This is a genomic window from Dyella sp., from assembly GCF_036746095.1.
In the GTDB taxonomy this organism is placed as follows: domain Bacteria; phylum Pseudomonadota; class Gammaproteobacteria; order Xanthomonadales; family Rhodanobacteraceae; genus Dyella_B.
Genome location: NZ_DAIOEU010000021.1, coordinates 1 through 57,671 on the forward strand (window position 1 = coordinate 1; position 57,671 = coordinate 57,671).

At 60.7% G+C, this 57,671-nt stretch carries 44 protein-coding genes (1 of these 44 running past the window's edge); 23 read left to right on the forward strand and 21 right to left on the reverse strand.

Translation table 11 applies throughout. The annotated features are described in order from the left end of the window. Positions 1–127: 127 nt before the first annotated feature. Positions 128–1,243, reverse strand: coding sequence for a PilT/PilU family type 4a pilus ATPase (locus V7M64_RS10700; RefSeq protein ID WP_333679130.1), 1,116 nt, complete (start codon positions 1,241–1,243; stop codon positions 128–130). 132 nt (positions 1,244–1,375) lie between these two features. Between V7M64_RS10700 and V7M64_RS10705 the strand changes: the two genes are divergently transcribed. From V7M64_RS10705 to V7M64_RS10730, 6 genes are all read left to right on the forward strand, one after another. Further along, positions 1,376–2,020 (forward strand): DUF4398 domain-containing protein, encoded by a 645-nt coding sequence (locus V7M64_RS10705; protein ID WP_333679131.1) that lies wholly within the window; start codon positions 1,376–1,378, stop codon positions 2,018–2,020. A gap of 11 nt (positions 2,021–2,031) precedes the next feature. Beyond that, complete coding sequence (locus V7M64_RS10710) at positions 2,032–2,655, forward strand: hypothetical protein (RefSeq protein ID WP_333679132.1); 624 nt, start codon at positions 2,032–2,034, stop codon at positions 2,653–2,655. Positions 2,656–2,966: 311 nt separating this feature from the next. Beyond that, a complete protein-coding gene (locus tag V7M64_RS10715; RefSeq protein WP_188798169.1) occupies positions 2,967–3,200 on the forward strand; it encodes a YdcH family protein in 234 nt (77 codons plus the stop codon). 137 nt (positions 3,201–3,337) lie between these two features. Beyond that, the gene (locus V7M64_RS10720) at positions 3,338–4,708 is read left to right on the forward strand and encodes a pyridoxal-phosphate dependent enzyme (protein ID WP_333679133.1); all 1,371 of its coding nucleotides are present in this window, start codon (positions 3,338–3,340) and stop codon (positions 4,706–4,708) included. A 204-nt stretch (positions 4,709–4,912) separates the two neighbouring features. Next, a complete protein-coding gene (gene glmS, locus V7M64_RS10725; RefSeq protein WP_333679134.1) occupies positions 4,913–6,742 on the forward strand; it encodes a glutamine--fructose-6-phosphate transaminase (isomerizing) in 1,830 nt (609 codons plus the stop codon). A gap of 193 nt (positions 6,743–6,935) precedes the next feature. Beyond that, on the forward strand, positions 6,936–7,745 hold the full coding sequence (locus tag V7M64_RS10730) for a methyltransferase (protein WP_333679135.1): 810 nt from the start codon (positions 6,936–6,938) through the stop codon (positions 7,743–7,745). Positions 7,746–7,850: 105 nt separating this feature from the next. Here V7M64_RS10730 and V7M64_RS10735 read toward each other — a convergent pair whose 3' ends face one another. Then, a complete protein-coding gene (locus tag V7M64_RS10735) occupies positions 7,851–8,531 on the reverse strand; it encodes a TetR/AcrR family transcriptional regulator (protein WP_333679136.1) in 681 nt (226 codons plus the stop codon). 107 nt (positions 8,532–8,638) lie between these two features. On the opposite strand from V7M64_RS10735, the gene V7M64_RS10740 reads away from it, so the two are divergent. Genes V7M64_RS10740 through V7M64_RS10765 form a run of 6 tightly spaced genes read left to right on the forward strand, consistent with a single transcriptional unit; the run spans position 8,639 to position 16,730 of the window. Then, positions 8,639–10,243, forward strand: coding sequence for an FGGY-family carbohydrate kinase (locus V7M64_RS10740; RefSeq protein WP_333679137.1), 1,605 nt, complete (start codon positions 8,639–8,641; stop codon positions 10,241–10,243). Continuing rightward, the gene (locus V7M64_RS10745; protein WP_333679138.1) at positions 10,240–10,905 is read left to right on the forward strand and encodes a class II aldolase/adducin family protein; all 666 of its coding nucleotides are present in this window, start codon (positions 10,240–10,242) and stop codon (positions 10,903–10,905) included. Before V7M64_RS10740 ends, V7M64_RS10745 begins: the two co-directional genes overlap by 4 nt. Then, positions 10,902–12,374 carry an aminotransferase class III-fold pyridoxal phosphate-dependent enzyme gene (locus V7M64_RS10750; protein ID WP_333679139.1) on the forward strand — a complete coding sequence of 491 codons (1,473 nt, stop codon included), beginning with the start codon at positions 10,902–10,904 and terminating at the stop codon, positions 12,372–12,374. The genes V7M64_RS10745 and V7M64_RS10750 overlap by 4 nt, the downstream gene beginning before the upstream one ends. 4 nt (positions 12,375–12,378) lie before the next feature. Then, on the forward strand, positions 12,379–12,999 hold the full coding sequence (locus V7M64_RS10755) for a hypothetical protein (protein WP_333679140.1): 621 nt from the start codon (positions 12,379–12,381) through the stop codon (positions 12,997–12,999). Between the two features lie 9 nt (positions 13,000–13,008). Beyond that, positions 13,009–14,196 (forward strand): MFS transporter, encoded by a 1,188-nt coding sequence (locus tag V7M64_RS10760; protein ID WP_333679141.1) that lies wholly within the window; start codon positions 13,009–13,011, stop codon positions 14,194–14,196. Positions 14,197–14,246: 50 nt separating this feature from the next. Beyond that, positions 14,247–16,730 carry a TonB-dependent receptor gene (locus V7M64_RS10765; protein WP_333679142.1) on the forward strand — a complete coding sequence of 828 codons (2,484 nt, stop codon included), beginning with the start codon at positions 14,247–14,249 and terminating at the stop codon, positions 16,728–16,730. 358 nt (positions 16,731–17,088) lie between these two features. Here the strand turns inward: V7M64_RS10765 and V7M64_RS10770 are convergent, their stop codons facing one another. The 7 genes from V7M64_RS10770 to V7M64_RS10800 form a co-directional block, all read right to left on the reverse strand. Beyond that, a complete protein-coding gene (locus V7M64_RS10770; RefSeq protein ID WP_333679143.1) occupies positions 17,089–17,544 on the reverse strand; it encodes a GNAT family N-acetyltransferase in 456 nt (151 codons plus the stop codon). Between the two features lie 71 nt (positions 17,545–17,615). Beyond that, on the reverse strand, positions 17,616–18,365 hold the full coding sequence (locus V7M64_RS10775) for a SprT family zinc-dependent metalloprotease (protein WP_333679144.1): 750 nt from the start codon (positions 18,363–18,365) through the stop codon (positions 17,616–17,618). After that, positions 18,362–21,658 carry an HsdR family type I site-specific deoxyribonuclease gene (locus V7M64_RS10780; protein WP_333679145.1) on the reverse strand — a complete coding sequence of 1,099 codons (3,297 nt, stop codon included), beginning with the start codon at positions 21,656–21,658 and terminating at the stop codon, positions 18,362–18,364. Before V7M64_RS10780 ends, V7M64_RS10775 begins: the two co-directional genes overlap by 4 nt. Further along, positions 21,655–22,878, reverse strand: a complete 1,224-nt coding sequence (locus V7M64_RS10785) for a restriction endonuclease subunit S (RefSeq protein WP_333679146.1) — start codon at positions 22,876–22,878, stop codon at positions 21,655–21,657. The genes V7M64_RS10780 and V7M64_RS10785 overlap by 4 nt, the downstream gene beginning before the upstream one ends. Continuing rightward, on the reverse strand, positions 22,868–23,404 hold the full coding sequence (locus V7M64_RS10790; protein WP_333679147.1) for a hypothetical protein: 537 nt from the start codon (positions 23,402–23,404) through the stop codon (positions 22,868–22,870). The genes V7M64_RS10785 and V7M64_RS10790 overlap by 11 nt, the downstream gene beginning before the upstream one ends. Then, positions 23,397–24,905, reverse strand: a complete 1,509-nt coding sequence (locus V7M64_RS10795) for a type I restriction-modification system subunit M (RefSeq protein WP_333679148.1) — start codon at positions 24,903–24,905, stop codon at positions 23,397–23,399. Before V7M64_RS10795 ends, V7M64_RS10790 begins: the two co-directional genes overlap by 8 nt. 16 nt (positions 24,906–24,921) lie before the next feature. Beyond that, positions 24,922–25,509 carry a restriction endonuclease subunit S gene (locus tag V7M64_RS10800; RefSeq protein ID WP_333679149.1) on the reverse strand — a complete coding sequence of 196 codons (588 nt, stop codon included), beginning with the start codon at positions 25,507–25,509 and terminating at the stop codon, positions 24,922–24,924. 90 nt (positions 25,510–25,599) lie between these two features. Between V7M64_RS10800 and V7M64_RS10805 the strand changes: the two genes are divergently transcribed. The 6 genes from V7M64_RS10805 (at position 25,600) to V7M64_RS10830 (ending at position 34,555) form a co-directional block, all read left to right on the forward strand. Beyond that, positions 25,600–25,860, forward strand: coding sequence for a hypothetical protein (locus V7M64_RS10805; RefSeq protein WP_333679150.1), 261 nt, complete (start codon positions 25,600–25,602; stop codon positions 25,858–25,860). Between the two features lie 260 nt (positions 25,861–26,120). Next, the gene (locus tag V7M64_RS10810; protein ID WP_333679151.1) at positions 26,121–27,458 is read left to right on the forward strand and encodes an MFS transporter; all 1,338 of its coding nucleotides are present in this window, start codon (positions 26,121–26,123) and stop codon (positions 27,456–27,458) included. Between the two features lie 16 nt (positions 27,459–27,474). Further along, positions 27,475–30,039, forward strand: a complete 2,565-nt coding sequence (gene nirB, locus V7M64_RS10815) for a nitrite reductase large subunit NirB (protein WP_333679152.1) — start codon at positions 27,475–27,477, stop codon at positions 30,037–30,039. A 4-nt stretch (positions 30,040–30,043) separates the two neighbouring features. Continuing rightward, complete coding sequence (gene nirD, locus V7M64_RS10820) at positions 30,044–30,394, forward strand: nitrite reductase small subunit NirD (protein WP_333679153.1); 351 nt, start codon at positions 30,044–30,046, stop codon at positions 30,392–30,394. After that, on the forward strand, positions 30,391–31,623 hold the full coding sequence (locus tag V7M64_RS10825; RefSeq protein WP_333679154.1) for an FAD-dependent oxidoreductase: 1,233 nt from the start codon (positions 30,391–30,393) through the stop codon (positions 31,621–31,623). The genes nirD and V7M64_RS10825 overlap by 4 nt, the downstream gene beginning before the upstream one ends. 226 nt (positions 31,624–31,849) lie before the next feature. Continuing rightward, positions 31,850–34,555 carry a molybdopterin-dependent oxidoreductase gene (locus tag V7M64_RS10830; protein ID WP_333679155.1) on the forward strand — a complete coding sequence of 902 codons (2,706 nt, stop codon included), beginning with the start codon at positions 31,850–31,852 and terminating at the stop codon, positions 34,553–34,555. Between the two features lie 68 nt (positions 34,556–34,623). Here V7M64_RS10830 and V7M64_RS10835 read toward each other — a convergent pair whose 3' ends face one another. From V7M64_RS10835 to V7M64_RS10855, 5 genes are all read right to left on the reverse strand, one after another. Then, positions 34,624–35,457: a uroporphyrinogen-III synthase gene (locus V7M64_RS10835; RefSeq protein WP_333679156.1), complete on the reverse strand. Its 834-nt coding sequence runs from the start codon at positions 35,455–35,457 to the stop codon at positions 34,624–34,626. Positions 35,458–35,509: 52 nt separating this feature from the next. Then, positions 35,510–36,892: a siroheme synthase CysG gene (cysG, locus tag V7M64_RS10840; protein WP_333679157.1), complete on the reverse strand. Its 1,383-nt coding sequence runs from the start codon at positions 36,890–36,892 to the stop codon at positions 35,510–35,512. Between the two features lie 165 nt (positions 36,893–37,057). Next, positions 37,058–37,546, reverse strand: coding sequence for a RidA family protein (locus V7M64_RS10845; protein ID WP_333679158.1), 489 nt, complete (start codon positions 37,544–37,546; stop codon positions 37,058–37,060). 239 nt (positions 37,547–37,785) lie between these two features. After that, positions 37,786–38,613, reverse strand: coding sequence for an ATP-binding cassette domain-containing protein (locus tag V7M64_RS10850; RefSeq protein WP_333679159.1), 828 nt, complete (start codon positions 38,611–38,613; stop codon positions 37,786–37,788). Positions 38,614–38,692: 79 nt separating this feature from the next. Next, entirely contained in the window at positions 38,693–38,905 is a 213-nt protein-coding gene (locus V7M64_RS10855; protein WP_333679160.1) for a hypothetical protein, read from the reverse strand. An 83-nt stretch (positions 38,906–38,988) separates the two neighbouring features. On the opposite strand from V7M64_RS10855, the gene V7M64_RS10860 reads away from it, so the two are divergent. After that, positions 38,989–39,771: an SDR family oxidoreductase gene (locus V7M64_RS10860; protein ID WP_333679161.1), complete on the forward strand. Its 783-nt coding sequence runs from the start codon at positions 38,989–38,991 to the stop codon at positions 39,769–39,771. A gap of 196 nt (positions 39,772–39,967) precedes the next feature. On the opposite strand, the gene V7M64_RS10865 is transcribed toward V7M64_RS10860, so the two are convergent. Then, the gene (locus V7M64_RS10865; RefSeq protein WP_333679162.1) at positions 39,968–40,912 is read right to left on the reverse strand and encodes a DegV family protein; all 945 of its coding nucleotides are present in this window, start codon (positions 40,910–40,912) and stop codon (positions 39,968–39,970) included. A gap of 639 nt (positions 40,913–41,551) precedes the next feature. Between V7M64_RS10865 and V7M64_RS10870 the strand changes: the two genes are divergently transcribed. Both V7M64_RS10870 and V7M64_RS10875 read left to right on the forward strand, forming a co-directional pair. Next, a complete protein-coding gene (locus V7M64_RS10870) occupies positions 41,552–44,617 on the forward strand; it encodes a TonB-dependent receptor (RefSeq protein WP_333679163.1) in 3,066 nt (1,021 codons plus the stop codon). 870 nt (positions 44,618–45,487) lie between these two features. Beyond that, entirely contained in the window at positions 45,488–48,784 is a 3,297-nt protein-coding gene (locus V7M64_RS10875; protein ID WP_333679164.1) for a TonB-dependent receptor, read from the forward strand. 89 nt (positions 48,785–48,873) lie between these two features. Here V7M64_RS10875 and V7M64_RS10880 read toward each other — a convergent pair whose 3' ends face one another. After that, positions 48,874–50,436 carry a sulfotransferase gene (locus V7M64_RS10880; protein ID WP_333679165.1) on the reverse strand — a complete coding sequence of 521 codons (1,563 nt, stop codon included), beginning with the start codon at positions 50,434–50,436 and terminating at the stop codon, positions 48,874–48,876. 101 nt (positions 50,437–50,537) lie between these two features. Between V7M64_RS10880 and V7M64_RS10885 the strand changes: the two genes are divergently transcribed. Next, on the forward strand, positions 50,538–51,251 hold the full coding sequence (locus tag V7M64_RS10885; protein WP_333679166.1) for a Fe2+-dependent dioxygenase: 714 nt from the start codon (positions 50,538–50,540) through the stop codon (positions 51,249–51,251). Positions 51,252–51,319: 68 nt separating this feature from the next. On the opposite strand, the gene V7M64_RS10890 is transcribed toward V7M64_RS10885, so the two are convergent. From V7M64_RS10890 to V7M64_RS10905, 4 genes are all read right to left on the reverse strand, one after another. Then, positions 51,320–52,411, reverse strand: coding sequence for a hypothetical protein (locus V7M64_RS10890; RefSeq protein ID WP_333679167.1), 1,092 nt, complete (start codon positions 52,409–52,411; stop codon positions 51,320–51,322). Between the two features lie 99 nt (positions 52,412–52,510). Then, entirely contained in the window at positions 52,511–52,675 is a 165-nt protein-coding gene (locus tag V7M64_RS10895; protein ID WP_333679168.1) for a hypothetical protein, read from the reverse strand. Positions 52,676–53,185: 510 nt separating this feature from the next. Beyond that, complete coding sequence (gene grxD / locus V7M64_RS10900) at positions 53,186–54,118, reverse strand: Grx4 family monothiol glutaredoxin (RefSeq protein ID WP_333679169.1); 933 nt, start codon at positions 54,116–54,118, stop codon at positions 53,186–53,188. A 154-nt stretch (positions 54,119–54,272) separates the two neighbouring features. Next, positions 54,273–55,133 (reverse strand): UDP-2,3-diacylglucosamine diphosphatase, encoded by an 861-nt coding sequence (locus V7M64_RS10905; RefSeq protein WP_333679170.1) that lies wholly within the window; start codon positions 55,131–55,133, stop codon positions 54,273–54,275. Positions 55,134–55,282: 149 nt separating this feature from the next. On the opposite strand from V7M64_RS10905, the gene V7M64_RS10910 reads away from it, so the two are divergent. Beyond that, positions 55,283–56,488, forward strand: coding sequence for an aspartyl/asparaginyl beta-hydroxylase domain-containing protein (locus V7M64_RS10910; RefSeq protein ID WP_333679171.1), 1,206 nt, complete (start codon positions 55,283–55,285; stop codon positions 56,486–56,488). Between the two features lie 143 nt (positions 56,489–56,631). Here the strand turns inward: V7M64_RS10910 and V7M64_RS10915 are convergent, their stop codons facing one another. Beyond that, a protein-coding gene (locus tag V7M64_RS10915; protein ID WP_333679172.1) for a sulfotransferase crosses the window boundary here: on the reverse strand, positions 56,632–57,671 show its 3' portion. Its footprint extends 799 nt past the window's final position; 1,040 of the gene's 1,839 nt are visible here — the last part of the coding sequence; the start codon falls outside the window, past its right edge; its stop codon occupies positions 56,632–56,634.

Sequence of the window (57,671 nt, forward strand, 5' to 3'; positions counted from 1 at the left end):
CCGCCAGGGCCGAATTATTTTCCCCGGACAGCAGTGCGCGAAAGCGGGAATCCATCTTGCCCTGGTGCATGCCTGAAAATGGATTCCCGCTTTCGCGGGAATGACGGCCATTGGGTTTACGGTCGAGCTAGAAGCCCAGGCCGTAGGGGTCGTTGCCCGCCAGTTCCGCCGTTTCCGAATTGCCGCCTTCCGACAGGCGAATCTTCAATGCCAGGCCATCGCGCGAATCGGCCTTGGCCAGCGCTTCTTCCAGCTCGATGCGGCCAGCCTTGTAGAGCTTGTAGAGCGACTGGTCGAAGGTCTGCATGCCTTCCTGCAAACTGCGATCCATGGCCTCTTTCACTTCATGGATCTGGCCGCGGCGGATCATGTCGCGGATCAGCGGTGTGTTGAGCAGCACTTCCACTGCCGGCAGGCGGCGCCCATCCTTGCCGCTGACCAGGCGTTGGCTGATCACCGCGCGCAGGTTCAGGGCCAGGTTCATCAGCACGTTCTTGTGTGCCGATTCGGGGAAGAAGTTGAGGATGCGTTCCAGCGTCTGGTCGGCATTGTTGGAATGCAGCGTCGCCAGGCACAAGTGACCGGTTTCGGAGAACGAGATCGCCGCTTCCATCGTATCGGTGTCGCGGATCTCGCCGATCATGATCACGTCTGGGGCCTCGCGCATCGCATTGCGCAGGGCCTCGTGATAGGTGTGTGTATCCAGCCCCACTTCGCGCTGGTTGACGATCGACTTCTTGTGGCGGTGCAGGTACTCGATCGGATCCTCGATGGTGAGGATGTGCCCGGACGAATGGCTGTTGCGATGGTCGAGCATGGCCGCCAGCGTGGTCGACTTGCCCGAGCCGGTGGCGCCCACCACCAGGATCAGGCCGCGTGGCTCCATGATCAGGTCGCGGAAGATCGCCGGCAGTTGCAGTTGATCGATGCTGGGGATCTCGCTCTTGATCGCGCGGATCACCATGCCCACTTCGCCGCGTTGCTTGAATACGTTGATGCGGAAACGGCCGGCCTCTTTCACCGCCAGCGCCATATTGAGTTCCAGGTCACGCTCGAACTGCGGTACCTGCCCTTCATCCATGAGCGAATAGGCGATTTTCTTCACCATGCCGCTGGGTAGCCCGGTGTTGCCGAGCGGGTAGAGCTTGCCCTCGACCTTGATGTTCACCGGGGCGCCGGTCGTCAGAAACATGTCCGACGCGCCCTTGTCCACCATCAACTTGAGGAAGTAACCGATATCCACCTTAAAGACCCCAGTTTTTTGCGCATTGCATTCAAGGATTATGCCCGACCACAATACGCCGTGACGCTCCGAGAGGAATGAGTGATGGTGCACATATTTTCCCCGTTGACGGTGCGTAAGCGACGCATCCCAATGGTGGCTCCAGTACTGCTGCTGGCCGTGTCGTTGACCCTGGGCGGCTGTGCCAGCGTACCCCCGCCCGATAACCTGATGAATCAAGCACAAGCGCAATTGCAAAGCGCTCGCGATGCCGGTGCGCCCGACTACGATCCGGTCGATTTCGGCTTTGCCCAGGACAAGTTCCAGCAAGCCCAGCAAGCCATGGCCAACCGCAAATACGACCAGGCGGCCGACCTGGCCGATGAGTCGCGCGCGGATGCCACCCTGGCGCGCACCAAAGCGCAACTCGCCCAGGCGCGTGCCCAGATTCAGTCAAAAACGGACGCAAACAATCGCTTGCGCTCCCAGAACGCCGAGGCGCAATCGGAGAACGACCAGCACTACCAGCAGCAAAAAGCCCAGCTGGCCGCGCAGATGGCTGCCGCGCAGCAGCCGGACAACGGGCAGAACGGTCAAGACGACGGCAACCCGGCTTCGTCTTCCTCCAGCGCACCCGCACCGGCCGCCAGCTCGCCGCTGCCGCAACAGGCGCCGATGCAGGAAATGCCGGCGCCTTCTTCCTCGGTACTGGGCAATCCGCAGCAACAACCGCAACCCGGGCAGGACGGTTTCCAGACCGTGCCTGACGCTGGCCAGCCGAATCAGGGAGGCCAGTAATGAAGCTTGCCATGTCCAAAAAACACCGTTTGTCGATCATCGCCGTTTTGCTGTTGGCCGTGTTCGCCAGTACCGCCGTCCAGGCGCGCAAGGACGACATGGATGTCGACCGGCTGACCAATAGCTTGAATCAGCTGGCCGCCGATCCGAACCTGGGTACCTACGCCCAGGCCGACCAGGCGCTGGCTCGCGACGCCATCAACCAGCTGGCCCAGGCCGGTTCGCGCCAGCGGCCACATGCGCTGTACATCGCCCAGCGCCGGGTGGACCAGGCCAGGGCCGAAGCGCAGTTGCAGGCTTCCCAGCGCCAGCTCAACCAGCTCGACCAGGAAAATGCCCAGTTGCAGCTGGAGCGCAGCCGCATCGATGCCACGGCTGCGCAGCAGCAGCTGGACATCCAGCGCATGCAGTTCCAGATCGCCCAGCAGGAAACCATGCGGCTGCAGGCGCAAGGCCAGGAGGCCGCCGACCAAGCCGCCCAGGCCAAGGCCGAAGCCGAACAAGCCCGCAAGCTGGCGGCAGCGCAAAGCCGGGTCGCCGCAGCCGCCCGACGCCAGGCTGACCTGGCCGCCAAGGCCGCCAAGGCGCTGCGTTCGCAGATGCGGGATCAGTCTTCGCCGGCTGGCGGCAAGTAACCCCAGGCGCCCTTTTTCCTAAAGGGAGAGGGCGTTTGTTTTCACCCGTTTTACGGGTTTTTGACGACCTCCCGCGTTCTCATGCGCCCTCCCGAGGGGGCCTTGTGCCCCCGCCAAGTGGAGAGTAGGGTCGAAACCGCTGCGGCTCTCCAGCTGCCGCAGCCTACCGACTGAATCATGCGCCTAACTACCCACATTCCTGCATCCGTTCCCTGCACCTGGGAGGCGGATTTTGGTTATGCGCGTGATTTGCTTTTGTTCTCAAGCGCCCCATGCGGGCGACTGCAGTCCTACTGCGAGGAGGTTGGATCATGTTCGAAGATCAGCAGCGTGACGCTGTCGAAGCCCTGAAAAAAGCCGACGCCGAGTTTCGTCGGCTCTATCAAAAACACACGGAGCTCAACAGCAAGGTGGACAATGCCGAAATCGGCGTGCTCCCTGTTGACGACATGACCCTCAGTTCGATGAAGAAAGAAAAATTACAAATCAAAGAACGCCTGCAGCGCATGTGGGACGACTACCACGCTCGACAGCACATTCATTGAGCGAAAGAATCCAAAAAAGCCCCGGAGCGGAAACGTTCCGGGGCTTTTGTTTTCCCAAACCACGCCAAGGCAGAACGCGTCCGCACCGCGCTCCATTATGATTGCCATTCATATCCAGCCACGCCTACGGAGCCTTCATGTCGGTCAACGCCAGCGTCCTCGAACTGATCGGAAACACCCCCATGGTGCGCGCGCAGCGCCTGGATGCAGGGCGTTGCGAGCTGTTCCTGAAACTGGAAAGCGCCAACCCCGGCGGCTCGGTCAAGGACCGCATCGGCCTGTCCATGATCGAAGGTGCGGAAAAAGCCGGGAAAATCAAACCCGGCGCCACGCTGGTGGAAGGCACCGCCGGCAACACCGGCCTCGGGCTGGCGCTGGTCGCTCAGGCCAAGGGCTACCGTCTCATTCTTGTCGTGCCCGACAAGATGAGCCGGGAGAAAATCTTCAACCTCAAGGCGATGGGCGCCGAAGTAGTGCTCACCCGTTCCGACGTCGCCAAGGGGCACCCGGAGTACTACCAGGACATGGCCGAGCGCATCGCGCGCGAAACGCCGGGTGCGTATTTCATCAACCAGTTCGGCAATCCCGACAACCCGCGCGCGCACATCGAAACCACCGGCCCGGAAATCCTCACGCAGATGGACGGCAAGGTCGATGCCGTAGTGGTGGGTTGCGGTTCCTCCGGCACCATGACCGGCCTCTCGCAATACTTCGCCAAGGCCTCGCCGAACACCGAGATCGTGCTGGCCGATCCGGTCGGCTCCATCCTTGCGCAATACATCAACGAAGGCGTGCTCTCCACCAAGTCCGGCAGCTGGATGGTGGAAGGCATCGGAGAGGATTTCCTGCCCACCATCAGCGACTTCTCGCGCGTCAAAAAGGCTTACGCCATCTCCGACAAGGAAAGCTTTCTCGCCGCGCGCGAATTGCTGGCGAAAGAAGGTGTGCTGGGTGGCTCTTCCACCGGCACGCTATTGGCCGCCGCACTCAAATACTGCCGCGAACAGACCGAATCCAAGCGCGTGGTAACGCTGGTCTGCGACACCGGTAACAAGTACCTGTCGAAGATGTACAACGACTACTGGATGCTCGACAACGGCTTCATCGAACGCGAACAACACGGCGATCTGCGCGATCTCCTGCTGCGCCCGTTCTCGCGCCGCGACACCGTCGTGATTGGCCCCAACGAACTGCTGATGACGGCATACACGCGCATGAAGCTGTATGACATCTCGCAGTTGCCGGTGATGGACGGCCATCGCCTTATCGGCATCCTCGACGAATCGGACATGCTGATGCACGTACACGCCGACGAAGCGCGTTTCCGCGACAGCGTCGCCACCGCCATGATCACCGACCTGCAGATGCTCGACGTGCGCTCACCGATTACCGCGCTGTTGCCGGTGTTCGAGCGCGGCCACGTCGCCATCGTGATGGACGACGGGCAGTTCCTCGGCCTGATCACCCGCATCGATTTGCTGAACTACCTGCGCCGCAAAGTGCATTGACGATTTGCTCACTGCCGCTCCGGCGAAGATGGCGGGATTGAATTTCCGTCAATTTGTCTCGATGCAAATACCGATAGCGCCTTCCCTCATCCATGGACGAGAAGTAGTCTCGTCACTCATGAACCCAGGGATCGAAAGCCTGTCGAAACGACAGCTCGTCAAAGTCGCCGCCCTCATTCAAACATTCGCCATAGGAAGTCGACCATGTGTGGAATCGTTGCCGCCGCAGCCCAGCGAGATGTCGCACCGCTCCTGATTGCCGGCCTCAAGGCGCTGGAATATCGTGGCTACGATTCGGCCGGTCTTGCCGTGCTGGAAGGCGGCGACGTGCATCGCGTGCGCGCCAAGGGCAAGGTGCGCGAGATGGAAGCCCTGTATCTCGCCGAGCCGTTTCCGGGCGGCACCGGTATCGCACACACGCGCTGGGCCACGCATGGCGTGCCGAACGAAGTGAACGCCCACCCGCACATTATCGGCCGCGTCACGCTCGTGCATAACGGCATCATCGAAAACTACGCCAAACTGCGTGGTGACCTGCAATCGAAGGGTTATGTCTTCGCTTCAGAAACCGATACGGAAGTGATGGCCGCACTGATCGACCAGCATATTTCGCAGGGCATGAAACTACGCGAGGCTGTGCTTGCCACCGTGCGCGAGCTTGAAGGCGCCTATGCCATCGCCGTGATGAGCCGCGACGAACCGGGCCGCGTGATCGGCGCACGGCGTGGCGCACCGCTGCTGGTTGGCGTGGGCATCGGCGAGAATTTCCTGGGTTCTGACGCGCAGGCGCTGGTGCAGGTCACCAATAAAATTATCTATCTCGAAGAAGACGACGTCGTCGACGTCACTCGCGAAGGCGTCAAGATCTACATGCTGGACGGCACGCCGGTCGAGCGCGGCGTCCAGGAAAGCGAACTGTCGGCCGATGCGGTGGAACGCGGCGAATACCGCCACTACATGCAGAAGGAGATCTTCGAGCAGCCCCAAGCCGTAGCCAATACGCTGGAAGCCCGCATCAACGCGCACGGCGTATTGCCCAACGTATTCGGTACCGGCGGCGATGAATTGCTGGCCAAGGTGAAGGGCGTGCACATCGTTGCATGCGGCACCAGCTACCACGCGGGCATGGTTGCCAAATACTGGATCGAAGATTACGCACGCCTGCCGGTCAACGTGGAAGTGGCCAGCGAATACCGCTACCGCGAAACCGTCGTGCCGGAAGGCACCTTGTTCGTCGCCATTTCCCAGTCCGGCGAAACCGCCGACACCCTTGCCGCCATGCGCGAATCGCGCCGCCGCGGCTATTTGGGCACACTTGCCATCTGCAACGTGCCGGAGTCATCCGTCACGCGCGAAGCGGATCTCAAGCTGATGACGCGCGCTGGCCCTGAAATCGGCGTGGCCTCCACCAAGGCATTCACCACCCAGCTCGCCGCGCTAGCCTTGCTCACCTTGCACCTGGCCAAGCAACAAGGCCTGGACCAGGCGCGCCTGGGCGACCTCACCGAACAACTGCTGCGCCTGCCGCGCATACTGGATGAAGCACTCAAGCTCGAACCCCAAGTCATCGAACTCGCTGAGCGTTTCGTGCACCGCCACCATGCCCTTTTCCTCGGTCGCGGCGCGCACTACCCCGTCGCACTGGAAGGCTCGCTCAAGCTCAAGGAAATCTCCTATATCCACGCCGAAGCCTACGCCGCCGGCGAACTGAAACACGGCCCGCTCGCCCTGGTCGACGAAGACATGCCCGTCGTCGCCGTCGCACCCAACGGTCCGCTGCTCGACAAGCTCAAATCCAATTTGCAGGAAGTGCGTGCACGCGGCGGCGAGCTGATCGTATTCGCCGATGCCAAGGCGCACTTCGATGGCAATCCTGCGCGCGGTGCCGTCATTGCCATTGACGGCGGCGGTGATTTCATTGCACCTGCGGTGTTTACCGTGCCGCTGCAGTTGCTTGCGTATCACGTTGCCGTGCTGCGCGGCACCGATGTCGATCAGCCAAGAAACCTGGCGAAATCTGTCACGGTGGAATAAGCGTGTTGGCCGGGATGAAGAAAAGCCATTTCAAAACGCAATATCTGAAATAAAGAGCCGCTACCTTTACATAAGCAAGGTTGCGGCTAGTCTTGGCGTGTTCGCTGACGAGAACTAGATGAGTCGCGTGTTCCGCAGCAAGTCGGTCAAAGGACGCACCTGTAACTCTCCCGTTTTACGGAGCCAAGAACATATGAAGAAATGCACGCTGCTCATTTTGCTTACGCTTGGCACCGTAACCTTGCTGCATGCGCAGGCATCGCCTCCTTCCTCCTATGTGGCCGATGCACTCGCCGACAGCGCGCGTCCTGCGGCTGACAAGCAACTTGACAGCAATCGCAAGCCGGCTGCCCTGATTGCCTTTGCCGGCATCAAGCCGGGTGACAAGGTTGCGGACGTCATGCCGGGTGGGGGTTATTTCACGCGCATTTTCAGCAAGGTGGTGGGCGCCAAAGGACATGTGTACGCGATTGTCCCGCAAGCCTACGCAACCAAGGCGCCGCCGGAGCGACTCAAATCCATTCGCGCCTTGGCGGGCGACCCCGCCTATAGCGGCAATACGAGCCTGCTCATCCGCCCTTATGATCAACTCGATACCGGTGCGCCGCTGGATGTCGTATGGACGTCGCAGAATTACCACGACGTGTATGGTGCGGTGAGTGTGTTCAGCGTCGATGGCAGCACGGGGCTCGATCAGGCGGCCAAGCTCGATGCCGCAGTATTCAAGGCGTTGAAGCCGGGTGGCGTCTTTGTCGTCGTCGACCATGCGGCCACGCCGGGGTCAGGTGGCCGGGATGCGCATACGTTGCATCGCATTGACCCGGCAGTGGTGATTGCGCAAGCGAAGGCGGCAGGTTTCGTGCTGGAGGCGCGGAGTGACGTGCTCAGCAATCCGAGGGATGGGCACGATAAACCGATCTTTGCGCCGGAGATCAAAGGACATACGGACAAGTTCGTGTTGAAGTTCCGCAAGCCGCTGTCGCACAAAGCTGGCCGTGATTGAGCCGGAAGGCGTGCCTGACCGACTGGTGACCAGGCGGCCACGCCATCGGAAAGGTTGGTCGTTTTCTCAACTGGCGCGGCGCTTGATCGCAAGCATTGCTTCTCGCTATCGCCGCGCCCTCTTGCCTTGCAGCCGCGGCACATGGCTGGCGAGGCTCGCGGCGACCAGGCGCATGACGGACGTGGCATCCAGCGATGGATCGTCGAACAGCATTTCCAGCGCGGCGTAGGACATGCTGTCTGCCACGCGGCTGATCAGTTCCAGATCTTCCTGTGCGGCCTTCGGAAATGCGTGGCGCAATGCGACAGTGACCTGCGTGGCCACTTCCTGGGCCGATTCGAGACGAACGTCCTGCAGCATGGGTATCGCGCGCAGCGCACGCATGATCCAGATGCCGGCAGTGGTTTCGCGCGTCACCTCGTAGGTTTCCAGTAGAAGCCCGGTGACGGCGTCCTCCAGTTTTTTCATCGAGCCGAATGCGGCAGGCGTCAGCCATAGTGGAATCAACGCATTCTGTTTCCGCATCAGGCGCAGGCCCAGTTCGTGCAGCAGCGCGTACTTGTTGGGGAAGTAGCGATACAGCGCCGGCGGCGACAGTTTCGCGCGCTCGCACACCAGGTTGGTCGTAAGCAGCTCAAAGCCGACGTCGGCCAGCACCTGCGCCGTAACGGTCAGCAGTTGCTCATAGGTTTCTGCCGCGCGCGATTGGGCAGGTTTCACCTTGGGGCTCAAGGCGAGCTTGGGCCGCTTGGGGACGCGGCGAGGAGGTTTGGTCTTGGCGGGCACTACGGCGGTCCGGCAGGAGAGGGCTTGCGTCAATTATAGCGATAACTATATTGTAGCAATAACTAGCTTTCTGGGGGTGAACGATGCCGAGCGCGCCGCAGGCCGCCGTGTCTTCCAGTGATGATCGCCTCGTGCTGGCGGTCGACCTGGGCACGTCGGGCTGCAAGTGTGCGCTGGTGTCGCTCGACGGCCATGTATTGGCATGGTCGTTCCGGCCGGTGCCCCTGCATCTGGTGGGCGAATATGGCGTGGAGCAGGACGCCGAGGATTGGTGGCAGGCCTTTCTCGCTGCCGCGCAGGAGTTGCTGGCGGCCGATACGCATCGACGCAAGCGGATCATGGCCATTTGCTGCTCGGCGCTGCACGAATGCACCGTGCCGGTGGATGCGCAGGGAAACGCGCTGGCGCGCGCCATGCTGTGGCTGGATATGCGCGGCGCCGATGCCATCCGGCGACGCGCGCGCAACCGATGGTTGAATATCCAGGGTTATGGGCCGCTGAAGCTGGCGCGCTGGTTGCGCCTGACCGGTGGCGCGCCGTCTTTGTCGGGCAAGGACCAGGCCGGACATATCGCGTGGTTGCGCGATCATCAAAGGCCGCTGTTCGAACGCACGCACAAGTTTCTTGGCCCGCTCGATTTCATGAACCTGCGGCTTACCGGCCGCTTCTGCGCCACCTATGACTCGGCGCTTACCACTTGGGCCACCGATAACCGCAATCTTTCGCGCGTGCGTTATGACGAACGCCTGCTGCGACTGTTGGAAGTCGACACCCAGCGCCTGCCGGAGCTGCTGCCATCCACCGAAGTAATAGGTCAGCTGGCGCCAGCGGTGGCCGAAAAGCTGGGACTTTCTCCGTCGACGCGGGTGGTAGCCGGCGCCGTCGACAACTCCGCCGCGGCGATCGGAGCCGGTACCGTGCGCGAGCGCGAATTGCACCTGTATCTGGGCACGTCCTCATGGATCGGCGCACACATACCGGAAAAGCGCACGAATCTCGCTGCTTTCATCGCCTCGGTGCCCTGTGCGCAAAAGGATCGCTACCTGGCCATGGCAGTACAGTCAGCCGCCTGCAGCAACCTCACCATGCTGCGCGATCGCATCCTGTTTCATCCGGATGAGCTGACGCCGGACGAATCGCGCCCAGACGTGTATCCCTTGCTCGACAACATCGCCGATCGTGTGCCGGCCGGTGCTCGCGGGTTGGTCTACATGCCATGGCTGCAGGGCGAACGCACACCGGTGGATGATCGTCACCTGCGCGCCGGCCTGTTCAACCTGTCGCTGGAACACACGCGCGAAGACATGATCCGCGCATTTCTCGAAGGCGTGGCATTGAACACGCGCTGGATGCTGGAGCCGATGCTGGCGTTCGTCGGCTGTGAGCGAGGTGCGCCGATGACCATCGTCGGCGGTGGCGGGCAGTCGAACGTGTGGTGCCAGATCATGGCCGACGTGACCGGCATGGTGATCGAGCAGCCGGTCGCACCGATTCAGGCCAATGCGCTGGGCGCCGCCTTCATCGCCGGCATCGGCCTGGGCGAGATGTCGTTCGAAGACGTGCCGGCTTTGTGTCGGCACTCATCGCGATTCGAGCCGCGACCCGCCATGCGTCAGCTGTATGACGAACGCTTTGGCACGTTCAAGGAACTGCACCGCCGTCTCGCACCGCTCTATCGCGATATCAACCAGCACCGGGGGTTGCCGCGATGAAATTCCAGCGCGTGCGCCAGCACGTAGTCGAGATGAGCGTCATGCTGGCCGATCACGGCTATTTTGCCGCAACCGGCGGCAATCTCGCCTTGAAAGCGGATGACGAGCATATCCTCGTTACGCCATCGGCCACGGATTATTACCAGATGGCAGCGGCAGACGTGTGCGTCTTGCGGTTGCCTGACCTGGTGCAGATGGATGGCGATCGCAAGCCATCGGTGGAGAGCGGGATGCATGCCAGGCTGTTGCGCGTGCGCGCCGATTGCCGCGCCAGCATTCACACGCACCAGCCGATCGCCAGCGCATGCACGCTGGTGGGACAGCCTGTGCCGGTGCAGCGCATGGAGGATCGTGAGCTGCTTGGCAACGAAGTACGCGTCGTCGGCTACGCGCCATCCGGCACGACATGGCTGTCGAGCAAACTCGCCAAGGCATTGCGGCCGGATATCAACGCTTACCTGTTGCGCACGCACGGCGCTATCTGTTGCGGCGCCACCGCCGAGCACGCCATGCGCGCCATTTCTGTGCTCGAAAGGGTGGCGCTCGACTATCTGCGTGCGCGCATCGCCACGCACGCGGCGAAACCGTCATCGCAACAGGCCGCGCTGCGGCAGCTGCTGGCAACGCTCGATGCCGAACCCATCCAGGATATGGCCCTATGAATTTTCACGACCCCTCCGTGGAGAACGCGGGCAGCGCGATCTCTCAATGGCCGGATACCGATGCGCTTTACCGGCGCTTCGATGCCTTGGTGCGGCAGCCCATCCGCCCAATTCGCCGCGATGCCATGGGCAAGGTGCTCGATTACTTCGAAACCCGTTGCCAGGCTTCCAGGCGTTTGTCCGAGCAAGCCAGGCAGGTGATTCCGGGCGGCGTGCAGCACAATCTCGCGTTCAACTATCCGTTCCCGTTGGCGATCGGTGAAGCACGCGATGCCCATATGACGGATATCGATGGCAACCGCTATATCGATTTTCTGCAGGCCGGTGGACCGACCTTGCTGGGCTCCAATCATCCGGCCGTGCTCATGCAAGTGCAGAAGCTGTTGAACGAATGCGGCCCGATCACCGGCTTGCTGCACGAATACGAAGTGAAGCTGGCGGAACTGGTCTGCCAGGTCATGCCGGGCGTCGAGATGCTGCGCATGATGGGCTCGGGCACAGAAGCGGTGATGGGTGCGATCCGCCTGGCCCGTGCCTATACGGGCAAGAAGCGGGTGATCAAGATCGGCGGCGGGTACCACGGCTGGAGCGATCAAATGGTCTACGGCATGCGCTTGCCGAATACCGGACGCATGGAGGCGATCGGTATCCCGCGCGGCTCGACCGCCACCACGCAGGAAAGCCTGCCGAACGATCTGGAAGCGATACGCCGCAAGCTGCGCTGGAACCGCCTGCGCGGCGGTACGGCGGCCATCATCGTGGAACCGTTCGGCCCCGAAAGCGGTACCCGGCCGGTGCCGCGGGACTTCAACGCGCAGTTGCGCAAGCTGTGCGATGAATTCAACGCACTGCTTGTCTTCGACGAGGTGGTGACCGGTTTTCGCGCCGGCATGGGCGGTGCGCAAGGCTATTTCGGCATCAAGCCGGACCTCACCATCCTCGGCAAATGCCTCACCGGAGGCTACCCAATGGCGGGTGGCATCGGTGGCCGCCGCGACATCATGATGCTGCTGGTCGGCGGCATCGGCACCACCGCCAAGCGTGCATTCGTCGGCGGCACGCTTACCGCAAATCCCTTGTCATGCGCGGCCGGTTACTACGCGTTGTTGGAAATGCAGCGCACACAGGCGGCGGTGAAGGCGGGTTGCGCGGGCGATCGCTTGCGGCTAGGCCTGGAACAGATCATTGAGCGTCTCGGCTTGCCCTACGTGGCCTACAACATGGGCTCGATCGTGCACCTGCAAACGTCCGGGGTGATGCTGCTGGATACCAGCAACTTGCTCAAGCTCGTCCGTGCAAAGAACGAGGCCAAGCAGCGCAAGCACATGATGGAGGAAATGGGCGCCGCGTACACCGCGCACGGCGTGATTACCCTGGCGGGCAGCCGCATCTACACCAGCCTCGCCGATACTGATGCGGTGATCGACGATGCGCTCAACCGTTTCGAAGACGTGTTCAAGCTGGTGTGATGCCATGACACTCGAACATCTTCTGCTTGATGCCATGCGACGCCTGGATGAAAAGCACCTGCTCGGTGCGGGCGGCAGCGTCTCCGTACGCCTGCCGGGCACGCGTGATGTGCTGCTGGCAACGCCAGGCATCGAGCCGATGCGTGTATCGCTTTCGACCCCGCCAAGCCACCACCATGCACAGCATATCGAGGTGTATGTGGCGCGCGCGGATGTGGGAGCCATCGCGCAAGGTGGCGGCGCGTTCGGGCGCATGCTTGGCAGTTTCGGCGGCGATCTTCCGCAACTGTTCGACGAACAGGCAAGGCACCTCGGCGCGACGGCGATGCGCCGTGCCACGGATGGCCCGCAACAATCTTCGAGCCTTGCAATTGGCGGCAATGTCTGGTCCGGCGAGCATGACGTCATGGTATTCGGCAGCACCGTGCATCGTCTCGTGCTCAACGCCGAACTGCTGGAAAAATGCGCCAAGGCCTATGTGCTGGCCAAGGCAACCGGCATGCACCTGCACACGCTGCCATGGTGGGTTTGCCACATTGCCAACGGGCGCTTGAAGAAAGATCAAAAACGGGCCGCGCGGCGTTTCGCGCAAGGGCTGTTGCCAGAAGAAGTGAAGGGTTACTGAGGGGTACCCATGAACACATCGGTGGCGATGCAGTTCAAGCGTTCCGAAACGGTGGCCGCGTTGGCCATCGGCTGCGTGGCGCTGCTGGTGCTTGGCCTGCAGCCGGCGCTGCTGGGCGCGCTCGTGGATCAGCATCGCATCTCGATGGAAGGCGTCGGCATCGTTGCCATGGGCGAAATTTTTTCGCTGGGCGTTGGCACCATCCTGGCCGAGAAGTACCTGCCGCTGCATCGGCTGCGCACGGTGGCCGTGGTGGCGAGCCTGTTGCTGATCGCCATCGATCTGCTGACGCTGACGGCGCATGGCGATCTTGCCTGCGTGGCTTGGCGAGTGCTGGCGGGACTGCTGGAAGCGGGCCTGTTCTGGATTGTTACGATGATCATCGTGCGCTCGCCGCAACCGGATCGCCTGGCCGGCGTTTTCCTTACGCTGCAGACGTGCGTACAAGCGGCAGCCGCCTTGTTGCTAGCGAAAGTATCTGTCGCGTCCTTGGGCTGGGGACAACCCTTCGTCTTGTTGGCGGTTGTTTGCGTGCTGCCGTTGTTGATCGCATCGCGGCTGCCTGCGCGGCTGGGCGAGCACACGGAAGCGATCCATCCATCGGTGGTTTCATGGACTGGCTTCTTCGCATTGCTGGTGCCGTTCCTGCATATGAGCGCAGTGGGTGCGCTGTGGGCCTACCTCGAACCGGTAGTGAACGAAGCCGGTGTCGGCATCTCGATCGATGCCCTCGCATCGCTTGTCTTGGTGATGCAGGTCATCGGTGGTGGGGCAGCATCGCTAACAGTGCGTCGGGGGAAAGTGTCGCAAGCATTGATGGTCAGCGCGCTGGCGTTCGCTGCTGTCGGCATCGTCATGTATCGCTTGCCTGCGCACAGCACCGTGGCCTTCGCCGTGTCGTGCGCGGTGTTTGGGTTTCTGTGGTTGTTCCAGATGCCGTTCCATATCCGGCTGGCGTTCGATATCGATCCGCGCGGGCGCATTGCCATGCTGGTGCCGCCGGCACAGTTGGTAGGTACAGGGTTTGGGCCGTTGGTGACGTCGTTCACCGTACACGGCAACGAAGTGGGGCACGTGCCGTTGCTGGTTGCAGGTTTTGCCACCTGCGTCGTGGTGGCCGTGGCGTTGGTGAAGCTCGGGGTCCTCACCAGGCACAAGGCGGGTGGAGCTTTATCGGGTGGGGGAGACGTCGGATAAACCAGATGCATCGTGAGAGAGCGCGATGCCACGATGGGAGGGGAGTCGATATGAAGATGCGTCCATGTGTGTTGTCCGTGTGCCTGCGCCAGGTGCTTTACGGCGGAGCGGCATTCTGGTTGTTTGCAGCAGCGCCGGCCATGGCCGATGGAGCAGGGCAACAGGCCGATGGCAACGCCACGGCAAAAAAGAGCGCGGCAGCCCGGCCGGCAGCGGAAGCCAGCAAGGCCCAGCAACTGGGCAACATCACGGTCACGGCGCAAAGCCGTACGCAGCAGATGGAGCAGGTGCCGATCGCCTTGCAGATCCTCACCGCGCAGCAGATCAATACGCAGGCGGCCACGGATCTCAGCAAGATCTCGCTGTTCGTGCCCGGCCTGGTCGTGGATGGCAGCCAACCCACGCAACCGAATTATTCCCTGCGTGGCATCAGCACCAGCGACTTCGGCATCGGCACCGAATCGGCCGTCGGCGTGTATATCGATGGCGTCTACGCGGCGCGTTCGGGCGGCGCTTTGCTGGCCTTCAACGACATCGACCGCATCGAAGTACTGAAAGGCCCGCAAGGCACGCTGTTCGGCCGCAACGCCGCCGGCGGCGCGATTTCCATCGTTACCAACGAACCCACCGACAAGTTCGAAGGCAAGGTGCTGCTGCGCTATGGCAACGAGGGCGAGCGCTACGAGAGTGCGCTGGTCAATATTCCCCTCAACAAGGACATGGCCCTGCGCATCAGCGTGCTCGACAACCAGAGCAACGGCTGGATTCGCGACCAGGCCAATGGCCAGCACTACGGTAAGAACGACGACTGGGGCGCCCGCGTGGTCTATCGCTGGAACATCACCCCGGATACGCGTGTGTTGTGGTCCTGGGATCACGAGCGACTGGACCAGCCGCCGCGCCCGTCCATCGGGCTGGTGCCGCTGTCCGACGATACCAACCAGCGCCCACCTTTCCCGCCTAGTCCTGCCACGTATCTGAACCCGCTCACCGCACCGCTCTACAACGATGCCATCCAGGCGCGCGAATGGCGTCATTTCGACGGCTCCACGCTGATCGTCGATCACTCGTTCCCGTGGGGAAGTTTCACGTCCACTACCGCCTGGCGTCACTTCAGCACCTTCAACGACGAAGACAATGACGGCACCGATCACATCGTCAGTTACCTCGATACCGCCAACATCGAACGCAACAACAGCTACTACCAGGAGTTCAAGTTGTCCGGCGACAACGACTTGATGGATTGGGTTTCTGGCGTGAGTTTCTATTCGGAGCAGGCGCGCCAGACCAGCCAGGTCAATACCAATACCAGCAGCCTGGATACGCTGGCGCAGAACGTCTACGGACTTGGCTTGCCGCTGACCGAGATCACCCAGGGACTGCAAGCCTTTGGCCTGCCATACAGCCTGCTCGGCGACCCATGGCGCGAGCAGATCAATAACAACGGCAACTTCAAAGCCTATGCCGCTTTCGGCGACGTGATCTGGCACGTGAGCGATCAGTTCGATCTCACCACCGGTTTGCGCTACACCGAAGACAAGAAAGCCTTCACCTGGTACACCCCGCCGCGCGAAGCGACCGCCTTCGATCAAACCGTAGCCGCGCTCGTATCCAGCGGCATCGTCGACCTGCTGCCACCCGAAGCGCAGCAGGCGTTGGGCGCGTTTGGCGGCAACATCATCTTTCCCAATGCCGTGGGCCAATGGGTGCCGACCAGGCACAGCTGGCACGACTTCAGCCCGCGCGTGGTGGCGAGCTACAAGTTCACGCCCGACCTGATGGCATACATGTCAGCGACCAAGGGATACAAGGCCGGCGGCTACAACAGCCTGCAGGTGGGTTCGCTGTATGCGCCGGAGAAGGTCTGGAACTACGAAGGCGGCATCAAGGCGGTGGTCCCGCAATACAACTTGCTGTTCAACGCCTCGGTCTACTACTACCGCTATTCCAACCTGCAATCGTCCGTGCTCAATCCGAACTTCAATGGTTCGGGCGTACCGTTCTATACGGTGATGACCAGTGACCAGCATGCGCACGGCCTGGACGTCGAAGCGCAGTGGCAGCCAGTGAAAGCGTTGCGGCTGAACTTCACCAGCGCGTATATCGACAGCACCTATATCCACGGCACTTCTACTTCCGGCGTGAGCCTGGATGGCCAGCCGACGGGTGAGCCGACGTTTTCGGCCACGGTGGGTTTTGACTACACATGGTTCGACGTCTACCACGGCAATCTGGAACTGAACATGCAATACGCCTACCGCGGACGCACGCGCTGCAATGCGGACTCCGGCGTGCAGGGCACTTGTTTTAGCACCCCTCTGTTCACGGTTGGCACAGCCACCCAACGCACCGATGCGCGGCTGGATTGGCATACGCCGGACGAGCATTGGGGCGTGGGCGTGTTCGTCAACAACATGTTCAACAAGCGCTACGTGTTGAGCATCGGCAACGACAGTACCAATGATTTTGGTACGCCGTATGCCACCATCACGCCACCGCGCACGTTTGGGGTGGAGTTGAGGGCGAAGTTCTAAGCCTCTTACTCGTCCAGGCTGGGACGAAATCCCAGCTTCGCAAACCACAAAAAAGCTGGGATTTCATCCAACTTATTTGGCCGTCATTCCAGCGAAAGCGCACTGTCGTCCGGGGAAAATGAAGTTCTTCAGAAATGCGCGGGCATAGCACCCCGCATCGAAAATTTTCCAAGGAAATTCAGTGCCATCAGATCGTCATTCCAGCGAAAGCTGGAATCCAGTGCCTTTGCAGATTTTCAAGTCGCTGGATTCCAGCTTTCGCTGGAATGACGTCGTTTTAGCTTTCCTGCAAGAACGGGGAAAAATTTCCCCGGACCGCAGTGAGCGAAGGCGGGAATGACAGTCGTGTGGTTACGTGTCATATCGCCAAATGCAGAAACTGATTGAAGTCGCTCTTCTGATAATCAGAAAAAGCTTCGCCATTCACAAATCCGCGCCGGCGATAAAGCGCCAGCGCAGGCTCAAAGGCGTCCCCGCTACCGGTTTCAAGACTCAAGCGGCGCAAGCCGCGCTCCCGCGCCTGGCCGATGATGTGTTCCAGCAATGCTGCCGCCACGCCGCGCCGAAGATAATCCGGGTGCGTGCGCATCGACTTTATTTCGCCTGACGTGGCATGGAACTGCTTCAGCGCCCCGATGCCGCAGATGTGCTCACCCTGCCATGCGCTCCATACCGTGACGTTGGGCGCTTTCAACCCGGATAGATCGAGTGCGAAGACCTGCCCCGGCGGCGAGTTGGAGTGCATGCCTGCCAGGTGCAAACGCAAAAGCGCCTGCGTCGCGGTGCTGGAAAGATCGTCTACCCGAATGTCCATGCAACTCTCTTTAGTCGTCGATGCTGGCCGTATCACATGGTGACATGGTTTGCTGGCCGATCAGTGTTGCCTCAATTTCTCAGAATCGAATCGACCATATTGTCGAGACGTGCCTTCACACGGCGCCAGTCTGGCATATGTACGTCCAGCAGGCGGTAGAAGGGAGCCTTGTGGTTGCGGACCTTCAGGTGGCAGAGCTCGTGCAAGAGTACGTAATCGATGCACTCGGTGGGCGCGCCGACCAAGGCAGCATTGAGAACGATGCGCCCTTTCGGCGAGCAGCTACCCCATTGCCGCATCATCTTTCTGATCGTCAACGGCGGCGTGCCACGAACCCATCGCAGCTGGCCTGCCATGTTGGCAAGCCGCTCGGTCAAGACATGCCTGGAGCGATCGCGAAGCCAGCGGTCAAGCTGATCACGAACGGCTTGCGGTGACCGATCGCCAACGTGCACTTCCAGATGGCCGCTACGAAGCCTGGTGAAGTGGTGGTCTTTGGCGCGAATCACCTTCAGGCGATAGCGTCGCCCGAGATAGAAAACCGTTTCCCCGCTTACATATTCCCTGGGCAGCACCCACCGGCGCCGGCTTTCGACCTGCGCAAGCTGGCGGTGAACCCAGCTGAGCCGATGGCCAAGGGCTTCGCGGATCTCCGGGAGGCTTGAGTCCACTGGCGCGTCGACCAGCACTCTCCCGTCCGGTTCAACGTGGATCGCGATGCTGCGCCGCGTACGCGCAGCAATGCGGCGAATGTCGAAAGCGATCTTGCCATCGCCGTAAGGGAGGCTGAGCCGCTCGCTCATCCGCGCCTTGGCGTTCATAAGCGACTGAGTGCGCTACGCACGACCTGCACGATCTGGTCGACCGCAGCGCGCGCGTTGTCCAGGCCCATCAAGGAAAACAATTTCGGTAGCAGGCGCTGGCGGATGGCCGCTTCTATGCCCTGTGGATTGAGGGAATTCTCGCCCACGGCATCCTGCACGTTCGTATCGATATCCAGTGCAAGATTGACGAAGCGATCGGTCTCGGCCTCGCCGGGCGAATCCAGGGCGTCGCCCAGCACCAGGTGCAGCACCCCGTAGTAAGCCCGTGCCCTGGGATGATCCGCAAGGCGCTGGGGAATACCCGGAACCTGCGCGGAGTGAAGTTGTTCCTCGAACTTCTTGAACAGCGCGTACTGCTTCAGCGGATGGTCGAACATCGCCTCCGCTTCGGCGATCGCCTGGCGCAACAGTTCGCCGAAAACCTTCTGCGCGTACGGATCGTCGGCGAGCTCCTGTTCGATCGTCTTGCGCAAGCGCGTCTTGATCAGGTCGGTTTCGTTGCGGGTCTTTTCTTCGGGCCACTCCTCGGGTGTCTCCTTCCGGCCAAGCTCGTGCACCAGATAAACACCTTGCGGCTCGCGCACTTCCTTGCCGATGACCTGTTTGTCCACCAGGCGCCGGATCTGTTCCTCGTAGAGACTGTAGTCCACCGTCTCCATGGCGTCCCGGCGTGTCATCTGGCGCAGATCCGAAAAGAATGTCAGGTCACGCTTGTATTGGCGAATCAGGTCTTCAGAAAAATTTTTATCCTCGAAGAAGCTGCGTGACGCCAGGGCGGTCTGCAGGCACAGGCCGAACTCGGTCAAGGCGGCGGAAAAATCGTCGCGCAGCTTCTGGCGCTGGTCGTACTCGCCGCCTTCCCCATCGGATACGAATCGCGGGCTGAGCACCTGTCGGAACTGTTCGGTATCGCCGCGGTTCGCCACGCCCTTGAAGAACGACCAGAGCCGTGCATGCAGGGCGGGCAAGTGCTTGTACTCCGTGCTGAAAGAGCGATATAGCCCCTCGATATCCGCGACGTCGAAGCCGCCCTGGGTCTGCGCTTCCAGATCCTGGTATGCGCGGATGGCGGTATCCAGCTCCGGCAGAATGCCGCGGTAATCCACCAGCACGCCGTAGCGTTTCGCATCGTGCAGGCGGTTTACCCGCGCCACCGCCTGGATCAGGTTGTGGTCCTTCAATGGCTTGTCGATATAGAGCACGGCGTTGCGCGGCTCGTCGAAACCGGTCAGCAACTTGTCGACCACGATCAGCAGATCGGGTGCGCCGTCGCTGCCGAAATCCTGGACGACGTCCTTTTCATACTGTTCCGGGTCGAGCTTGCGATCGGTGATCGCCTGCTTCCACCACTTCGCCACCTCGCCCAGGCTGTCTTCGTCCACCTGGGTATTGCCTTCGCGGGTATCGGGCGGCGACATCACCACCGCACTGCTTACCAGGCCCGTTTCGTCGAGCGCGCGCTTGTAGCGGATCGCATCCACTTTACTGTCGGTGGCGACCTGGCCTTTCAGTCCAAGATCGAGCTGCTTGATGTTTTGATCGAAATGGCTGGCGATGTCCCAGGCGATCAGTTCGATGCGATTGGCCGCACCGTAGATGGCCTGCTTGCTGGCGAACTTCTTTTTCAGGTCCGCGCTTTGCGCTTCCGACAGGCCGGCCGTGATCTTGTCGAACCAGCGGTTGACGGCGATCTCGTTGACGTCCAGTTCCGGCACGCGCTCCTCGTACAGCAGCGGCGCCACGGTCTCGTCTTCCACCGCGCGCTGCATGGAATAGGCATGCACGATCGGCCCGAACTTGTTGGCGCTCTTTTCCTGCTTAAGCAGTGGCGTGCCGGTAAAGGCCAGGTAGGCGGCGTTGGGCAGCGCCTTGCGCATGCGTTCATGGGTCTCGCCGCCATGGCTGCGATGCCCTTCGTCCACCAGCACGATCAGGTTGGCCGAATCGTTATGGCACTCCGGCAGCTTGGAGGCCGTGTTGAACTTCTGCACCAGCGAGAAGGTGATGCGCTCGCTGCCATGGCCAATGCGCCGGGCCAGGTCGCGGCCAGTGTTGGCCTTGCTGCGTTCGCCTTCCTTTTTGGTGGCGATGGCCGAGCCGAACGCGCCGCCGGTGATGAAGTTGCGGGACAACTGCGTTTCCAGATCGATACGGTCGGTCACGACCACCACGCGGCAGTCCTTCAGCGTCTTATCCAGCAGCAGCGCCTTGGTCAGGAACACCATGGTGAAGCTCTTGCCCGAGCCGGTGGTATGCCACAGCACGCCGCCCTCGCGTCCGCCATCCGGGCGGACCTGGCGAATGCGTGCCAGCAGGGCGCGGATACCGAAGAACTGCTGGTAGCGTGCGACGATCTTGCCGGTCTTGCGGTCGAACAACACGAAGCCACGCAGGAATTCGAGCAATCGCGTCGGCGTAAGCAGGCCCGCCAACAACCGGTCCTGCTCGGTCGGCAGGATCGGTTGCGACCAAAGCGCGTCGCACTCGCGGCGCAGCGAAGCCGGCTTGTCCGCCAGCAAGGCGTTGCGTTGTTCCGGCGAAAGCAGCCGGTTTTTAAAGGCGTGCAGCTGGCCCTCGTCCCATTCCTCTTCGCGCCAGCGCGTCCAGAACTTGGCCGGCGTGAGCGTGGTGCCGTAACGCCCATCGGTCATGCTGATCGACAGCAACAGCTGCGCATAGGCAAACAGCTGCGGAATCTCATCCTGGCGCTGGTTGCGCAGGTGCTGGCTGATGCCTTCGCTGACCATCTGCTTGCCGGCATGCCCCGATTCGGGGCGCTTGGCTTCGATCACCACCAGCGGCAGGCCATTGACGTAGGCCACGATATCCGGCGTACGGCGATGCGTGCCTTGCGCCGAAAGCACCTCGCATTCCTCGGTGACGTCCCAAAGATTGGCTGTGGGTTCGTTCCAGGCAATGATCGGGATCGTGGGCTGATGTTTCTTGCCGTCCGGCATGAACTCGGTAACGGTGATGCCCAGTGCCAGCAACTGATACAGGCGTTCGTTGGCGGCCAGCAGGCCATCGCCCAACGGCAGCGACGAGAGATCGCGCACGATCTGGTCGATCGCGCTGGGCGAAAGCGGGTAGCTTCGGCCTTTGTACTCGAAGCGGCGGGTTTTCAGTGCTTCGATCAGGCGAGGCTTCAACAATACCTCGCGCGTGCTGCCGCGTAGCGCCAACGCTTCGCTGCTGCGGATGTAGCGCCAGCCCAGATTCACCAGCATGTGCAGCGCCGGGATATGTGCACTGAACTGTTCGCGGGTATCGGGGGCGGCGCCGTCGTTCATGCCGGTATGGCCTCGGTTTGTACGGGTAGGCGCACTCGGCGTTTGCCAGTGAGGAGTTGTTGCATGAGGGCGGACTTTTCCATTTGCAGTTTGCGCAATTGCTGTTTGAGTAGCTCGATTTCTCTATCCATATGCGTAAGCACATCATCGATGGCTTTTTGTTCCATCATTGGTGGCAGAGGGATATGCAATTTTTTGAATTCGTTCCAGCGTAAACTTCCGCGACGATCCACAGACGAATTGGTGGATGCTTCAAAAATTTGCCGAAAGTGCTCCGTTTTCAAGAGACGATACAAATAACCGTCGTGTACCTCATTGGTAGTATTGAACACGGTATACATAGGGCTTACCAAGCCGAAGTCGTAAAGGTCCTGATAACCGATTGAGCCTTCCTCAATGTGGTTAGTTGCATAGACGAAGGTGCCGCGCGGCACAATCTTGTAAGTCGACAGGTCTTTACTAAAAACTTGTTTGTTGAAATAGGAAAGCGAATCGACTAAACCTTCGTGTTTGGTGCAGGAAAGTACTGGAAACGGGGCTTCTTCGCTGTGCCGCTTGTTGATTTCTGAGGCAATCTCTTCAATCTTAGGATAAGACCAGTCCTCTGGAATGGTGCCGTGTGGAGTAGGGCGAAATTTTGCATCGCCAACAAATGAGCGTAGCCTCCTTTTTCCTGTCAAAACTCGGGCAAGCATCGCCTGCTTTTGCTTGCGGGTTGTTGCCAGTAGGTGCTCAGTCGTAGCGATGGTTTTGTTCCAGATACTGAATATGCGAACAATTTTGTATTGCTCTTCCAGTGGAGGGATGGCGATCTCGAGTTCTTCAAGCCCTGCCTTCGTAAGTTTGTAACGACCAACACCTTGCCGTGATAGCACCGATGTAAGGTCGCGATGCATGAACCAATAAAAAAACCAGCTTGCCAAGCATTTTTCGGAATTTACGATTACGTGAGCGTGGTTGTTGACGTTTGCTTTTCCATTGAAAAGAATCGTCATAGGTCGTTCTTTAAACTTGAGAAAATGGTCGCCATCTTCACCTATTAACGCGAATTCTTCATCAATTCGAAAATGGTCGATATAGCCAAGCGCACCTGTTGGTCCAAAGTAGGGGAATGGTCCTTTCATTTTTTCACGCTGCTCAGTGCTTAGCGGGAGGCGCAAATTATTTTTGATTGCGCAACATTTTCCAACGGTCGAAAGTTCCCAGCTTTCAGGAAGCATTCTCGCCCCCTTTGCGGCTATTTGTCTCCAGATTCCTCAGCTCAATGAGATTGTTCGCAACCTCGAAACGCCGTTTCGCCTGGTTTGGCCGTTTCGCTTTGATCTTGCGGCGTCTCTCATATTGACTCACCATTTTGACTACAGCAGCTTCGCAGTTTTGGCTGCTGCCTGCAGTCGTTGCAAAATATGCAACAACTGTTTCGACAGAGAGCCTTTTTTTTTCTGATGTTCGGTACATGTCTTGCCGAGCCCCAAATTGAGCTGTCAAGTATTCCTTGACAGCTGTGTTCGGTAGTTGACCAGTTTCTTGAGCGGAACTCGGCTCGATGTTTGACCGGTGTGCCCTTAGCGGTGCGATCAAACCGATAAAGATCGGGTGAGCGTCCTCGTCGTTGGTGCGAACTATTAAGTCTTTTTTTAAAGTTCCGTGATTCCTGCAGTCTGGCCACGCCGTGCCCGTGCCGCCTGCTTGGTAAGGCTCCTCAAAGATGCGATGCGGGTGCACTAGGTTCTGGTTTTTACTCATAGCCAAGCTCCTTCAAGTACACCGCCATCTGCTCTTCCAGCTTGGCCAGCTCCGCCTTCAACTGCTGCCGCTCCTTGCGCACCGCCATCAGGTCAATCTCTTCTTCTTCCTCAAACGTATCGACGTAGCGCGGGATATTGAGGTTGTAGTCGTTGTCGGCGATCTCTTTCGGGCGGGCAAGGTAGGCGTACTTGTCGACGTTCTTGCGTGCCTTGACCGTATCCAGAATGCGTTGCAGGTCGCTTTCGCGCAGGTAGTTCTGGTTTTTTCCATCCTGATAGTTGCGGCTGGCGTCGACGAACAGCACGTTCTCGTCCTGCTTCTTCTTGCGAAAGACCAGGATGGCGGCGGGAATGCCGGTGCCGTAGAACAGTTTTTCCGGCAGGCCGATCACCACGTCCAGCAGGTTTTCGTCGATCAACTGTTTGCGGATGCGGCCTTCGGCGGCGCCACGGAACAGCACGCCATGCGGTACCACCACGGCCATGCGGCCGCTCTTGGGTTTCATGCTTTCGATCATGTGCAGGATGAAGGCGTAGTCGCCTTTGGTGCGCGGCGGCACGCCGCGGCGGAAGCGGTGATAAGGATCCTTGTCGGCGTTTTCGTGGCCCCACTTTTCCAGGGAGAATGGCGGATTGGCGACGACGATGTCGAAATGCCTGAGGCCGTTGCCGTCCAGCAGCTTCGGATTGCGCAGCGTGTCGCCCCATTCGATCTTGTGGTTGTCCTCGCCGTGCAGAAACATGTTCATCTTTGCCATGGCCCAGGTGCTGCCGATGGCTTCCTGCCCGAACAGCGCGTATTTACGCGTATTGCTACGGTCGCGGATAAACCGGCCGCATTTCATCAGCAACGAGCCTGAGCCGCAGGTGGGGTCGCAGATCTCCTCCCCTGGCCTGGGTTCCATCAGGCGCGCTATCAGCGTGGATACCTCCGGTGGGGTGTAGTACTCGCCGGCCTTCTTGCCGGCGCCCGCGGCGAATCTGCTGATCAGGTACTCGTAGGCGTTGCCGATGATGTCGAGCTGGCCGACGCGGCTGGGGCGCAGGTTGAGTTCGGGCTTGATGAAGTCTTCCAGCAGCAGGCGCAGGATGTCGTTTTTCTGTTGTTCCTCGCCCAGCTTGTTGGAATTGAAGCTGATGTCCTGGAACACGTCGTGCAGTTTGCTGATGTTGGCGTCTTCGATCGCATGCAGGGCCTTGTCGATGCGCTCGCCATTGCCGGGCAGGTGGCGCTGCTCGTACAGCGTGTAGAAGTTGGCTTGCGGCGGCAGCACGAAACGCTCGCTCTTGAGCATTTCCTCGATCAGTTCCGGGTGGTTGCCATATTTCGCCTTGTATTCGTCGTAGTGGTCCTGCCATACGTCGGAGACATATTTCAGGAACAGCATGGAGAGCACGTATTCCTTGTACACGCTGGCATCCACGGTGCCGCGGAAGGTGTCGCAGGCGGCCCATACGGCGTTGTTGATGGTGTCCTGGCGGATGTCGAGGTTGTTCATGGGTTTTCCGTGGGCATTACGTAAGCAGGCGCTCGGCCAGCAGCGCGAGTTCGGTGTCGCGGTTCTTGATCAGGCTTTCCAGATGGCAGCGCTCGGCCTGGGCGATACGGCCGAGTTCGATGGCCGCATGCTGCTGGGCGAGTGGAAGGATACGGATTGGCGTCTGTTCAAGCACGCCCCGCCGAATGCTGAGCTGATGGCTTCCTTCCGCCGATTGCCGCAGATAACGCTGCGCCGGTGGCTGGTTCAGCTGCCACGCAAGAAAGGCGGGTAGAAGACGGCCAGGCTGCGTGACGCGGATGACGTAGATATGCGGCGTGCACACCGTGCGCGGGGGAGGAGCGGTCATCAGGCTGGCGTAGGTGTGTGGGCCGCGGGCGATGAAGAGCACGTCCTGGTCCAGTAGCCAGTCCGGCTCCCTGCGGCTGGGCAATTCGGTAACCAGCAGATTGTTTCGGTCCTTGAGGCCAGTGCGACTCAGGTCGCTGATCTGCACGACGTGGACGGAGCCGGTCGCCCGCGCTGGAACGGCGCCGCGAAAGGGGTACCCGAGGCGAAGGTCTGCGACATGGCCTAAGGGTGTGGTTTTTGCTTCATTCAACATGATGCAAATAATCATGCTTGACGCATATGGGAGCGTCAACTAAATTTTCTCCATCCCACATGATGTAATTTTTCTAGAGGCGAGGAGCCCATGGCAGATAAAAAAGCTGAGCCACTGCATGGTTATCTGCTGTCGGAACAAGGCTTCCACGAGCTTTCGGCGATCAGCGCGCAACTGCGGCTGATGGCAGAGATCACTTATGGATTCGCGCACGAAGGGAAATACAGCGGCCACCTTCTTATCCGGCGGGAGGTAATGGGGTGGTATTTCGAAGAGCTCGGTGTACTGATCGATGAAGTGCTGAGCGCCCTTACGCCTGCCAACAACGACTTTTCTCCGCCGCTGCATTGAGTACGTACGGCAACGCCGCGCACCAATGGGCTCCACTCGACGTGCTGCACTGCAACGGTGCAAGCGGGTGCCCCATAGCCCTGCGCTGGTGCGCGATGGCACGCCCTTTCGGGTAATGGACGCGTAAAAACCCCAGGAAAATCAGCACTTACTCCGCTGGCACAAATGATGCAACGCATCATGCATCAAGGCCCGCCGATCAGCGTTTGCGCGACGGACGGGTTTGCAGGGTCAGGCAAGTCTTCAGTGCGGGGTAGGGCATGTCGAGCAAAGCTACGCGGATCGAATTGTTTCATCTGCGCACGCCACCCATGCGTGCGTTCCATTTGAGCTGGCTGGCGTTTTTTGCCTGTTTTTTCGCCTGGTTCGCGGTGGCGCCGTTGATGCCGTTGATCAAGGGCGAGTTTCACCTGAGCAAGGATCAGCTTGCCAACATCAGCATCGCCGCGGTGGCGGTGACGGTGTTTGGACGGCTGATCGTGGGGCCGTTGTGCGATCGCTTCGGGCCACGGCGCACCTACACGTGGCTGTTGCTGATCAGTGCCGTGCCGGTATTTGGCATTGCCTTTGCGCACAGCTATGCCTCGTTCCTGTTCTTTCGCCTGGCCATTGGCATCGCGGGCGCGGGCTTCGTGATCACGCAGTACCACACCTCGGTGATGTTCGCGCCGAACGTGGTGGGTACCGCGAATGCCGCGGCTGCCGGCTGGGGTAACGCCGGCGGCGGCGTCGCGCAATCGGTAATGCCGTGGGTGCTTGGCGCAGTCATCGGCTTGGGCGTGCAGCATGCATGGGGCTGGCGCGCGGCGATGTTCGTGCCGGGCACGCTGATGCTGATCGTGGCGGCGCTGTACTGGCGCCATGCGCAGGATTGCCCGCAGGGCGATTACTGCGATTTGCGCGCACGCGGCGTGATGCCAGACACGGGCAAGGCCGGCGGATGGCAGGTGTTCCTGGCGGCGGTGAAGAATTACCGCGTGTGGATGCTGTTCGTCACGTATGCCGGTTGTTTCGGCATCGAGCTGTTCGTGCATGGCGTCGCGGTCAGCTATTACGTCGATCGCTTCGGCATGGATCTGCAACATGCGGGGATGGCCGCCGGTTGCTTTGGCCTGCTGGCGTTGTTCGCGCGCGCGGTTGGCGGCATCGCATCCGATCGCCTGGCGTGTCGTCACGGCCTGGCGGCGCGCACCTGGTTGCTAGCCGCACTGATGCTCGGCGAAGGCTTGGGCTTGCTGTGGTTCTCCAGTGCGCAGGCGGCAGATACCGCGGTTGCGGCGATGATCGCCTTCGGCCTGTTCACGCACATGGCCTGCGGTTCGACGTACGCGCTGGTGCCATTCGTGGATCGCAAGGCACTGGGCGGCGTGGCCGGCATCATCGGCGCGGGCGGCAATGTCGGCGCGGTGGCGGCGGGTTTCCTGCTCAAGAGCACCGGTTCGGTGCAGCACACCTTCGCACTGCTCGGAGGTTTTGTGATCGCCGGTTCCTTGTGCGCGCTGGCGGTGCGCTTCAGCGCCGAGCACACCGCGCGCGAAGAGCAGCTTTACCGGGAAGCGATGAGCCAGCAACAGGCGACGTCGCGGTTCGCGGCATGAACGGGGAGGGCGCAGCATGGCAATGAAATTACTGGTGATCGGCAACGGCATGGTCGGGCACAAGTTGCTCGAAGAGCTGATGGAGCGGCAGCCGCCGGGCCTGGACATCACCGTGTTGTGCGAGGAAAGCCGGCCCGCTTACGACCGCGTGCATTTGTCGGAATTCTTCAGCGGCAAGAGCGCGGACGATCTTTCGCTGGTCAAACCCGGCTTTTTCGATCAACCCGGTGTGACCTTGCGCCTTACCGCACGCGCCGTACAGATCGACCGCCAGCAAAAGCGCGTCGCCACGGCCGATGGCGACGTGATCGCCTACGACAAGATCGTGCTCGCCACCGGCTCCAAGCCATTCGTGCCGCCGATCCCGGGTAACGAGCGTGCCGGCTGCTTTGTCTATCGCACCATCGACGACCTGCTGGCGATGCAGGCATGGGGCAAGCGTTCCAAGGTCGGTGTGGTGGTGGGCGGAGGCTTGCTTGGCCTGGAATGCGCCAAGGCGCTGCGCGATCTCGGCCTGGAAACCCATGTGGTGGAATTCGCACCGCGCTTGATGGCGGTACAGGTGGACGATATCGGTGGCCAGATCCTGCGGCGGAAGATCGAGGAACTGGGCGTCACCGTGCACACCGGCAAGAGCACGCAGGAAATCGTCGATGGCGCAAGCGCGCACCATCGCATGAAGTTTGCCGACGGCAGCTATCTGGATGCCGACATGATCGTGTTCTCCGCCGGCATTCGCCCGCGCGATGAATTGGGGCGTGCATGCGAACTGGGTGTGGGCGAACGCGGCGGCATCCACGTCGACAATTACTGCCGCACGCGCGACTGGGACGTCTATGCGATCGGCGAATGCGCGTACTGGGGTGGCAAGACCTTCGGCCTGGTCGCACCCGGTTACGACATGGCGCGTGTGGTGGCGGCGCACCTGAGCGCCTTGCTGGAACGCAAGCACGCGTTGCAATTGCCCGAATTCGTGGGCGCGGACATGTCCACCAAGCTGAAGCTGATGGGCGTGGATGTTGCCAGCCTGGGCGATGCGCACGGCACGACACCGGGCAGTCGCAGCTATCAGTTCAGCGACGAACGCCGGCAGGTCTACAAGAAACTGGTGGTGTCGGGTGATGGCAAGCAATTGCTCGGCGGCGTGCTGGTGGGCGACGCCAGCGAATACGGCACGCTGCTGCAGATGATGCTCAATGGCATCGAACTGCCGGCGTCGCCGGAGTTCCTGATCCTGCCCACGCCGGATGGCAGCGCCAAGCCCGGCCTGGGCGTGGATGCGCTGCCGGCTTCCGCGCAGATCTGCTCGTGCAACAACGTTTCCAAAGGACAGCTGTGCGAGGCGGTCTGCGCCGGTGCGGCATCCATCGGCGACCTGAAGACCGTCACCAAGGCCGGCACTACCTGCGGCGGTTGCGTGCCGCTGGTCACGCAGATCATGAAGGCGGAGATGAAACGCCAGGGCCTGGCGGTGAACAACCACCTGTGCGAGCACTTCGCCTATTCGCGCCAGGAGCTGTATCACCTGGTGCGGGTGGAACGCATCAGGCACTTCGATGAACTGCTTGCTCGCCACGGCAAGGGCCTGGGCTGCGATATCTGCAAGCCGGTGGCGGCCAGCATTCTCGCTTCCTGCTGGAATGCGTTCGTGCTGCAGAAAGAGCACGCATCGCTGCAGGATTCCAACGATTACTTCCTCGCCAACATCCAGAAAGACGGCACCTATTCGGTGGTGCCGCGCATGGCCGGTGGCGAAGTGACGCCGGACGGCCTGATCGCCGTCGGCGCGATCGCCAAGAAATACGGGCTCTACACCAAGATCACCGGTGGCCAGCGCGTGGACATGTTCGGCGCGCGGCTGGAGCAACTGCCGTTGATCTGGGAGGAACTGATCGCCGCCGGCTTCGAATCCGGCCATGCCTACGGCAAGTCGCTGCGCACGGTGAAATCCTGCGTGGGTTCGACCTGGTGTCGCTATGGGGTGCAGGATTCGGTCGGTGCCGCGATCGACCTGGAAAACCGCTACAAGGGCCTGCGTTCCCCGCATAAACTGAAAATGGCCGTGTCCGGCTGCACGCGCGAATGCGCCGAAGCGCAAGGCAAGGACGTGGGCGTGATCGCCACCGAAAAAGGCTGGAATCTCTACGTGTGCGGCAACGGTGGCATGAAGCCGCGCCATGCCGAGTTGCTCGCGGGCGATCTCGATACGCCGACGCTGATCAAGTACATCGACCGCTTCCTGATGTTCTACATCCGCACCGCCGATCGCCTGCAACGCACCAGCGTGTGGCGCGACAACCTGGAAGGCGGGCTGGATTACCTCAAGGACGTGGTCGTGCACGACAAGCTCGGTATTGCCGCCGAACTGGAAGCGGAAATGCAGCTCGTCATCGACACTTACGAATGCGAATGGAAGAAAGCCGTCACCGATCCGCAGACGCGCAGGCGCTTCCAGCATTTCGTCAACAGCCATGAGCAAGACCGCAACGTGGTGTTCGTGCCGGAGCGTGGCCAGATCCGCCCGGCCACGCTGGATGAAAAACGCAGCCGGCACATTCCCGCCAGCGTGATGACGGAGTAACCCGATGGAAGACGTGGTGACGGCGAAAGGCTGGACGTTGGTGTGCGATCTGGAGGACATCGTGTCCAACACCGGCGTGTGCGCCTTGGTGGATGACCAGCAAGTGGCGGTATTCCGGGTGGGCGAGCAGGCGCTTTACGCAATCGATAATTTCGATCCGAACGCGAATGCCTATGTGCTTTCGCGTGGCTTGATCGGCAGCCTGGGCGAGCGCGTCGTGGTTGCTTCACCGATCTACAAGCAGCACTTCGACCTGCGCACGGGTGAGTGTCTTGAAGCGCCGGAACACTCGGTGCGCGCGTGGCAGGTAAAACTCCAGCAAGGCCACGTGCTGCTGGGACAACCGCAACAATGAGCGCATCGCGGCCCAGGCTGGTCGTCATCGGCAATGGCATGGCCGGCATGCGCACGGTCGAGGAATTGCTGCAGCTTGCGCCCGGCCTGTACGACATCACGGTGTTCGGCGCGGAGCCTTACGGCAACTACAACCGCATCCTGCTGTCGATGCTGTTGAGCGGGGAGAAGAACACCGACGACATCATGCTCAATACGCGCGAGTGGTACGCGGCGAACGGCATCACGCTGCATGCCGGCGATCCGGTGGTCGCGATCGATCGGCGCCATCGGCGCGTGCGTTCGCGCAAGGGCGTGGAGGTGGTTTACGACCGATTGCTGATCGCGACCGGCTCGCAGCCCTTCATGCTGCCGCTGCCTGGCGCCGATCTACCGGGCGTGATCGGTTTTCGGGGGATCGACGATGTCGAGCAGATGTTGCGGGCGGCCAGTACGTACAGGCATGCCGCGGTGATCGGTGGTGGCCTGCTCGGTATCGAGGCGGCCAATGGCCTTTTGCGCCGCGGTATGCAAGTGACGCTGCTCCATCGCATCGAGGTGCTGATGGAACAGCAGCTCAACGCGGATGCATCGCGCCTGCTGACACAGAACCTCAAGGCACGTGGCTTGAACGTGCTGCTGAATGCGCAGACCAAGGCGTTGTACGGCGATGGCCGTGTGCAGGGCATCGAATTTGTCGACGGTACGCGCATCGATGCTGATCTAGTGGTGATGGCGGTGGGCGTGCGCCCGGATATCGCGCTGGCAAAATCCTGCCGGTTGCATTGCGATCGCGGCATCGTCGTGGACGACACCTTGCTCACGTACGATCCGCACATCTATGCCGTCGGCGAATGCGTGCAACATCGCCGCCTCACCTTTGGGCTGGTCGCGCCCGTGTGGGAGCAGGCGAAGGTATGCGCATCGCATCTGGCGCGCATCGGCCATCGCCGCTATCGCTTCACGCGCACGGCGACCAAGCTGAAGGTGACCGGCATCGATCTTTATTCGGCCGGCGACTTCATCGGCGGCGAAGGCACGGAGGACCTGGTGCTGCGCGATCCGCGCCGCGGCATTTACAAGCGGCTGGTGCTGAGGGGCAACCAGATCATCGGCGCCGTGTTGTATGGCGACGTGAAGGATGGCGGCTGGTATTTCGAGTTGATCCAGAACGGTACGGATATCACGCCGATTCGCGATCGCTTGTTGTTTGGCAGGCATCATTGCCAGCGGGCGGAGGTGGCTGCATGAGTGTTGTTCCTTTTCTCTGCGGTCATTCCCGCTTTTGCACGCTGATATTCAGGGAAATATCGTCGACACGCGCCGCAATGCTCAATACATCGTCGTTCCGGCGACGGGTAAGTGGTATTGGATGTGCAGGCAAATGTGGCCTTGCGACGACCTATGTATCTTTTAAGAGCGGTGCCCGTTCTAGAAAAACTGCGGACTTTGTGAGTGGACGTGGAGGTGTCTGGCTGTGACCGTCGCCACCACCTGCCCCTATTGCGGTGTGGGTTGCGGCGTATTGGCCCGCGCCAACGCCGACGGCTCCGTGTATGTAGAAGGCGACGCGCAACATCACGCCAATCACGGGCGCTTGTGCGTAAAAGGCTCGGCTTTAGGTGAAACCGTCGACTTGCGTGGGCGCTTGTTGCATCCGATGTTGCGTGGGCCGGACGGTACCTTGCGGCGCACGAGCTGGGACGACGCACTCGATCGCGTCGCCGAAGGTTTTCGCCGCGTCATCGACCAGCATGGTCCGGATGCCGTCGCGTTCTACGTCTCCGGCCAGTTGCTCACCGAGGACTACTACGTCGTCAACAAGCTGGCCAAGGGCTATATCGGCACGGCGAACATCGATACCAATTCGCGCCTGTGCATGTCTTCCGCCGTGGCCGGCCACAAGCGTGCGTTCGGCGAAGATGTGGTGCCGGGTTGCTATGACGACTTGGAACAGGCCGAGCTGATCGTGCTGGTCGGTTCCAATACCGCGTGGTGCCATCCCATCGTGTACCAGCGCATTGCCAAGGCCAAGGAAGGCGCGAACCCGCCGCGCATGGTGGTGATCGATCCGCGCCATACGGCGACCTGCGAATCGGCCGATCTGCATTTGCCGGTGAAGCCGGGTACGGACGTGTGGCTGTTCAACGGCCTGCTGGCGTTTCTGTTCCAGCACGGCGCAATGGATGCCCGTTTCATGGAAGCGCATACCGAGGGTTTTGCGCAAGCGCTGGCCGCGGCGCAAAAGGATGCCGGCGATCCCGCCGAGGTGGCGCGTATATGCGGCGTGCAACAGGCGGACCTGTTGAATTTCTACCGCTGGTTCGCGCGCTGCCGACGTACCGTCACGCTGTTCTCGCAGGGCGTGAACCAGTCGTCCAGCGGCACCGACAAGGTCAACAGCATCATCAATTGCCACCTCCTTACCGGGCGCATCGGCAAGCCCGGCATGGGGCCGTTTTCGCTGACCGGCCAACCCAATGCGATGGGCGGGCGTGAAGTCGGTGGGCTGGCAAACATGCTGGCCGCGCATATGGAACTGGAAAATCCTGTGCATCGCCAGGTCGTGCAATCGTTCTGGCAATCACCGCGCATCGCCGAACGTCCAGGATTGAAAGCGGTGGACCTGTTCGAGGCGATCGGCCAGGGCAAGGTGAGGGCACTGTGGATCATGGCGACCAATCCGGTGGTGAGCCTGCCGGATGCCGATCGCGTGAAGCAGGCGCTGGCGCGTTGCGAGTGGGTGGTGAGTTCCGACATCGTCGCGCAAACCGACACCCATGCTTATGCCCATGCGCTGTTGCCGGCGCTGGGCTGGGGCGAGAAGGACGGCACCGTCACCAACTCGGAGCGGCGCATATCGCGCCAGCGCGCGTTCCTGCCGGCACCGGGGAGCGCGCGTGCGGATTGGCGCGTCGTCTGTGAAGTAGCGCGGCGGATGGGCTTTGCCGAAGGGTTTGAGTTTGACGACGCGCATGCGGTATTCGCCGAGCACGCACGACTGACGGCCTACCGCAACCATGAGGGGCGGGAGGGCGACGCGCCGGCCGCCCATCGCCTGCTCAATCTGGAAGGGCTGGCGCACCTGGACCGGCATGCCTACGACGCGCTGCAGCCGGTGCAATGGCCGGTGGCGGCGAATGGCGAAGGCGAGGCACGCCTGTTTGCATCCGGCAGCTTTTCGCACCCCGGTGGGCGGGCGCGCTTCATCGCCACGCCAGCCCGCATGCCCAGGCACGCCGCCGATCGCCAATACCCGCTGATACTCAATACCGGCCGCGTGCGCGACCAATGGCACAGCATGACGCGCACCGGCAAGGCGCCGCGGCTTACCGGGCATGTTCCCGAGCCTTTCGTCGACATGCACCCGCACGATGCCTTGCGTTGCGGCGTACGCGAAGGCGAGTTGGCGCGCGTGCTATCGCGCTGGGGTGCGATGGTGGCGCGCGTAAAGCACAGCGGCGGCATTCTTGCCGGCACCGTGTTCGTGCCGATTCACTGGAATGACCAGTTCGCTTCCGACGCGCGCGTGGGCGGCGTGGTCAATCCGGTGGTCGATCCGGTTTCCGGCGAACCGGAGTTCAAGCACACGCCGGTAAGCGTGGAACCTTTTCCGGTGCGCTGGTACGGCTTTGCGCTGTCCCGCGAGCCGTTGATGCCGCACGGTTTGAGCTATTGGACGTCTATTCAAGGCGACCATTTCCGCCGCTATGAAATCGCCCATCGCGAGCGGCCATCCGAATGCAGTGCCTGGGCGCGTGCATGGCTGGGCGTGACGGACCCGGAGGCCGATTGGCTGGAATACGAGGACCGCAGTACCGGCATCTACCGCGCGGCGCATGTGATCGACGATCGGATTGAATCCTGCGTGTTTCTTTCCTCGCGCCCGGATCTGCCGGCGCGGCATTGGCTGGCAAGCCTGTTCGTGCAGGAGCGGTTGGCGGATGACGACCGCATGGCGTTGTTGCTTGGCGAGTCCGGCGGTCCGTCGGCGGCGACCGGGCCGACGGTATGTTCCTGCTTTGGTGTGGGACGCGACACGATTTGCGACGCGATCCGCACGCATGGCCTGGAGACGCCGGCGCAGATTACCTCGCGCCTGCGCGCGGGCGGCAATTGCGGTTCGTGCGTACCGGAGTTGCGGCAGTTGATTGCGGAAGTGCGGGCAGAAGTGAACGCATGAAACGCATTCTTGCCTCATTGCCGTCATTCCCGCTTTCGCGGGAATGACGGCAATGAGGTTGTACGGGTTTAAGGCAAGCTTGAACTTAGCCGCTCGATCAACGCTTGCGTCAATGGCTTCAAGTAATAGCTTTGTTCCGGCACGACCTGGGGCTGGACGCCGTGTGCGCGCAATGCATCGGCCACAACCGGTCCGATGGCTGCCACCAGCGTCTGCGCCAGCGCTTGTTTGAGTCGCTCGCCGCCGACCAGCCGAAACAGCCGCTCCACTTGCTGCAAGCTGGTGAAGGCAATCGCATCGACGCGACCTTGCTGCATCGATTCGATCAGCGCGAACACTTCCGCGTCGGCTGCCGCATCGGCATACACATACGGCCATACCGGCAGCGCCTGCGCACCGGCCGTGGCGAGAAACTCCATCAATGCGGTGTTCGGCTCCGTGCCATAGAGCTGCACGCCTACGCGGCGTCCCTGCAAATCGAGCGTTTGCAGCAGTGCAATCATGCCAGGTGTGGTGGCGGGGTCGGCCACCAAGCTTGGCTTCAAGCCCAGCTCGCGCAGCACGCGGCCAGGCTTTGGGCCGCGCGCGATGGTGCGCACGCTGGCAAGCTGCTTGACGAACGACTCGTGCAGGTCAGGGGCGTGGTGCTCGATCAGGCTTAGCAGACGACGCACGCCCTCGCCGGTGAACAGCAGCAAGTCGTCGCAGCCGCCGGCACAGAACGCATGCAGCCATGTGAGCACGGGCACCGGATCAGGCGTCTCGCGGATATCCACCAGCGGACAGCGCAATACCGTGGCGCCGCGGCGTTCCAGCAGCGAGGCGAACAGATCCAGTTCGCGCGACTCGGGAATGGCGATACGGCGGTTTTGCAGTGGCACGTCGGCATCGGTATGAGTCATGTGTGACAGTCCTGCTGCCTCATGGCCGCCATGAAAGAAAGTGAGCTCCTGGTCATTTGCCAAACCAGGCGTGGTCATGCGCCAATGCCGCCACTTCGCCAATGATAAGCAGTGCCGGCGGGTGTATCGCATGTTCCTTGGCGTGCGCAGGCAGTTCGTGCAGCACGCCGCTTATCACCCGTTGCTGTGGCCGCGTGCCGTTCTCGATGATGGCAAACGGCGTATCCGGACGCCGGCCATGTGCCAGCAAGCGCTGGGTAAATTCCTCCAGCCTGGCCACGCCCATATAGACGGCCATGGTCTGGTGATCCTGCGCCAGTGCCGGCCAGTCCATGGCGTCCATGGATTCCTTGCCATGGCCGGTAAGCAGGTGCACGGTGCGTGCGTGGTCGCGGTGGGTGAGTGGAATACCTGCGTAGGCGGCGCAAGCGACGGCGGCGGTGACGCCGGGCACGATTTCGTACGGGATGCCGTGCTGGCGCAGGAATTCCATCTCTTCGCCGCCGCGCCCGAAAACGAACGGATCGCCGCCTTTCAGCCGCACCACCAGTCGGCCTGCCTGCGCCTGTTCGAGCAGCAGTTGATGGATCTGCTCCTGTTGGGTGTGCCGCCCCCCGCAGCGCTTGCCGACGTCGATGCGCTCGGCATCGCGGCGCGCGAGCGCGAGCACGGCGTCGCTGACCAGTGAGTCATGCAGGATGACGTCGGCGCGATTGAGCGCGCGTAATGCATGCAAGGTGAGCAAGCCTGGATCGCCGGGACCGGCGCCGACCAGCAGCACAGAACCTTTTGCCGAAGGAGATGCTGGCGCGTTCAACGCATCCAGCAAGATTTGTTCGGCGTCGTCGGGCCTGGCATGGCGCAGCAGCGCCATGACCGGCCCGTCATGCAGCCAGTCGTAGAACGCGCGGCGCTCGGCCAGGTGCGGCCAGCGTTGCGTGATGCGTGTGCGGTGCCTTTGCGCCAGCGCGGTAAGCGGGCCAAGCGCATGATCGAGTTCGGTTTCCAGCGTTTCGCGTACGCGCCGGGCAATCACCGGTGCGGCGCCACCGGTGGAAACGGCCACGATCAATGGCGTGCGATCCACCAAGGCCGGCACCTGGAAGCGGGACAGGGCCGGAGCGTCCACCACGTTGGCGAGAATGCGGCGTTGCTCGGCGTTCGCGGCAACCTCGGCATTCAATTCGTGATCGTCGGTGGCGGCAATGACCAGCCACACACCATCCAGCCACGCAGGCTGGAAGCTGCCGGCGAGGTGGTCGATCTTGCCTGCCTCGGCTTGTTGCAGCAGGGCAGGCGTCAGTACCGGTGCGCCAACGCGTACGCGCGCACCCGCCGCGAGCAGCATGGCTGTCTTGCGTTCCGCGACGTGGCCGCCGCCGACCACCAGCACGGGCAGTCCGGTCAGGTCGGCAAAGAGTGGATAGAGCCCCATGATGTGTTCCCGGTACACCAGCTTATGTGGCTAGATTAATGCGTAAGTGTGCGTGTGCCTTGCGACGATGCGGAATAAAGTGGTGGATATGTCTATTTGTTTTGCGGTGGCGTTCCGCCACGCGCTTCGCGCGCGGCGGAATGTCCTTGGAAAACGTCGAATGACTCAAGGCCGCACGGCGGTCACTTCAATCTCCACGCGAAACCCCGGATTCGCCAACCCGGCCACCTGGATCGCCGAACGCGCCGGCAGCTTGGACTGCTCCTTGGTGCCGAAGAACTGGGTATAGCCGGCCATGAAACCGGTGAAATCCATCCGTCCGCCATGTGTTTGGTCGCCGACCAGGAATGCCTGCATCTTCACCACGTCGCCCATGTCCAGATGCATGCTTTGCAATTGCTTCTGGATGGCGGTGAGCGCGCCGATGGTCTGGGTCTTGGTATCGCCGTAGGCGGCGACGGAATCCTTCGGCGCCTTGGCATCGATCACTGGCGGCACCATGCCGCTGAGAAACACGATTGATTTGCCTGCCGGCACTTCCACCGCGGCGGAGATGGGGAAATTGCTGTGGGGCAGTTTGTAGCGGATGGCGTCTTGCGCATGGGCGAAGGCGGGTGTCGTGAGCAGCAATGCAAGCAAGGCCGGTTTCTGCATGGCGAATCCTCCGGTGGTGCGTAGGTTGGGTGAGCGCCAATGGCGTTGACTTGGGCGCACATCTCGATGCTTGCCGCCTTGCACTCCCTCCCCTGCTGCACGCAGCGCAGGGAGTCGATCATCGCCAGCATCGAGCTTTGCGCGCCCAAATTGGTGCCATGGGGGTTGGCGCAGCGTAACCCAACGGCTGCGATGGAGCGTGGTTGCATTCCTCCGTTGAAGTTCCGGCTGGCTCCAGGCTATGGCGCGATGCTGGCGATGTAGTAGTCGCCCTGCCGCGCCACGCGCATCGGCATGCCGAATGCCTCGGTCAACGCTTGGTCCGTCAGCACGCTGGCCTTGTTGCCCTTGCGCAACAGTTGGCCTTCGCGCAGCAGAACCAGGTGTTCGATCTCCGGCAGAATCTCTTCTACATGATGCGTCACCAGCAACAGGGTCACGCCCTGTTGGGCGAGCTGCCGCAGGCTTTCGAGAAAGCGCCGGCGGCTGGCCGGATCAAGTCCGGTGCACGGTTCATCCAGCAATAGCGCACGCGGTTTGTGCACCAGCGCACGTGCAATCAACACGCGACGCGCTTCGCCGGTGGAAAGGCTGCCCATCTGGCGGCCGACAAGTTGCGAGGCTTGTACTTGTGCCAGTGCTTCCAGCGCACGCTGGCGCATGGCTTCGGTGACTTCGTGGTTGACCCACAGCCCGCGTGCGGCGAAGAAACTGGAGACGACCGCATCGAAAACTTCCAGCGGTGCATCCTCGTTGGTGAAATCGCCTTGCACGGCGGGCGAGACGATACCGATCAGGCTGCGCAGCTCGGTCACGTTCCAGCGGTCGCGGCCGAATACCTTGATGGTGGGTGTGCCATCGTCGCGAGCCAGCGGATAGATCTGCCGCGCGATCAACCGAATCAACGTGGATTTGCCCGAGCCGTTGGCGCCGAGGATGGCGGTGTGCTGGCCGGCGGCAAGCCGCAGGCTCAGGCGGTCCAGGATCAGGCGCTCGCCGCGCAGTACGCTGGCTTCGTGGATATCCAGCAGGGGGGCGGCATCGAAGTGGGTGGTGTCGGGACTCATGCCCGAACCTTGCCTGCTACGGCGGGTGATGGCAAGCGATGGACGTACAGACGTCCAGATGGCTGAATGTGCGCGCTACCTATTGCGTTTGCTGCTCGATCTGCTTGTCCTGCTCGGCGGCGTGCTGGTTGACGACCTTCTGCACGTCCTTGGCGCGCTGTTCGTCCTGTTTCATCGCATCCCACGGCGCGCTGGGTTGGGCGGCGGCCTTGGGATCGGACTGCGGTGCGGGTGGCTTGCCGCTGCAGGTGCTCAGGGTTAGCAGGCAGAGCAGGGCGGTGGCGGTTCTCATGAGATGACCTCGATCAGCATGGGCACAGTGTCCTGCGAGCGGACGCTTCGGACAAGCGACGCCGTTCATGTAAGCTGCATCGCATGAACAGCCGCATCGACGCCTGGCAACTGCAGGATCACACCGTGCTCATTACCGGCGCCAGCAAGGGCATCGGCTACGCCACCGCGCGCGAACTGGCCGGATTGGGTGCCGACCTGCTGCTGGTGGCGCGCGATGACGACTACCTGGAGCAGGTGCGCGTGGAATTGACGGACGATTTTCCCGGCATCGAGGTGCTGGCGTTCGCCGCCGACGTGAGCGTGGCGGAAGACCGCCTGGCCGTGTTCGATTGGATCGCCGATCTGGAATCACCGGTGTCGCTGCTCGTCAACAACGCCGGCGGGAACAGCCCGAAGGCCACGCTCGACTACGAGGAGGCCGAGTATCGCGCGATCTTCGAGCAGAACCTGTTTTCGGCCTACGAAATGTGCCGCCTCGCGCATCCGCAGTTGATCCAGCATGCGCACGCGGCGATCGTGAATGTCGGCTCGGTTTCCGGCACGACGCATGTGCGCACGGGTTCGCCCTATGGCATGAGCAAGGCGGCGCTGCATCAACTGACGCGCAACCTGGCCGCCGAATGGGCGGTGGATGGCATTCGCGTCAACGCGGTGGCGCCTTGGTATATCCGCACGCAGCGTTCGGAGCCCGCCTTGGCGGATGCCGATTATCTGGATGAAGTGCTGGACCGCACCCCGCTCAAGCGTATTGGCGAGCCGGAGGAAGTGGCGGCGGCCATCGCTTTTCTTTGCCTGCCGGCGGCGAGCTACATCACCGGGCAGGTGCTGGCGGTGGATGGCGGGTTTCTCAATTACGGCTTTTGAGTGCCTGCCCGTGCAGGCTGGATGCAATCCGGCTTCTTGCGCGTCTTAAGGCAACTGATCAAGTATCGCCGCACTTTTCCACAGCGATTGGGGAAACCCTGGTGGCAACCCTGTGGACAACTCTTCACGAGGCTTTGATGACAGGCACTTGCACGACATTGTGCAAGTTTTGCTCAGCAGCAACGCTGGGCGGACATCAGAAGTCGACCTGGTGTTCTTCCGCGGCAAAGCCGATCGTTACCGCGCCTTGGCCGACGTTGACCATGCCGGTGATGCTCATCGGCGCCTGCATCAGGGCGACGCCGCATTCCTCGCAAGCCTGCGCCAGCTTGTCGAAGCCGGGCAGCGTGGGCAGTTCGCTGAGGTCACCGCCGTACGCGGTGCACATGGCAGGTACCAGCAGGCCGGCACGCACACGGTCGGCGGCATAGCCGAACAGGGTTTCGCAGCCGTGCTCCCAGCCGCGCACCTTGCCGACCGGCGTGGTATCGCCGCGATAGGCGCGGATCAGCGGCTTGATGTCCAAGGTAGAACCCAGCACGGCACTGAACAGGCCCACGCTGCGGTCGCCTTTTTTCTTGGCGCGGGCGCGCAGGTAATACAGGTCGCGCGGCAGCATGTAGCCATAGGAGTTTTCGGCGATGTACGCCAATCGCTCGCGGATCGCGGCTGGCGTTTCATTCGCCTGCATCAGGCGCACGGCCTCGACGATGCTCGGCGCGGAACCTGCGAACAGGCTGCGCGTATCCAGCACGCGCATCAGGAATGGACCGGTGATGCCGAGCGGCTCGCGCACCCTGCGGTAGTTTTTCAACACCGCGAAGCTGGCCTTGACCACGTTGTCGTAGATCGGGCTGCGCGATGGCGTAATGGTGAGGCAGAACACGCAATCCTTTTCCAGCACCAGCTTATCCAGGAATAGCTTCTGCACGTCCTCGACCGAACACGGTTCGGTTTCTGCCGAGTGGCTGCGGCTGCCTAGTTTGAGATCGAAAAAGCGCTGGATTTCGGCCGGATCGCGATTGTCCTTGAACACGGAATCGTCGATGCGCACGGCGATAGGCATGACGGCAATGTCGTGCTGCTGCAAAAACTGCCGCGGCAGATCGCAGGATGCATCGATAGCCAAGCCCATGCGCATGTGCCAACCCCGTCTTCAATGTGCGGCTCGAACATAACATGACGGTCGCACTCGGGCCTGTCGCGGTGCGCCAAGGGCGTGCCCGGTTTTTTCTTCGTGCGTCATGCACCGTGGTGAGGCATGGGTGCATGCGTCTACGCCACCGATAGCGAAGCGCATGCTGCTTGAACGGCAGCCATGGTCGATGGCTTTGGGGGCAGGTACTTCCCGGCGCGGAAGCAATGGCTTGAGGGAATTCTTACGGTCGGCGTCCGTGCCGCGGGTGAAGCCCTGCGAAATTATGCGGTTATTGTCAGGCAGGCGACAGGATCCATCGGTGATTACCTATATGGATCAAACGATTACATGGTTTTATGCGTAATTTTCCAGGCCGGTCGACAGCGCAAGAAGTCGTGGCGGATTGCTAAGAAATTGTTGACACCCGTCCGGGCGGTAACGTAAGTTCTTGAAGAATGGGGCAGCGGCCTGTGCAAATCGCTATCGGCGAGAAGCGCCTAACCACCGGGGGATTTTGCCAGGTGATCGGTAAGGGGGTTCCTGGCAAAGACGGTGTGGTGCCCTGCTTGTTCGGAGCTTGCACGAGCAGTTCGTGCAGGTCGTGGTTTCTAGCCCAATGGGCTTTCTGGGGAGAGGTCAATAATGAGTAAGCATTACATGATGGGCACGGGTCATCCCCGTCGCCATGCTCTTGCTGCGGCGCTTGCAATCAGCTTGGGTTTCACCGGCGTGGCAATGGCACAGTCCACCACCGGTTCGTTCTTCGGCCAGGCTCCGGTCGGCGATTCGGTCACGGTGGTCAGCCAGACCGGCATCAGCCGCGACGTGCCGGTGGATAGCACCGGTCGCTATCGCGTCGGCAATCTTCCAGTGGGTAGCTACACGGTCCAGCTGAAAAAAGATGGCGCCATCGTGGACACTCGCAACGATGTGACGTTGAACGTTGGCGTGGGCACGGAAGTCAGCTTCGCGGCCAAGGTCCTCAATACCGTGACGGTGAGCGCCAACTCGATCCCGAAAATCGACGTGACTTCGGTCGACTCTCGTTCGGTGATTACCTCCAAGGACCTGGAACGCCTGCCGCTCGGACGCACCGCAGAAGCCATCGCGCTGCTGGCGCCGGGCGTGGTGCAGGGCAGCGGCTTCTTCAACAATTCGCTCTCCTTCGGCGGCGGTAGCCCGAGCGAGAACGCGTACTACATCAACGGTTTCAGCAGCTCCGATCCGCTCTCCAACCTGGGCGGCGTGGGCCTGCCGTACGGCTCGATCGATCAGCAGGAAACGTACATCGGCGGCTACAGCGCCAAGTACGGCCGTTCCGACGGCGGCGTCATCAACCAGATCGGCAAGCAAGGCACCAACGAGTGGCATTTTGGCGGCCAGGTGCTGTGGGAGCCGCGCTTTGCCGAGTCTGATCCGGTGAGCCGCTACTACCCCAATATGTCGCTGCCCTCCGGCTATACCTATGCCCAGTCGAACCTGCCGGGCACGATTTACCAAGCACGCCAGAACGACAAGCAGTGGCGCACGGTGTATGACGCCTACGTGGGCGGCCCGCTGATCAAGGACAAGCTGTTCTTCTTCCTGGCGGCCGAATCAGAGAAGGTGGAAGGTCGCAGCACCAATACCTCGGATGCTTCGCAGGCTGCCTATCTCGATTACACGAACAAGCTGCAGAAGTTCTACGGCAAGATCAACTGGAACATCACCGACAACAACCTGCTGGAATTCACGCACATCGTGAACAAGCAGCCGGGTGACGCCGGCAACATCGATCCGACCGGCAACCCCGCGATTTCGCCGGAAGTGAGCTCGGGTGAATACTACGGTTACAACTACGCCACCGGCAAAACCGGCGGGGCGCTGGGGCTGTATCCGATCTGGTCGAAGAACTCGACCACGCTCGACATCATCAAATACACCGGCTACATCACGCAGGACCTGACGGTAAGCGCCACTTTCGGCAAGAACGACGTCACGAACTTCACCGAGATTCCGGGCCAGAACGCAACCGATCCTTTCATTGCCAACCCGCTCAACCAGAACCCGGCTTACACGGGCGGCGGCACGATCACGAATAGCAATACGGTTCGCCTGATCAATTCGCCCGATGCCAAGACCCGTACACATGGCCTGCGTCTGGACGTCGACTACCACCTGGGTAGCCATGATCTGTCCGTGGGTATGGACAACATGTTCTACCACGCTTCTGACCAAGGCCAGGTCACCAGCGGTCCCGGTTATGCCTGGTACTACTTCATCACCCAGACCCCGAATGATCCGATCAACAGCTATTCGGCGGCTCCCGGTTCGCCTTACTACGCGCGTCAGCGCATCTTCCACGACGCCACCAGCATGTCGGTCGCGCAGAAGGCGTACTACCTGGAAGACAAGTGGCAGGCGACCGACCGCTGGATGATCGACGTCGGCTTGCGCAACGACCGGTTCACCAACCTCAACAACGCCGAGCAGCCGTACGTCCGCAGCGGTAACCAGTGGGCGCCCCGCTTGGGAACGAGCTGGGACGTGTTCGGTGATTCCAGCCTGAAGGTATACGCCAACCTGGGCCGTTACTACCTTGCTCTGCCGAGCAGCGTGGCGATCCGTGGTGCTTCGGCATCCACGTATACGGATCAGTATTTCACCTACTCGGGCATTGCGGCGAACGGTGCACCGACTGGCTTGACCGCCCTGGGCCCGGCACACTCGGCGGACAACGAATACGGTGTTACGCCCGATCCGAAGACATTCACCGCCACCAACCTGCGTTCCGAGTACCAGGATGAGCTGATTCTGGGCTTCGACAAGACCCTGGGTTCGGCCTGGACTACCGGTGCGAAGTTCACCCTGCGCCGCCTGGAAAGCGCGATCGACGACGTCTGCGACACGGACAAGATTGCCACCAAACTGACGTCCATGGGCTTGGTCGCGGCTGACTACATTACCGATCAGCCGGGCTGCCGCCTGATCAATCCAGGCAAGAGCAATGACTTCCTGGTCGCGCGTACGGACGGCACCGGTTACACCAAGGTGACGATGACCAAGGACGATTGGGGCTTCACCGAAGGTGCCAAGCGCAAGTACTACGCGTTGAACATGTACCTGGAGCATCCGTTTGACGGCAAGTGGCAGGCACGTTTGGATTACACCTTCTCGCGCAGCTACGGCAACACGGAAGGCCAGGTACGCTCGGATATCGGCCAGACCGACGTCAGCAAGACGGAGGACTGGGACTTCGCCGCACTCATGGCGAATGCCAACGGCGTGCTGTTCAATGACCGCACACACCAGATCAAGGCTTATGGCGTTTACGCCATCACCTCGGAATGGATGGTCTCGGGCCGCCTTGTGGCAACCTCGGGCGCGCCCAAGAGCTGCCTTGGCTACTACCCGCCGCCGGATACCGATCCGTCGGGCTACCTTGCGGCTTACCACTACTGCTTCGCCCAGCCGTCTTCTCCGGGCGCAGTAGGCCGCATGCCCTGGAACATGCGATTGGATATGGGCGTGATGTATCGTCCGATGTTCGCGCAGCAGAAGCTGGCCTTCGGCCTGGATGTGTTCAATGTGTTGAATCGCCAAGTGCCGACGCAGTGGAGTGCTACCAGCGAGTCCTCGTCGCCCGGTACCGTGCTCAACACCTATGGCCTGGGCATGTACTACACCCAGCCGCGCTATGTGCGTTTGTCGGTGTCTTACGACTACTGAGTTGCACGAGTACCTCTCGCACGGGAGGTACTCATTTACTCCAACGCCTCGGCAGTGCCGAGGCGTTTTTTTATAGAAATAATGCTGCGCAGATCGGGTCGGCGCGGCGCAGATCCCACGGCATATGCGAACCATGCCGGATCATTCGAGATCAAGGGCAGCCTCAATGCCGCCAGCGTGAGTGATGTGTAGGACACGATTCAGCCCAGCGATGTGTTGTTTCTGGGTAGATGCGGCGGCGTGAAAAAGAAGAATCCGCTAGGCGATTTGGTGTTGCCCATCGCCGACTACGGGACCGGCGCGTGTGGGAGCACCACGGGACACCCAAGAGTATCTGCGTTGCGCGCAGCGCATGGCGGTGGCTATGGAAACGGCCACCATTTTCGCTGCGGGCTTCGCCAACCTTATTCCTTATGCGGAGGCCCGCATTCGGATCGGCCTTGACGCTCTAAACAGGTGCGCCGGCACGGGCGGTGTTAAACATCTGCGTCGAAGACGAGGCGGGAGAGTGGGCTCTGCCTTTCCTTGCGCAAACTCGCGGCCATGCTTGCGGCAAGCTGACTGTTTTAGCGTTATTTTGCGAATAACCGTCATATATAGCGCCATGGGCCCCCATAAATTGCGAATCGCAAAATATTGCTTTCATCCGTAATTATTTATTGTTGACTTTTTGTTATGCGAACACTTAATTTTCGGGACAACAGAGTGCTAAAGATCCGCTGGTAAAACATTTTTCGGATCAGGCAATTTGTCGGGGATGGGGAAGAAAGACCGTCCGTTCGTGATCTGGCTGGGGTGGGACCTGCGCCGGTCAGGGGCATGCGCTGGCGGTTTACCTCTTTGTTTTTCTAGCTGCTGGGGAGCACCTTAATGAGCATCAAGAAGTTTGTGCCCGCATCGAACAGGATGCCGGTGCGTCACACTGCGTTGGCTATCGCGGTTGCGATGGGTTTTGGATTTTCCGGACAGGTGCTGGCGCAGGCCACGACCGGTTCGGTGTTTGGTACCGCGCCGGTAGCGGCTGGTGAGACGGTTCGCATCGTCAACAACCAGACTGGCCTGACCCGCGAAGTAGCGGTCGGTAGCGACGGTCGCTTCGGCGCCAACCAGTTGCCGACGGGCGATTACACCGTGTCGCTGATGCAGGGCGGCAACGTGGTGTCCAAGCAGGATCATGTGCAAGTAACGGTGTCAGGTGGTACGGCAGTGCCATTTTCGGCTGCCGAGAACGCGAAGAACCTTGCGACCGTCACGGTGACGGCCAACTCGGTGCCGGCGATCGACGTGTCCTCAACTCGCCAGACGCAGGTGCTTACCGCATCGCAACTGAAGAACCTGCCGATCGCCCATAGCGCTGAAGCCATCGCGCTGCTGGCCCCTGGCGTGGCCTCAGGTGGCTCCAGCCTGGGCACGGGTCCGACCGGTTCGCCGCTGCTTTCGATGGGCGGCAACAGCGTTGTGGAAAACGCGTATTACCTCAACGGTTTCAACACCACAGACCCGATCGGTGGCGCAGGTGGCATTGGGCTGCCGTACTTCGCCATTGCCGAGCAGCAGACCATCACCAGCGGTTACGGCCCGGAATACGGGCGTTCGACCGGTGGCGTGATCAGCCAGGTCGGCCAGCGCGGCGGTAACCAGTGGCACGCCGGTGTGTACGTGTCCTGGGCTCCGTCCTGGGCCGAAAGCCAATACGACAACATTTATTACAGCAATCCGCTTACGCCGGTAGGCGCGATTGGTTATAACGTCGATCCGGCCACCGGCGTTGTCAGTCCCGGCAAGCCTTACATGGCACCTACGCAGGGCACTACGAACTATCAGCCCGGCTACGGCCAGATCGAAAGGGGCCGCAAGCAGGACAGCGACTGGGAGAGTGTGTATGACGCCTACATCAGCGGCCCGCTGATCAAGGACAAGCTGTTCTTCTTCCTGACGGCCGAATGGCAGCACGACAGCAACAATCATGCTGGGGCGACTGGCGTGGCGGCGAACTACGGCATGGTGTCGCCTTCGGGCTACTACGAAACGAGCGCTACCAACAGTCCGAAGTTGTATGGCAAGTTGGACTGGAACATCAACGACAACAACGTGCTGGAATTGACCGGCGTAAGAAGCCAGCAAGATGAAACCAGCAACAACTTCTACCAGTACAACTACTCGAACCAGTCGGTCGCCAACTACTACGCGCCGAATGTGCTGTTCAAGAATACCTACGACATCGGGATCCTGAAGTACACCTCCTACATCACCGACAACCTCACGCTCGAAGTGATGTACGGCCTGATGGGTGCGGATTACTACAGCAGCTTCGCGGGCGGGGATATTTCTCCCGTCACGTTCGGCACCGGGTTTGTCGTGCCGCCGGGTGTTGCCGCTCCACAACTGGTTAGCCAGACCCTTCCCAATCCGAAGCACACCACCAAGACCGAGAACCTGCGCATCGACCTGGATTGGAAGGTCACCGACAGCCACGATCTGAAGTTCGGTATCGACAACGTCCAGTACCGTGACGACAACGACGGCGCCACGACCATCGGTGGCGGCACCTGGAACTATTTCACCGGCACGCCATCGAGTATTTCCTCTGCGCCGTTCCTCAATGGTGCGGGCAACGTTACGGGCAACTACGTCCAGCAAGGCATCACGCAGACGGACGTCTCGATTGGTTTGCGCGAAAAAGCGCAGTACATCGAAGACCGCTGGCAGGTCATGCCCAACCTGTTGCTCGACCTCGGCTTGCGCAACGACCAGTTCAAAAACACCGGCTTCGGTGGCGAGGCCTACGTCAAGGAAACCAGCCCGCAATGGGCACCGCGCCTGGGCGCCAGCTGGGATGTGTTTGGTGACAGCACCTTCAAGATCTTCGGTAACGCGGGGCGCTACTATCTCGCGCTGCCAGCGGGCCTGGCCGGACGTAACCCGCAATTCGGTTCCATCAACGGCTCGGTTGTCTACACCTACACGGGCATCACCTCGAACGGCCAGCCGACCGGCTTGAGCGTGGTTCCCGTCGCGCCGACGGGTGGTCCGGTACCGGGTTTCTTCTCGTCCGACGGCGAGAATGGCGGTGCCCACGGCAATATCAAGAACTACGCTTCGACCAACCTCAAGCCGCAGTATCAGGATGAATACGTACTGGGCATGCAGAAGCAGCTCGGTGACACCGGTTTGGTATGGGGCGAGCAGGCGACCTGGGAGAAGGCGGGTAATCTGGTCGACGATACCGACGTTCTCTATGAAGGTAACGTCATCCCGGGGTTGGTCAATCCGGGCAAAACCAACTACATCCCGCAACCGGACGGGTATGCCACCTGGAATCCGAACACGGGTGAGGGTCTTGTCTGCGGTGGCCCCAATGGTACATCGCCGAACTGTTCCATGCCGGTACCGTCGCGTAAATACTACGCGCTGGAGAGCTATCTGGAACACAGCTGGGACGGCAAGTGGTACGCCAAGGTGGACTACGTGTTCTCCAAGTCGTACGGCAGTACCGAAGGCCCCACCGATACCCCGATCGGGCAGATCACGAACCAGCGTATCAACGCTGCGTCCGGCTCGACCACGGCCCAGTGGGACTTCCCTGACCTCATGCAATACGCCAACGGTGAGCAGGCCAACAGCCATCGCCACACCTTGAAGGCGTTTGGCTCCTATGCCATCACGCCGGAATGGATGATCAGCGGCACGTACATCATCCAGTCCGGTGCGCCGAATGTCTGCTTGAGCGGTTATGGCAGCGAGATTAGTCCGAGCTTGTATACCGGCCCCTATCAGCATTTCTGCGGTGGTACGCCGGCCAACAACGGGACTATTGTTAAGTTTGATCCAACCCAACCTGTGGGCAGTCAGTACTCCTTGGTTGGTGCCGGTGGCCAGCCGTCTCCTCCGGGCACCAGCGGCCATACGCCCTGGACGCATCAGCTCAATCTGGCAGTGACCTACACGCCGGCATGGGCGAACAAGCACCTCACGATGCAGTGGGAAATCCACAATGTGTTCAACGAACAGGCTGCGACCCTCTACTACACCGAATACGCCATTGGTATTGGCCCAGGCGCGAATGGTGGCAACCAGGGTACGGGTTACTGGAGCCCGGTCTATCACACCGCGCAGTCGACGGAAATGCCGCGCTATATGGATTTCAGCGTGAAATACGATTGGTAATAGCGATAGACGATGCACGAGTGCCACGGAAGGTGCTCGTCATCGGAGAAACGAAGAAGGCCGCCGGACAACCGGCGGCCTTCTTCGTTTCAATGATCGAGATGCTGGATCAGCGGTGCCAGAAAGTGTCGATAGTGTGGACTGCGTGCGGTATCGCCGCGTATGGGTTGGCGTACTTGCGCCGCACTGGCGGTGCTGTGTACATCGCGCTGTGTCTGATGCGGTGAGAGGCACGCTGCATCGAATGGCAATTGGAAGAAGGAGAGCAGGCGCCGAATCTGCACTTCGGGCTCTTGCACCAGTTTCTCGTAAGCAAGCTCGAGCACCTTGTCCGCATAACGCTCTTGCCAATAGTCACTGAGCTTCTGGTAGTCGTTGTAATAACTGGCGAGATCTTTAAGGTCATAGCTGAAGTAGGCGCCTTCGCTGAACAGCTGCCGATAGCAAGCAAAGCAGGTCTCGACCGGATCGCGATGACAATTGATGATTTTGGCGCCCGGCAGCATGGCGCGAATGGCACCGACCCATTGCCAGTTCTGCAAGCCTTTGTCAGTGAAATAAGGTCGCTTGGTGCGCCAGTGTGCAGTACAGTCCAGATAGCTTTTGCCCAGGCGCGTCCAATCCTCGGGGGTCGCTTCAACGACCCAATGTGGAAAGTCTTTACCTCGCCGTTTCGATTCTTCGTCGAGCACCTGTGACAGGTCCTGGATTTCGTTCGCGCCTTCTATCTGCGGATGCGAGGCGAGAATGTGCTCAACCAGTGTTGATCCAGAACGCGGAAGGCTGGCGATGAAAATCACCTCGTTTCCGAGGTTGGGATCGAGCGGTGCCGGCAGCGGGCGGCGGAATGTTTCAATGATTGCCTCATTGTGCGCGTGTGCTTCTGCGGCATTCCACTGAACCAATTGGCGTTTGAGTGCGTTGGCCGCGCGCAATGCCTGGAACGCATCGCTGTATTGGTGCTGGTCTTCCAGCGCCTTGTAAAGGCTGAAGCCGAGCGACACGCGATCATCGGGTGCAAGTTGTCGGGTTTGCAGAATGTGCTGGATCTGCCTGGCATCCGCCGGGGTGAGCGGTTCGGTTTTCAGATTGGCCAACGAGTGCCACGCAAGTGCGTGATCTGGTCGCAGGGTCAGCACCTTGCGGTATTGCGCAATGGCGGCGGGGATATCGCCGCGTATCGTAAAAATGTCGGCAAGTGTCGTGCGTGCACTGACATGCCCATCGTCCAGGCCAAGTGCCTGCTGCAAAGCATCCGCGGCCTCGTCCAGTTGCCGATGCAGTTTCAATGCCTTGCCAAGGTTGTACCAGTTGGACGCTTGCGTAGGCGCCAGTTGGGTGGCGCGATGTAGATGAGTGAATGCTTCCTCGGCTGCGCCAGAATCGTAAAGGGCGCCCCCTAGATTGGTGAGGATGTTTGGGTCATCCGGACGTTGCTGCGCGGCTTTACGCATGTATTCGGCCGCGGTCTTACTGTCTCCGCGCATCTGGCAGGCAATGCCGTACAGGAACTGGGCGCTGGCGAAACCGGGTGCCTCGGCGAGCACGCGCTTCAATGCGGGCTCGGCCAAATCCGCACGCCCCTGTGATAACGCTTTGCCGGCTTCGCTCAGCCATTGTTGTGCCGCGGAGGAGAGGGAGGGTGACGACATGGGTTACCTGATGCGGAGCTTTCAAAGCCAGTGCTTAGTCTTGCATGTTCCTCGCGGTAAATAGCAGCTGGACGTTTCGCTTCCCGGAGCGGGCGATTACCATGGATGGTGTCACGCAACCTCGTAGGGGGGGTATTGCCTTGATTCACTGTTTCCCCGCCATTCTCGGTCCAGATGAGCTGGCCGCCATCCAGTCCAAATTGCAGGCTGCTTCTTTTGTTGATGGCGCCAGCACGGCAGGCTGGTCCGCGCGCGAGGTCAAGCGGAATCTGCAAGTGACGTCGGGTGCGCCCGAATATGAGCAGATCGCGCGCATTGTGCGCGAGGCCTTTGTGCGCAGCGGTGAGTTGCAGACGGCCTTGCTGCCGGCAACGGCAACGCCGGTATTGTTCAATCGTTATGCGCAAGGCATGGAATACGGTCCGCACGTGGATACACCGGTAATGGGCAGCATGAGCAATGCGATACGCAGCGATATTGCCATCACCATTTTTCTTTCCGATCCACGAAGCTATGATGGCGGCGAGTTGACGGTATTGATGAATGGCATCAGCAGCCAGTTCAAGCTTGAAGCGGGTGCTGCGATTGCTTATCCAGCCAATACGTTGCACCACGTGACACCTGTCACTCGTGGCGCGCGCGATGCGGCAATCATTTGGGTGCAAAGCCAGATACGCGATCCTGCGCGACGGGAAATATTGTGGGATTTGGAAAACGCCAAGCATCTGACTTTCAAGCGCGAGGGCAAAAGCCAGACCTTTGACCTGATCAGCAAATCGCGTGCGAACCTCATCCGCATGTGGGCCGAAACTTGACGGAACCCGAACGCAAAAGGATGTGGGTCTTGTTGTGTGGCATGCTAAACGGTTGCCACTGATCGCTGCTAGGGTTCCATAGCTATTCGTGGCGCAATATTTGAGGGAGTAGGCGCCAGAGATCGATATTCTTCAGTCTCCAGGTAATCGGCCAACTTGACTTCGATACAGTCGCCCAAACCATAGTCTATGCGCCCGCTGCTGAGCATGGCGGCCATGGCGCGCGTCAATGGCAGTTCCGGGAGTGCTTCCTCCATAAAGAGGAACTGTCCGGCCTGGTTCACTTCCAGAAAGTAGACGTTGCCAAGATGGTCAACCGCCAAGTCGAGGCAACCGAACACAATACCCAGCAGGTCCATAAGGCTCCGCAGCTTCGCCTCCAGCGTGGTACCCATGGCGAAGCTTTCAAATCGTATGTCTTCGTCGTAAGAATGCGGGCGCCAATCCACATAAGCCTCACCGGCGGCTTTTTGTATTTTTGCCGCAAATAGCTTGTGGCCAATAATGGTTACGCGTACGTCGAACGCCTTTTCGATATAGCGTTGATAGATGCCAGGACTCAATGCAATGGCCTGCTCAGGCAAATCGCTATCGCTGTCGAGCAGGGCCACGCCGGCGTCGTACATTGTGCCACTGCGCTCACTTAGCCAGCTGTGTGGGTAGAAAGTTTTGAACACAACCTTTCCAAAGCGTTGGATCAGAGCGGCGATAGCAGGCGCATGGTTTCCGATGACTGTCTCTGGGATTTGCAACCCCGCTGCGCGGGCTGCTTGTAACTGTGCCAACTTGCTCTCAGCAAAATTCGCTGCCCGTGGGCGATTAACCCATAAGGCGTGGACTAAGTTGTCAGCAACGTCAAAAACGTTTTTCTGTAGATACTGCCATTGGCCTTCAATAAAGCCGCGATCAGCCTCATGACACGGCCCCGCTTCTGGCTTCAATGGGCGCCGGTACCATACAGATCGAATATCGGTGGTATCTAAGCCATCGCATATCACAGTATCTGAGGCTTCTCCCATATGGATTGACAGACGCGTCCCCTCATCTTCGCGGATTGAAGCGTGGAGCCGGCAAGGAACGGAATTTTTGCGTAGTGCCCAGGCTAGGGTGGCAGCATGAGGATCCCCAGCGACAGAATAGATAAATACGGTAGCTTGCACGCTCATTATCTCCTTATGAAAAAAGCCGCCACGGTGTATCTGTGGCGGCTTTCTCTAACATGATGGATCAACGAAGCACGACGGATGCTTTCCGACAGCTCAATTATTAAAGTTTGGATCTGGAATATCCATAAGGACATTGGGGCCAGATGGCAGGCTGTGGAATAGGCCTTTCTTGGCTTTCAAGGCTGCTTCTTCGCTTGACACCTCGTTCGCCAGCATGCGCGCGAACGGACGAATGTATTCCATTTGATCATTCTGCATGGTTTGGACCTCAAGCTATTTCCATAGTGGCGAGCGGCCACCGCGCCTCCTGCTTTCGCAGGCAATCCGTACGGCGGCGCCTGCGAAACGTATTCGGGAATCATCTGGTGAAAGAAAGGGCGCCTATTAATTGGCTCATTCGAGATGTCATTTCTTCGCAACGTATCAATAGAATGGTTAAGTTTTTGTATTCGCATTAACCGCTGCAAGCTATAGAGAGAGATTGAGGGCTAATTGGCTAAACAAATTTCCCCAGCGGCGTTCTGAAGTTTATTGCGTTATCGTCGATTTTTTTTGCGATGCGGCTGTTTACACGAAATATGTTCGATCAAACACCTTGGCTAATCGATCCGAAGCCGGAGATATTTGAATGTTGATGCCGTTGACCGTTTTATGATCTGGCACGTCGATGCGTATGATTCGCATGCATTGGACAACTGGGTCATTGCCTTGAACAAAAAAAACAGGGCCGAAGCCCCGTCTTTATGGGTCAAGCAGATGCAAGGCAACTTAGTAACGCGCCACGCTCGAATCAATCTCAGCAGCCCACGCATCGATACCGCCATCCACGCTATACACCTCAGTAAACCCATGCGACGCGAATTGCTCGGCGACGCCTTGGCTGGAGATGCCGTGGTGGCACATGAAGGCGATGGGGGTGTCCTTGGGCAGGCTGGCGAGGGCGGCGTGGCCTTCTTCTTCCAGGATGCGTGCTTGCGGCAGCGGCTTGGCGATGGCGCGGCCTTGTGCCGGGCGCGTGTCGATCAGGGTGATGGTGCCGGCGGCGAGGCGGCTGTTGAGTTCCTGCACGCTCATCGATTGCACGCCGCCGGTGCTGCCGGCGCCGGGAAACTTCAGGCTCAGGCCTTCGCCCTGCATGGTGGAAACCCAGTCGATCACGATGCCTTTGGCGCGCTGCGCGCTGGCGGGGTCGAAGTGCACTTCGATGCCGTTGGCGGTGACGACGATGTCGTGCTCGCTCGCCGGCGCAAGCTGGAAGCCCGCGCTGTGGTCGGGGCCGATTTCCAGATGCAGGGCCATGCCCTGCGCGTTGGCCGTGCCGCTGCGGATGGCATCGGCGGCCTTGTCGGTGATGGTGATTTCCGGCGGCGTGCGGTCCGGTGCGGCAACGCCGAACAGCTGGTGCAGTTCGCCGCTGCCATACATCTGGCGAATGATGTCGGCGCCACCGACCAGTTCGCCGTCCACGTACAGCTGCGGAATGGTCGGCCAGTTGCCGAACGCCTTGATGCCTTCGCGGATTTCCTGATCTTCCAGCACGTTGACGGTGTGGTAATCCGGCAGCAACTCGTTGAGCGTATTGGTGGCGGCGGCGGAGAAGCCGCACATCGGCTGATAGCGGGTACCCTTCATGAACAGCACCACGCGGTGGTCTTTCAGCAGGGTTTCGATGCGTTCGCGGGTGGCGGATTCAACAGACATGAGGGCGGGGACTCCAGCAGAGAAGGGGCCAATTGTAGCCCTTCGATATGCTGGCGGCGCGGCAGGGATCAAGGCCGCGGGTCGGGCTGTTTATAGGCTGGGCTGACAATCCCAGCATCGTCATGCGAAGCCACGCTGGGATCATCCCCGCACCTTAGGCAGCAGAGGGGAGTTCGACGTCTTCGTGCTTCTTGCGCCGCGCAAGCGGCGCCAATGCCAGCGCCGCCATGGGCGAAGGCTGCACTTGCTCCAGGCTGGCATGGCCCAATGCAGTTGGTTGCTCGCTCCAATGGATCAGCTCCATCGCGCCTTGTTCGTCCTCGATCAGCGCGGTGCAGTGTTCGACCCAATCGCCGTCGTTGAGATAGACCACGCCGTCGATGGTGCGCACCTGGCCGAAATGGATATGGCCGCAGATATGGCCGTCCACGCCGTGTTCGCGCGCGCCGGCGGCCACGCGTTCCTCATAGGCGCGGATGTACGCCAGCGCCTTGCCGACGTGCGATTTCACGATGATCGACAGCGGCAGGTACGGCATCGCCATGCGGCGGCGCCAGGCGTTGAGGCGCCGGTTGCCCCAGCACACGAAGCGATGCATCGCTTCGCCCAGGTGCAACATCCAGCTGCGGCCGATCTGTTCCGGATCGTATTCGTCGCCGTGGCTTACGCGATAGCGGCGGCCATCGGCGCCGACGTGGATGGCGTTGAGCTCGATGCGCACGCCGCAGATGGACTGTCCCACCAGCCCGCGTAGCGCGCAGTCGTGGTTGCCGGGAATGTAGATCACCTCGACCCCGCGACGCGCCATGTCCAGCACTTCGGCAATGACGGTGCCGTGGTCCGGATGCCACCAGCGGCGGCGGCTCAGTGATTCCAGGTCGATGATGTCGCCCACCAGATACAGCTGCTGGCACTGCAGGCTGCGCAGGAAATCCAGCAAGTAGGCTGCCTTGCAATCGGGTGTACCCAGGTGGACGTCGGAAATGAAGGCGCTTCGGCAGCGAAGGATGGCCACGGTATGACTCCCCGGTAGGTTGCCGGGATCACAGTCTGGGGCCGGAACGTCACCGAGCGATGGCGGAAAGGTTGCAAAGAGATTGCCGTGGCTCTTTTTTCCGGGAAAGGCAGTGTGCGATAACAGCTGCCGGGGAGGGGAGACAGGCCATGAACACATCTGCCCAAACGCAGTGCGCGCAATGGCGCCAGGCAGCGCACGCCTGCCTGGAGCGGGGCGATCTGCAGCAGGCCGGCCAGCTGTTCCAACTCGTGCTGGACGAGATCCCTGGTGATCTGGAGGCTTTGCAGGTAACGGGAGCCGCACAGCTGGCGGCCGGGCACTTCATCGCGGCGGCCCGGACGCTGCGGCAAGCGGTACAGCAGGCGCCCTCGCTGTTCGTGGAACGCTTGCGGCTGGGCATGGCGCTGGAACGGCTGGGCCAGCCGCATGACGCGTTGACAGCGTATTTCGGGGCCTTGCGCACGGCGCAGAACCAGGGACGCTGGCTGAGCGACGAAACCACGGCCTCCGGTTTGCGCGAGGCCGTCAAACACGCCATGCGTTATGTCGATACCGGGCGGCTGGCCTGGTTTCGCCGCGTGCTGGAGCCCTTGCAGCAGCGTTATGGCGTGGAGCAGATGCGGCGGGTCGAGCATTGTCTGGAAGCCTATCTGGGTGAGCACTCCGTGAAGACGCCCGATCCACGCCAACGGCCGAAGTTTCTCTACTTTCCCGACGTTCCCAGCCAGCCCTATTACGCGCGCGAACGCTTTCCATGGCATGACGCGCTGGAAGCGGCCACGGACTGGATACGTGAAGAACTGCGCGGCGTGCTTGCACGCGAGCAAAGCCTGGAAGCCTTCCTTGGCGCACCGCCACCGGGACAGTCGCAGCAGGCGATGCTGCAATCGTCAGGAACGCAACCTGCAACGTGGGATGCGTATTTCTTCTATCGGCATGGCGAGCGCTATGACGCGAACGCCGATGCCTGCCCGCGCACCGCAGCCTTGCTCGATAGCCTGCCGCTGACCCGCATTCGCGACCATGCGCCGGAAACCTTGTTCTCCGTGCTGAGTCCGGGCACGCACATCCTGCCGCACACAGGCGTCACCAACGTGCGCCTGGTGACGCATCTACCGTTGATCGTACCGCCCGATTGCGCCCTGCGCGTGGGTGGACAAACGCACGTCTGGCAGGAAGGACGTTGCGTGACCTTCGACGATACGTTCGAGCATGAAGCGTGGAATCGCAGCAACGAGACGCGGGTGGTGTTGATTCTGGATAGTTGGAATCCGGATCTCACCGTGGCGGAATGTGCGGCGGTAACGGAGTTGATTGGCGCGATTGGGGATTTCAATGCGGCTAGCGCGTAATTTGCGCCCAGTCGTCATTCCGGCGAAGGCCGGAATCCAGTTTAAATACTGATGCGAAGCACTCTAAACCTTTTTAACTTGTGTGCTTCGCACGGCATGTTTGTACTGGATTCCGGCCTTCGCCGGAATGACGGTTCGCGTTGTTAGGCGTATCCCAGACGTCCCATCACCGGCCGCAATATCGGCAGCACCGGCTCGAACATTTCACGATACGCATGCCAGCGGTGCACCGCACGACTGTGAATGCCCTGGGTCACCTGCGCATAGCTGGGCGTGCTGATGTAATGCTTGTTGCGCGCGTGTTCGGCAAAACGCGCCAGCGGTGCGGGGTCGTCAAGTTCGAGAAAATGCCCCAGCTTCAACACGTGTTCGTCGAAGCGACTCACGACCGATTCGTAACGCCACTCCAGCACGCGCGGAGCAAGCACGTCTACCTGGTTGAACCAGTGCTCGAATGCGCGCACATAACCGCGCGCCAGCCGCTCCAGCGAGCTGCACAGCACCATGAAGGCGGGTGAGCGGAAGGATTGCATATAGCAGCTCAGCAGCACGTCGCAAGGATGGCGCAGGCACAGAATGATGCGTGCTTCCGGAAACAGCCGCATGATCATCGGCAGGCACAGCATGTTGAGCGGATTCTTGTCGACCAGCCGGCGTGTGCCCAAATCAGGAACGATCTGGCGCGCCATCGCTGCATACACGGTGCGCAGCTGATCGGCTTCGGATGCCGTGAGATCAGCCAGCGCCGATGGGTACGGTTGCCCGGCCAGCGTCATTCGCTCGGTCAATTCATGGACGAACGCACGCTCGTCCATCGCGCAGAAGTCCGGATGCGCATCCAGCATTTGTTCCAGCAACGTGGTGCCGGAACGTGGAAAACCGACGACGAAGACGGGGCTTTGTTCGCTGCGCGGTGGCTTCAACGCCGTCCAGCGATCGTGCTCGCCGCGACTGACCGATAGGTCGGCCATCGCCAGCGGCTGGCTGTCCTCGGTCATCAGCTCGGGCACGATGGTGTGCGCGATGCTGAGTTGCGCGTCGTGTGCGCGTTGCAGGGCTTGCCACGCAGCGTAGGGGAGACCCTGCTTGTCGTGCGCAGCGGCCAGGCCAAACGCGGCCTGGGCCAGCACGTCGGCATCATCGGTGGTCGCCAGGATGCGCTCGTAGAGTTGGGCAGCACGTG

Excerpts from the sequence above, each read along its gene's own strand:
- V7M64_RS10780 (WP_333679145.1), bottom strand. The coding sequence starts at position 21,658 with ATGAACGACGGCGCCGCCCCCGATACCCGCGAACAGTTCAGTGCACAT.
- V7M64_RS10850 (WP_333679159.1), bottom strand. The coding sequence starts at position 38,613 with ATGAGTCCCGACACCACCCACTTCGATGCCGCCCCCCTGCTGGATATC.
- V7M64_RS10870 (WP_333679163.1), top strand. The coding sequence starts at position 41,552 with ATGAGTAAGCATTACATGATGGGCACGGGTCATCCCCGTCGCCATGCT.
- V7M64_RS10910 (WP_333679171.1), top strand. The coding sequence starts at position 55,283 with ATGAACACATCTGCCCAAACGCAGTGCGCGCAATGGCGCCAGGCAGCG.
- V7M64_RS10795 (WP_333679148.1), bottom strand. The coding sequence starts at position 24,905 with ATGAACAACCTCGACATCCGCCAGGACACCATCAACAACGCCGTATGG.
- V7M64_RS10760 (WP_333679141.1), top strand. The coding sequence starts at position 13,009 with ATGAACACATCGGTGGCGATGCAGTTCAAGCGTTCCGAAACGGTGGCC.
- V7M64_RS10845 (WP_333679158.1), bottom strand. The coding sequence starts at position 37,546 with ATGCAGAAACCGGCCTTGCTTGCATTGCTGCTCACGACACCCGCCTTC.
- V7M64_RS10895 (WP_333679168.1), bottom strand. The coding sequence starts at position 52,675 with ATGCAGAATGATCAAATGGAATACATTCGTCCGTTCGCGCGCATGCTG.
- V7M64_RS10790 (WP_333679147.1), bottom strand. The coding sequence starts at position 23,404 with ATGAGTAAAAACCAGAACCTAGTGCACCCGCATCGCATCTTTGAGGAG.
- grxD (WP_333679169.1), bottom strand. The coding sequence starts at position 54,118 with ATGTCTGTTGAATCCGCCACCCGCGAACGCATCGAAACCCTGCTGAAA.
- nirB (WP_333679152.1), top strand. The coding sequence starts at position 27,475 with ATGGCAATGAAATTACTGGTGATCGGCAACGGCATGGTCGGGCACAAG.
- V7M64_RS10880 (WP_333679165.1), bottom strand. The coding sequence starts at position 50,436 with ATGTCGTCACCCTCCCTCTCCTCCGCGGCACAACAATGGCTGAGCGAA.
- V7M64_RS10730 (WP_333679135.1), top strand. The coding sequence starts at position 6,936 with ATGAAGAAATGCACGCTGCTCATTTTGCTTACGCTTGGCACCGTAACC.
- V7M64_RS10825 (WP_333679154.1), top strand. The coding sequence starts at position 30,391 with ATGAGCGCATCGCGGCCCAGGCTGGTCGTCATCGGCAATGGCATGGCC.
- V7M64_RS10720 (WP_333679133.1), top strand. The coding sequence starts at position 3,338 with ATGTCGGTCAACGCCAGCGTCCTCGAACTGATCGGAAACACCCCCATG.
- V7M64_RS10715 (WP_188798169.1), top strand. The coding sequence starts at position 2,967 with ATGTTCGAAGATCAGCAGCGTGACGCTGTCGAAGCCCTGAAAAAAGCC.
- V7M64_RS10755 (WP_333679140.1), top strand. The coding sequence starts at position 12,379 with ATGACACTCGAACATCTTCTGCTTGATGCCATGCGACGCCTGGATGAA.
- V7M64_RS10835 (WP_333679156.1), bottom strand. The coding sequence starts at position 35,457 with ATGACTCATACCGATGCCGACGTGCCACTGCAAAACCGCCGTATCGCC.
- V7M64_RS10710 (WP_333679132.1), top strand. The coding sequence starts at position 2,032 with ATGTCCAAAAAACACCGTTTGTCGATCATCGCCGTTTTGCTGTTGGCC.
- V7M64_RS10875 (WP_333679164.1), top strand. The coding sequence starts at position 45,488 with ATGAGCATCAAGAAGTTTGTGCCCGCATCGAACAGGATGCCGGTGCGT.
- V7M64_RS10765 (WP_333679142.1), top strand. The coding sequence starts at position 14,247 with ATGAAGATGCGTCCATGTGTGTTGTCCGTGTGCCTGCGCCAGGTGCTT.
- V7M64_RS10750 (WP_333679139.1), top strand. The coding sequence starts at position 10,902 with ATGAATTTTCACGACCCCTCCGTGGAGAACGCGGGCAGCGCGATCTCT.
- V7M64_RS10855 (WP_333679160.1), bottom strand. The coding sequence starts at position 38,905 with ATGAGAACCGCCACCGCCCTGCTCTGCCTGCTAACCCTGAGCACCTGC.
- V7M64_RS10705 (WP_333679131.1), top strand. The coding sequence starts at position 1,376 with ATGGTGGCTCCAGTACTGCTGCTGGCCGTGTCGTTGACCCTGGGCGGC.
- V7M64_RS10775 (WP_333679144.1), bottom strand. The coding sequence starts at position 18,365 with ATGAACGCCAAGGCGCGGATGAGCGAGCGGCTCAGCCTCCCTTACGGC.
- cysG (WP_333679157.1), bottom strand. The coding sequence starts at position 36,892 with ATGGGGCTCTATCCACTCTTTGCCGACCTGACCGGACTGCCCGTGCTG.
- nirD (WP_333679153.1), top strand. The coding sequence starts at position 30,044 with ATGGAAGACGTGGTGACGGCGAAAGGCTGGACGTTGGTGTGCGATCTG.
- V7M64_RS10810 (WP_333679151.1), top strand. The coding sequence starts at position 26,121 with ATGTCGAGCAAAGCTACGCGGATCGAATTGTTTCATCTGCGCACGCCA.
- V7M64_RS10805 (WP_333679150.1), top strand. The coding sequence starts at position 25,600 with ATGGCAGATAAAAAAGCTGAGCCACTGCATGGTTATCTGCTGTCGGAA.
- V7M64_RS10885 (WP_333679166.1), top strand. The coding sequence starts at position 50,538 with ATGGATGGTGTCACGCAACCTCGTAGGGGGGGTATTGCCTTGATTCAC.
- V7M64_RS10865 (WP_333679162.1), bottom strand. The coding sequence starts at position 40,912 with ATGCGCATGGGCTTGGCTATCGATGCATCCTGCGATCTGCCGCGGCAG.
- glmS (WP_333679134.1), top strand. The coding sequence starts at position 4,913 with ATGTGTGGAATCGTTGCCGCCGCAGCCCAGCGAGATGTCGCACCGCTC.
- V7M64_RS10785 (WP_333679146.1), bottom strand. The coding sequence starts at position 22,878 with ATGCTTCCTGAAAGCTGGGAACTTTCGACCGTTGGAAAATGTTGCGCA.
- V7M64_RS10800 (WP_333679149.1), bottom strand. The coding sequence starts at position 25,509 with ATGTTGAATGAAGCAAAAACCACACCCTTAGGCCATGTCGCAGACCTT.
- V7M64_RS10860 (WP_333679161.1), top strand. The coding sequence starts at position 38,989 with ATGAACAGCCGCATCGACGCCTGGCAACTGCAGGATCACACCGTGCTC.
- V7M64_RS10745 (WP_333679138.1), top strand. The coding sequence starts at position 10,240 with ATGAAATTCCAGCGCGTGCGCCAGCACGTAGTCGAGATGAGCGTCATG.
- V7M64_RS10770 (WP_333679143.1), bottom strand. The coding sequence starts at position 17,544 with ATGGACATTCGGGTAGACGATCTTTCCAGCACCGCGACGCAGGCGCTT.